Origin of the sequence: Paenibacillus validus NBRC 15382, assembly GCF_004000985.1 — a bacterium.
Lineage (GTDB): Bacteria > Bacillota > Bacilli > Paenibacillales > NBRC-103111 > Paenibacillus_G > Paenibacillus_G validus.
In genome coordinates this window covers 1-56,849 of record NZ_BIMH01000026.1, presented here as the reverse complement: position 1 = coordinate 56,849, position 56,849 = coordinate 1, and the positions used below count along the sequence as shown (strand labels likewise).

General features: G+C 56.0%; 56 protein-coding genes and 1 pseudogene (1 of these 57 running past the window's edge). 37 read left to right on the top strand and 20 right to left on the bottom strand.

Going from position 1 to position 56,849, the window contains the following annotated elements:
* The 6 genes from purL to purD form a co-directional block, all read left to right on the top strand.
* On the top strand, positions 1-701 hold the 3' portion of the coding sequence (purL, locus tag PVA01S_RS16880) for a phosphoribosylformylglycinamidine synthase subunit PurL (protein WP_127608579.1). Its footprint begins 1,543 nt before the window's first position; 701 of the gene's 2,244 nt are visible here — the last part of the coding sequence; its start codon lies beyond the left edge, outside the window; it ends in the stop codon at positions 699-701.
* Entirely contained in the window at positions 686-2,215 is a 1,530-nt protein-coding gene (gene purF / locus PVA01S_RS16875) for an amidophosphoribosyltransferase (protein WP_127608578.1), read from the top strand. Before purL ends, purF begins: the two co-directional genes overlap by 16 nt.
* A gap of 496 nt (positions 2,216-2,711) precedes the next feature.
* Entirely contained in the window at positions 2,712-3,752 is a 1,041-nt protein-coding gene (gene purM / locus PVA01S_RS16870; protein WP_127608577.1) for a phosphoribosylformylglycinamidine cyclo-ligase, read from the top strand.
* Complete coding sequence (gene purN / locus PVA01S_RS16865) at positions 3,749-4,372, top strand: phosphoribosylglycinamide formyltransferase (protein WP_054798096.1); 624 nt, start codon at positions 3,749-3,751, stop codon at positions 4,370-4,372. Before purM ends, purN begins: the two co-directional genes overlap by 4 nt.
* A 143-nt stretch (positions 4,373-4,515) precedes the next feature.
* Entirely contained in the window at positions 4,516-6,057 is a 1,542-nt protein-coding gene (gene purH, locus PVA01S_RS16860; protein ID WP_127608576.1) for a bifunctional phosphoribosylaminoimidazolecarboxamide formyltransferase/IMP cyclohydrolase, read from the top strand.
* A 15-nt stretch (positions 6,058-6,072) separates the two neighbouring features.
* Positions 6,073-7,341 (top strand): phosphoribosylamine--glycine ligase, encoded by a 1,269-nt coding sequence (gene purD / locus PVA01S_RS16855; protein ID WP_127608575.1) that lies wholly within the window; start codon positions 6,073-6,075, stop codon positions 7,339-7,341.
* A gap of 72 nt (positions 7,342-7,413) precedes the next feature.
* Here purD and PVA01S_RS27510 read toward each other — a convergent pair whose 3' ends face one another.
* The 4 genes from PVA01S_RS27510 to PVA01S_RS16840 form a co-directional block, all read right to left on the bottom strand.
* On the bottom strand, positions 7,414-7,542 hold the full coding sequence (locus PVA01S_RS27510) for a hypothetical protein (protein ID WP_258313533.1): 129 nt from the start codon (positions 7,540-7,542) through the stop codon (positions 7,414-7,416).
* A gap of 76 nt (positions 7,543-7,618) precedes the next feature.
* On the bottom strand, positions 7,619-8,494 hold the full coding sequence (locus PVA01S_RS16850) for an ABC transporter ATP-binding protein (RefSeq protein ID WP_127608574.1): 876 nt from the start codon (positions 8,492-8,494) through the stop codon (positions 7,619-7,621).
* 42 nt (positions 8,495-8,536) lie between these two features.
* Positions 8,537-9,592 carry a FecCD family ABC transporter permease gene (locus PVA01S_RS16845; RefSeq protein ID WP_127608573.1) on the bottom strand — a complete coding sequence of 352 codons (1,056 nt, stop codon included), beginning with the start codon at positions 9,590-9,592 and terminating at the stop codon, positions 8,537-8,539.
* Complete coding sequence (locus PVA01S_RS16840) at positions 9,589-10,599, bottom strand: FecCD family ABC transporter permease (protein ID WP_127608572.1); 1,011 nt, start codon at positions 10,597-10,599, stop codon at positions 9,589-9,591. The genes PVA01S_RS16845 and PVA01S_RS16840 overlap by 4 nt, the downstream gene beginning before the upstream one ends.
* Positions 10,600-10,840: 241 nt before the next feature.
* Between PVA01S_RS16840 and PVA01S_RS16835 the strand changes: the two genes are divergently transcribed.
* The 5 genes from PVA01S_RS16835 (at position 10,841) to PVA01S_RS16815 (ending at position 15,016) form a co-directional block, all read left to right on the top strand.
* On the top strand, positions 10,841-11,836 hold the full coding sequence (locus PVA01S_RS16835; protein WP_127608571.1) for an ABC transporter substrate-binding protein: 996 nt from the start codon (positions 10,841-10,843) through the stop codon (positions 11,834-11,836).
* A gap of 172 nt (positions 11,837-12,008) precedes the next feature.
* Positions 12,009-12,437: an RrF2 family transcriptional regulator gene (locus PVA01S_RS16830; protein WP_054798618.1), complete on the top strand. Its 429-nt coding sequence runs from the start codon at positions 12,009-12,011 to the stop codon at positions 12,435-12,437.
* Positions 12,438-12,516: 79 nt separating this feature from the next.
* Positions 12,517-12,831 carry a thioredoxin gene (trxA, locus tag PVA01S_RS16825; RefSeq protein WP_054798617.1) on the top strand — a complete coding sequence of 105 codons (315 nt, stop codon included), beginning with the start codon at positions 12,517-12,519 and terminating at the stop codon, positions 12,829-12,831.
* Positions 12,832-13,026: 195 nt separating this feature from the next.
* The gene (locus PVA01S_RS16820; RefSeq protein ID WP_054798616.1) at positions 13,027-13,797 is read left to right on the top strand and encodes a dioxygenase family protein; all 771 of its coding nucleotides are present in this window, start codon (positions 13,027-13,029) and stop codon (positions 13,795-13,797) included.
* A gap of 88 nt (positions 13,798-13,885) precedes the next feature.
* On the top strand, positions 13,886-15,016 hold the full coding sequence (locus PVA01S_RS16815) for a DUF3048 domain-containing protein (protein ID WP_054800500.1): 1,131 nt from the start codon (positions 13,886-13,888) through the stop codon (positions 15,014-15,016).
* Here PVA01S_RS16815 and PVA01S_RS16810 read toward each other — a convergent pair.
* On the bottom strand, positions 15,010-16,293 hold the full coding sequence (locus tag PVA01S_RS16810) for a hypothetical protein (RefSeq protein ID WP_127608570.1): 1,284 nt from the start codon (positions 16,291-16,293) through the stop codon (positions 15,010-15,012). The two genes, PVA01S_RS16815 and PVA01S_RS16810, sit on opposite strands and share 7 nt — an antisense overlap.
* On the bottom strand, positions 16,280-16,846 hold the full coding sequence (locus PVA01S_RS16805; RefSeq protein ID WP_054798612.1) for an RNA polymerase sigma factor: 567 nt from the start codon (positions 16,844-16,846) through the stop codon (positions 16,280-16,282). The genes PVA01S_RS16810 and PVA01S_RS16805 overlap by 14 nt, the downstream gene beginning before the upstream one ends.
* Before the next feature lie 295 nt (positions 16,847-17,141).
* Here PVA01S_RS16805 and PVA01S_RS16800 point away from each other — a divergent pair, with 295 nt between their 5' ends.
* Positions 17,142-17,786 carry a TetR/AcrR family transcriptional regulator gene (locus PVA01S_RS16800; RefSeq protein ID WP_127608569.1) on the top strand — a complete coding sequence of 215 codons (645 nt, stop codon included), beginning with the start codon at positions 17,142-17,144 and terminating at the stop codon, positions 17,784-17,786.
* Complete coding sequence (locus PVA01S_RS16795) at positions 17,786-18,292, top strand: DUF4188 domain-containing protein (protein WP_127608568.1); 507 nt, start codon at positions 17,786-17,788, stop codon at positions 18,290-18,292. The genes PVA01S_RS16800 and PVA01S_RS16795 overlap by 1 nt, the downstream gene beginning before the upstream one ends.
* 154 nt (positions 18,293-18,446) lie before the next feature.
* On the opposite strand, the gene PVA01S_RS16790 is transcribed toward PVA01S_RS16795, so the two are convergent.
* The gene (locus tag PVA01S_RS16790) at positions 18,447-18,854 is read right to left on the bottom strand and encodes a YflT domain-containing protein (protein WP_127608567.1); all 408 of its coding nucleotides are present in this window, start codon (positions 18,852-18,854) and stop codon (positions 18,447-18,449) included.
* Positions 18,855-19,135: 281 nt separating this feature from the next.
* Between PVA01S_RS16790 and PVA01S_RS16785 the strand changes: the two genes are divergently transcribed.
* From PVA01S_RS16785 to PVA01S_RS16760, 6 genes are all read left to right on the top strand, one after another.
* Positions 19,136-20,290, top strand: a complete 1,155-nt coding sequence (locus tag PVA01S_RS16785; RefSeq protein ID WP_127608566.1) for a PP2C family protein-serine/threonine phosphatase — start codon at positions 19,136-19,138, stop codon at positions 20,288-20,290.
* A gap of 52 nt (positions 20,291-20,342) precedes the next feature.
* Positions 20,343-24,074, top strand: a complete 3,732-nt coding sequence (locus tag PVA01S_RS16780; protein WP_127608565.1) for a response regulator — start codon at positions 20,343-20,345, stop codon at positions 24,072-24,074.
* A gap of 32 nt (positions 24,075-24,106) precedes the next feature.
* On the top strand, positions 24,107-24,991 hold the full coding sequence (locus PVA01S_RS16775) for a CheR family methyltransferase (protein ID WP_127608564.1): 885 nt from the start codon (positions 24,107-24,109) through the stop codon (positions 24,989-24,991).
* A 10-nt stretch (positions 24,992-25,001) separates the two neighbouring features.
* Entirely contained in the window at positions 25,002-26,195 is a 1,194-nt protein-coding gene (locus tag PVA01S_RS16770; protein ID WP_127608563.1) for an ATP-binding protein, read from the top strand.
* A gap of 243 nt (positions 26,196-26,438) precedes the next feature.
* Positions 26,439-27,647 (top strand): sugar phosphate nucleotidyltransferase, encoded by a 1,209-nt coding sequence (locus tag PVA01S_RS16765; RefSeq protein WP_230876300.1) that lies wholly within the window; start codon positions 26,439-26,441, stop codon positions 27,645-27,647.
* A gap of 82 nt (positions 27,648-27,729) precedes the next feature.
* The gene (locus tag PVA01S_RS16760) at positions 27,730-28,368 is read left to right on the top strand and encodes a hypothetical protein (protein WP_127608562.1); all 639 of its coding nucleotides are present in this window, start codon (positions 27,730-27,732) and stop codon (positions 28,366-28,368) included.
* Between the two features lie 147 nt (positions 28,369-28,515).
* Here PVA01S_RS16760 and PVA01S_RS26710 read toward each other — a convergent pair whose 3' ends face one another.
* Positions 28,516-28,674 carry a hypothetical protein gene (locus tag PVA01S_RS26710; RefSeq protein ID WP_164751864.1) on the bottom strand — a complete coding sequence of 53 codons (159 nt, stop codon included), beginning with the start codon at positions 28,672-28,674 and terminating at the stop codon, positions 28,516-28,518.
* Between the two features lie 198 nt (positions 28,675-28,872).
* Here PVA01S_RS26710 and PVA01S_RS16755 point away from each other — a divergent pair, with 198 nt between their 5' ends.
* Both PVA01S_RS16755 and PVA01S_RS16750 read left to right on the top strand, forming a co-directional pair.
* Positions 28,873-29,268, top strand: a complete 396-nt coding sequence (locus tag PVA01S_RS16755) for an STAS domain-containing protein (RefSeq protein WP_127608588.1) — start codon at positions 28,873-28,875, stop codon at positions 29,266-29,268.
* 16 nt (positions 29,269-29,284) lie between these two features.
* Positions 29,285-29,743 carry an ATP-binding protein gene (locus PVA01S_RS16750; RefSeq protein WP_127608561.1) on the top strand — a complete coding sequence of 153 codons (459 nt, stop codon included), beginning with the start codon at positions 29,285-29,287 and terminating at the stop codon, positions 29,741-29,743.
* 314 nt (positions 29,744-30,057) lie between these two features.
* On the opposite strand, the gene PVA01S_RS16745 is transcribed toward PVA01S_RS16750, so the two are convergent.
* From PVA01S_RS16745 to PVA01S_RS16725, 5 genes are all read right to left on the bottom strand, one after another.
* A complete protein-coding gene (locus PVA01S_RS16745) occupies positions 30,058-31,020 on the bottom strand; it encodes an ABC transporter permease (RefSeq protein ID WP_127608560.1) in 963 nt (320 codons plus the stop codon).
* Positions 31,021-31,024: 4 nt separating this feature from the next.
* Entirely contained in the window at positions 31,025-32,104 is a 1,080-nt protein-coding gene (locus PVA01S_RS16740; protein ID WP_127608559.1) for an ABC transporter permease, read from the bottom strand.
* Positions 32,097-33,662, bottom strand: a complete 1,566-nt coding sequence (locus tag PVA01S_RS16735; RefSeq protein ID WP_127608558.1) for an ABC transporter ATP-binding protein — start codon at positions 33,660-33,662, stop codon at positions 32,097-32,099. Before PVA01S_RS16735 ends, PVA01S_RS16740 begins: the two co-directional genes overlap by 8 nt.
* A complete protein-coding gene (locus PVA01S_RS16730) occupies positions 33,659-34,714 on the bottom strand; it encodes a BMP family lipoprotein (RefSeq protein WP_127608557.1) in 1,056 nt (351 codons plus the stop codon). The genes PVA01S_RS16735 and PVA01S_RS16730 overlap by 4 nt, the downstream gene beginning before the upstream one ends.
* A 425-nt stretch (positions 34,715-35,139) precedes the next feature.
* Entirely contained in the window at positions 35,140-35,625 is a 486-nt protein-coding gene (locus PVA01S_RS16725; protein WP_127608556.1) for a Dps family protein, read from the bottom strand.
* A 231-nt stretch (positions 35,626-35,856) separates the two neighbouring features.
* Between PVA01S_RS16725 and PVA01S_RS16720 the strand changes: the two genes are divergently transcribed.
* The 5 genes from PVA01S_RS16720 to PVA01S_RS16700 all read left to right on the top strand — a co-directional run bounded on the left by PVA01S_RS16720 (position 35,857) and on the right by PVA01S_RS16700 (position 38,539).
* On the top strand, positions 35,857-36,351 hold the full coding sequence (locus PVA01S_RS16720; protein ID WP_127608555.1) for a DUF948 domain-containing protein: 495 nt from the start codon (positions 35,857-35,859) through the stop codon (positions 36,349-36,351).
* Between the two features lie 114 nt (positions 36,352-36,465).
* Positions 36,466-36,825, top strand: coding sequence for an STAS domain-containing protein (locus PVA01S_RS16715; protein ID WP_127608554.1), 360 nt, complete (start codon positions 36,466-36,468; stop codon positions 36,823-36,825).
* Between the two features lie 20 nt (positions 36,826-36,845).
* Entirely contained in the window at positions 36,846-37,295 is a 450-nt protein-coding gene (gene rsbW, locus PVA01S_RS16710; protein ID WP_054795882.1) for an anti-sigma B factor RsbW, read from the top strand.
* Positions 37,292-38,101 (top strand): sigma-70 family RNA polymerase sigma factor, encoded by an 810-nt coding sequence (locus tag PVA01S_RS16705; protein WP_127608553.1) that lies wholly within the window; start codon positions 37,292-37,294, stop codon positions 38,099-38,101. Before rsbW ends, PVA01S_RS16705 begins: the two co-directional genes overlap by 4 nt.
* Before the next feature lie 117 nt (positions 38,102-38,218).
* The gene (locus PVA01S_RS16700; RefSeq protein WP_127608552.1) at positions 38,219-38,539 is read left to right on the top strand and encodes a hypothetical protein; all 321 of its coding nucleotides are present in this window, start codon (positions 38,219-38,221) and stop codon (positions 38,537-38,539) included.
* Positions 38,540-39,079: 540 nt separating this feature from the next.
* Here PVA01S_RS16700 and PVA01S_RS16695 read toward each other — a convergent pair.
* A complete protein-coding gene (locus PVA01S_RS16695) occupies positions 39,080-39,556 on the bottom strand; it encodes a YtxH domain-containing protein (RefSeq protein WP_127608551.1) in 477 nt (158 codons plus the stop codon).
* 88 nt (positions 39,557-39,644) lie between these two features.
* The gene (locus tag PVA01S_RS16690) at positions 39,645-39,905 is read right to left on the bottom strand and encodes a GlsB/YeaQ/YmgE family stress response membrane protein (RefSeq protein WP_127608550.1); all 261 of its coding nucleotides are present in this window, start codon (positions 39,903-39,905) and stop codon (positions 39,645-39,647) included.
* Positions 39,906-40,118: 213 nt separating this feature from the next.
* On the opposite strand from PVA01S_RS16690, the gene PVA01S_RS16685 reads away from it, so the two are divergent.
* The gene (locus PVA01S_RS16685) at positions 40,119-40,667 is read left to right on the top strand and encodes an RNA polymerase sigma factor (protein ID WP_127608549.1); all 549 of its coding nucleotides are present in this window, start codon (positions 40,119-40,121) and stop codon (positions 40,665-40,667) included.
* The gene (locus tag PVA01S_RS16680; protein WP_127608548.1) at positions 40,664-42,235 is read left to right on the top strand and encodes an extracellular solute-binding protein; all 1,572 of its coding nucleotides are present in this window, start codon (positions 40,664-40,666) and stop codon (positions 42,233-42,235) included. Before PVA01S_RS16685 ends, PVA01S_RS16680 begins: the two co-directional genes overlap by 4 nt.
* A gap of 56 nt (positions 42,236-42,291) precedes the next feature.
* Here PVA01S_RS16680 and PVA01S_RS16675 read toward each other — a convergent pair whose 3' ends face one another.
* Positions 42,292-43,230, bottom strand: a complete 939-nt coding sequence (locus PVA01S_RS16675; protein WP_127608587.1) for a helix-turn-helix domain-containing protein — start codon at positions 43,228-43,230, stop codon at positions 42,292-42,294.
* 216 nt (positions 43,231-43,446) lie between these two features.
* Between PVA01S_RS16675 and PVA01S_RS16670 the strand changes: the two genes are divergently transcribed.
* The 4 genes from PVA01S_RS16670 (at position 43,447) to PVA01S_RS16655 (ending at position 47,155) form a co-directional block, all read left to right on the top strand.
* Positions 43,447-44,178, top strand: coding sequence for a ThuA domain-containing protein (locus tag PVA01S_RS16670; RefSeq protein WP_054795887.1), 732 nt, complete (start codon positions 43,447-43,449; stop codon positions 44,176-44,178).
* Positions 44,179-44,370: 192 nt separating this feature from the next.
* Positions 44,371-45,621 (top strand): sensor histidine kinase, encoded by a 1,251-nt coding sequence (locus PVA01S_RS16665; RefSeq protein ID WP_127608547.1) that lies wholly within the window; start codon positions 44,371-44,373, stop codon positions 45,619-45,621.
* 239 nt (positions 45,622-45,860) lie between these two features.
* On the top strand, positions 45,861-46,916 hold the full coding sequence (gap, locus tag PVA01S_RS16660) for a type I glyceraldehyde-3-phosphate dehydrogenase (protein ID WP_127608546.1): 1,056 nt from the start codon (positions 45,861-45,863) through the stop codon (positions 46,914-46,916).
* Positions 46,895-47,155: a GapA-binding peptide SR1P gene (locus tag PVA01S_RS16655; protein ID WP_054795891.1), complete on the top strand. Its 261-nt coding sequence runs from the start codon at positions 46,895-46,897 to the stop codon at positions 47,153-47,155. The genes gap and PVA01S_RS16655 overlap by 22 nt, the downstream gene beginning before the upstream one ends.
* A gap of 243 nt (positions 47,156-47,398) precedes the next feature.
* Here PVA01S_RS16655 and namA read toward each other — a convergent pair whose 3' ends face one another.
* The 4 genes from namA to PVA01S_RS16635 all read right to left on the bottom strand — a co-directional run bounded on the left by namA (position 47,399) and on the right by PVA01S_RS16635 (position 51,678).
* Positions 47,399-48,406, bottom strand: a complete 1,008-nt coding sequence (gene namA / locus PVA01S_RS16650; RefSeq protein ID WP_127608545.1) for an NADPH dehydrogenase NamA — start codon at positions 48,404-48,406, stop codon at positions 47,399-47,401.
* Between the two features lie 260 nt (positions 48,407-48,666).
* Complete coding sequence (locus PVA01S_RS16645; RefSeq protein WP_127608544.1) at positions 48,667-50,217, bottom strand: MDR family MFS transporter; 1,551 nt, start codon at positions 50,215-50,217, stop codon at positions 48,667-48,669.
* 6 nt (positions 50,218-50,223) lie between these two features.
* Complete coding sequence (locus tag PVA01S_RS16640; protein WP_127608543.1) at positions 50,224-50,853, bottom strand: TetR/AcrR family transcriptional regulator; 630 nt, start codon at positions 50,851-50,853, stop codon at positions 50,224-50,226.
* A gap of 279 nt (positions 50,854-51,132) precedes the next feature.
* Positions 51,133-51,678 carry a hypothetical protein gene (locus tag PVA01S_RS16635; RefSeq protein ID WP_127608542.1) on the bottom strand — a complete coding sequence of 182 codons (546 nt, stop codon included), beginning with the start codon at positions 51,676-51,678 and terminating at the stop codon, positions 51,133-51,135.
* Between the two features lie 300 nt (positions 51,679-51,978).
* On the opposite strand from PVA01S_RS16635, the gene PVA01S_RS16630 reads away from it, so the two are divergent.
* The 5 genes and pseudogenes from PVA01S_RS16630 to PVA01S_RS16610 all read left to right on the top strand — a co-directional run.
* Positions 51,979-52,269, top strand: a complete 291-nt coding sequence (locus tag PVA01S_RS16630; protein WP_010494821.1) for a YerC/YecD family TrpR-related protein — start codon at positions 51,979-51,981, stop codon at positions 52,267-52,269.
* Positions 52,270-52,431: 162 nt separating this feature from the next.
* Positions 52,432-53,214: a sirohydrochlorin chelatase gene (locus tag PVA01S_RS16625; protein WP_054795896.1), complete on the top strand. Its 783-nt coding sequence runs from the start codon at positions 52,432-52,434 to the stop codon at positions 53,212-53,214.
* Positions 53,215-53,232: 18 nt separating this feature from the next.
* Complete coding sequence (locus PVA01S_RS16620; RefSeq protein WP_054795897.1) at positions 53,233-54,228, top strand: diacylglycerol kinase; 996 nt, start codon at positions 53,233-53,235, stop codon at positions 54,226-54,228.
* On the top strand, positions 54,209-55,744 hold the full coding sequence (rlmD, locus tag PVA01S_RS16615; RefSeq protein WP_218029642.1) for a 23S rRNA (uracil(1939)-C(5))-methyltransferase RlmD: 1,536 nt from the start codon (positions 54,209-54,211) through the stop codon (positions 55,742-55,744). The genes PVA01S_RS16620 and rlmD overlap by 20 nt, the downstream gene beginning before the upstream one ends.
* Before the next feature lie 455 nt (positions 55,745-56,199).
* Positions 56,200-56,849: pseudogene (locus PVA01S_RS16610) on the top strand (hypothetical protein); the annotation flags it as partial.

Here is a 56,849-nt window from a genome sequence, read left to right as displayed (position 1 = left end):
AAATTTTCTGGCAGCTGGAGAAAGCGGTCGACGGGATGGCGGAAGCTTGCCGCAAGCTGAATGCGCCGGTGATCGGCGGTAACGTCAGCTTGTACAACGAGAACGCCAAAGGCGCGATTTACCCGACGCCGGTCGTCGGCATGGTCGGCTTGGTGCACGACGTCGATCATATTACGACACAAGGCTTTAAGCGCGAGGGCGACGTCGTCCTGCTGCTGGGCAACACGAAAGCGGAGCTGGGCGGCAGCGAGTTCCAATACGTCATACACGGCGTGACGGAAGGACGTCCTCCCGCGATCGATTTGGACGAAGAGAAAGTTTTGCTGGATGCGGTGCTCAGCGCGATCCAAAGCGGACTTGTCGCTTCGGCGCATGACTTGTCCGACGGCGGCCTGGCTGTCGCATTGGCGGAAAGCTGCATGAGCGGCCGTATCGGGGCGAAGGTTAACTTCGCGAGCGAACTGCGTGCGGATATCGCGCTGTTCAGCGAAAGCCAATCGCGGATTCTGCTCAGCGCTTCGGCGGATAAAGCCGGCGAGCTTGAGAAGCTGTTGGTATCGCGGGGCGTGCCGGTACAAGTATTAGGTACGGTCGGCGGCGAGAAGCTGGAAGTTTCGGTGAATGGCGTTTCGGCCATCGATGCATCTGTAACACAACTAGAAAAGGTTTGGAAGGATGCGATTCCATGTCTGATGAACTGATCGTCGGCGGACAAGGAGCAGGAGTTAAAGTGAACGGGACCGGAGCTGTGCGGCAGCTCTGGACCGGGAACTTTTATAACGAAGGCATCAACAGCCATGACGGCTTGTTCGACAAATTGCGCGAGGAGTGCGGCGTGTTCGGGGTGTTCGGACATGTGGAGGCCGCTTCCTTGTCCTATTACGGCCTTCATGCGCTTCAGCATCGGGGGCAGGAGAGCGCGGGCATCAGCGTAACCGGCGGGGAGTCGTTCAACTACCACCGGGGCATGGGACTTGTGAAGGAAGTATTCAACAACGAAAACCTCGCGACGTTGAGCGGTACCTGTGCGATCGGGCACGTGCGCTACTCGACGTCGGGGGAGAGCAAGCTCGCGAACGCGCAGCCGCTCGTCTTCAAATACCGCGAGGGCGATCTGGCGATTGCGACGAACGGTAATTTGACGAATGCGCCGGACATCAAGAAGCGTCTGGAGCGCGAGGGCTCGATCTTCCAGACGACGAGCGATACCGAGGTTGTGGCGCACTTGATCGCCCGCTCGAAGCATGACGACATCGTGCTGGCCGTGAAGGATGCGCTGCTGCAGGTGGAAGGCGCGTTCGCGTTCCTGTTTCAGACGCGGGATAAGCTCATCGTGGCTCGTGATTCGCACGGCTTGCGTCCGTTCGTGATGGGGCGGCTGGGGACGGCGCGATTGTTCGCCTCCGAGTCCTGTGCGTTCGACGCTGTCGGCGGCAAGTTCGAACGGGATATCGAGCCGGGCGAGCTGCTGATTCTGGATTTGAAGACGGGCGCGGTGACGTATGACCGGTTCTCGCCGGTTAAGCAGCGCGCGATCTGCGCGATGGAATACATCTACTTCGCGCGTCCGGACAGCGACATTGACGAGACGAACATCCACTCCGCCCGTAAGCGGATGGGCCGTCAGCTTGCGATGGAAGCGTTCGTGGACGCGGATGTAGTAACGGGCGTGCCGGATTCTTCGATTTCGGCAGCCATCGGGTATGCGGAGCAGACGGGCATTCCGTACGAGCTCGGCTTGATCAAAAACCGCTATACCGGCCGGACCTTTATCCAGCCTAGCCAAGAGCTGCGCGAGCAGGGCGTGAAGATGAAGTTGTCTGCGGTGCGCAGCATCGTGGAAGGCAAACGCGTCGTCATGATCGACGATTCGATCGTGCGCGGCACGACTTCGCTTCGCATCGTGAACCTGCTTCGCGAAGCGGGCGCGTCCGAAGTGCACGTGCGCATCAGCTCGCCGCCGTTCGCCAACCCGTGCTTCTACGGGATTGATACGCCGAGCCGCCAAGAGCTGATCGCGGCGGTGAAATCGGTGGAAGAGATTCGCCAGGCGATCAACGCCGACTCGCTGCATTTCTTGACGAAGGACGGGCTGCTGGCCGCGATCGGACGTCCGAACGGCGAGTATAACCGCGGTCACTGTACCGCCTGTTTCGACAATCACTACCCGACGCCGGTGCCGGATGAGGCCGCTCTCGGCTGCGGCTGCGACTAGGGAGAAGGTTCCGGAAGTTCGTTCCTTGCTGAAGAATCCTTGTCAGTCTTCTTCCCCGAAGCAGTCGGCGGAAATTATGAAAATAAGGCATCCGGAAGCCTGTACTGTAGGGCTAAAGAGCACGGAAAAAAAGGCTGAAGGCCGTATGGCCCCATTAACGGCTTAACAATAAGGAGCTTAGAGCGGTCGCCGCCGCATGGCCGGCCGCCGCTCCCTTTATCCCCGCGCAGGTTCCTGCGCAAATCTTTTGACTTTGGCTGTTCGAGCTTGGGGTAGGCGGAGGCGAAGGTTGATGCACGTTACCGGATATAAGCTTCCGAAGCCGTTTTCCCGCAGGAAAACGCGGAGCTGCCTTTGAAAATGAGTTCTTGCCGCAAGGTAAGCCTGAGGAACTCATTTTCAAGAGCGGCCGGAGGGAAACAGCGTGTACATGCAAGCCAAAGCCATACGTTCTCCAGGAGCGAAGGTCATTCCCATTCTGAGGAGGAAAAACGAAGTGTCCGATGCATATAAACAAGCCGGGGTCGACATCGCTGCCGGCAATGAAGCGGTTGAACGCATGAAAAAGCACGTGAAGACGACATTCCGTCCCGAGGTGCTGACGGATCTCGGCGGCTTCGGCGCGCTGTTCGGCCTGAATAAGGAGAAATACGAGGAGCCGGTGCTCGTATCCGGAACGGACGGCGTCGGCACGAAGCTGAAGATCGCGTTCGCGATGGACAAGCACGACACGATTGGCGTCGACGCGGTAGCCATGTGCGTGAACGATATTATCGTGCAGGGCGCGGAGCCGCTCTTCTTCCTCGATTATCTGGCTTGCGATAAAGTCATTCCCGAAAAAATCGAGGCTATCGTCAAAGGCATCAGCGACGGCTGCGTACAAGCAGGCGCGGCGCTAATCGGCGGCGAAACGGCAGAGATGCCGGGTATGTACAGCGAAGGCGAGTATGACATTGCCGGCTTTACGGTTGGAATCGTCGACAAGAAGAAGATCATTGATGGAAGCACGATCAAGCCGGGCGACGTCGTGCTGGGTCTTGCTTCAAGCGGCGTGCATTCGAACGGGTTCTCACTGGTGCGTAAGCTGCTGCTTGAACAGAAAGGCTACAGCCTGCACGACACGATCGACGCGCTCGGGGAACCCCTCGGCGATACGCTGCTTGCGCCGACGAAAATTTATGTCAAACCGGTGCTCAACGTCCTGAACGAAGTGCCGATCAAAGGAATGGCGCATATTACAGGCGGCGGTTTCCTGGAAAACATTCCGCGCGTGCTGCCGGAAGGCGTGAACGTGGAAATCGACTACGGCTCCTGGCCGATTCTGCCGATCTTCGAATTGATGCAGCGCGAGGGCGGCATCAGCCATAACGACATGTTCCGTACCTTTAACATGGGGATCGGGATGGTGGTCATCGTGTCGGAGGAGGATGCGGCGAAGGCGGCGTCTCTGTTTGAACAGCACGGCGAGAAGGCCTACACGCTCGGACGCGTGACGGCGGGTACGCGAGTGGTGACGTTTAACGGGGCGGACGTATGAGTTCGTCACCATTTCGAATCGCCGTATTTGCATCAGGCAGCGGGAGCAACTTCCAAGCGATCGCAGATGCGGTGAAAGCAGGGCAGCTCGATGTTCGCATCGAGCTTTTGGTTTGCGACCGGCCGAAGGCGAAGGTCGTGGAACGGGCGCAGGCGGCCGGCGTGCCGGTGCATGCGTTCCGGCCGAAGGATTACGAGTCGCGCGAGCACTACGAGCAAGAAATATTGGCGCAGCTGCAGGAGAAGCAAGTCGATTTAATCGTGATGGCCGGTTATATGCGGTTGATCACAAGCGTGTTGGTCAAGCCGTTCTACGGGCGGTTGATTAATGTGCATCCGTCGCTGCTGCCTGCTTTTCCAGGGGTGAATGCAATCGGTCAGGCGCTTGACTATGGGGTGAAGGTGACGGGGGTAACCGTTCACTTTGTAGACGGCGGCATGGATACGGGACCGATCATCGCTCAGGCGGCGCTGGAGATTCAGCCGGGAGATACGGAAGAAACGGTCGCGGAGCGGGTACACCGCATCGAGCACAAGTTGTATCCGCAGGTGATCGGCTGGATTCGCGATGGCAAGGTGCGATTGAACGGACGGCATGTCGAGCGCGTCTTGGAAGCGTAGATCGCCCGGGCAGCCAGGTGCGGTCAAAGAGAAATCAAGAGCGGAAAAGAGCAGTAGACAAAGAACGGGAAAAAGGGCACTTGGGCGTTCGCACGCGTGCCATTTATGGAAGAACTTATACGATGAGGGAGGCACCAACCAACGTGGCTATTAGAAGAGCATTAATCAGCGTCTCGGACAAAACCGGCATTGTGGAGTTTGCTGGCGAACTCGCCAAACTGGGCGTGCAAATCATTTCGACAGGCGGCACGCAATCGCTGCTCAAAGAGAAGGGCGTGCCGGTTATCGGCATCTCCGAAGTAACGGGGTTCCCTGAAATTCTGGATGGACGCGTCAAAACGCTGCACCCCGCCGTACATAGCGGACTGCTGGCGATTCGCGACAGCGAAGAGCATCAAGCGGCGATGAAAGAGCTTGGTCTCGACTACATCGACCTTGTGGTCGTCAACCTGTATCCGTTCGCCGAAACGATCGCGAAACCGGATGTTACCTATGAGGATGCGATCGAGAACATCGATATCGGCGGACCGACGATGCTGCGTTCGGCGGCGAAAAACCATGCGTTCGTGACCGTTGTCGTCGATGCTGGCGATTATTCGGCCGTCCTGGAAGAAGTCAAAGCCGCAGGCGATACGACACTGGATACGCGCAAGCGCCTCGCAGGCAAAGTATTCCGCCACACGGCGGCTTACGACGCGCTCATCTCCGATTACTTGGCGAAGCAAACAGGCGAACCGCTGCCGGAGAAGCTCACCGTCACTTACGAGAAAGTACAAGACCTTCGCTATGGCGAGAACCCGCATCAGAAAGCGGCGTTCTACCGTAAGCCGCTCGCTCCGTCCGGTAACATTACGACGGCCGAACAGCTGCATGGCAAGGAGCTGTCTTATAACAACATCAACGATGCAAACACGGCGCTGCAAATCGTTAAAGAATTCAGCGAACCGGCCGTTGTTGCGGTTAAACATATGAACCCTTGCGGCGTCGGTATCGGCACCGACATTCACGAAGCCTACCAAAAAGCTTATGCAGCCGACCCGGTCTCGATCTTCGGCGGCATCGTTGCGGCGAACCGGACCATCGGCAAGGAAACGGCGCTCTTGCTTCATGAAATTTTCCTTGAAATCGTCATCGCGCCGGATTTCAGCCAAGAAGCGCTCGACATCCTGAAGCAAAAGAAAAATATTCGACTGCTGCAAGTCGGCGACATCAGCGGGGCGAAAAAAGCGGAAGCCATCATCACGACCGTCGAAGGCGGCATGCTGGTGCAGGACAGCGACGCTTACCAGCTCACTGAAGCGGATCTGCGAATCGTGACGGAACGTCAACCGACCGAGGCCGAGCTGAAGCAGCTGTTGTTCGCTTGGAAGGTTGTGAAGCATGTGAAGTCCAATGCGATCGTGCTCGCGGCGGACGACATGACGATCGGTGTAGGCGCCGGTCAAATGAACCGTGTCGGCGCAGCCAAAATCGCCATCGAGCAAGCCGGGGACAAAGCGCAAGGGTCCGTGCTCGCCTCCGATGCGTTCTTCCCGATGGGCGATACGCTGGAGCTTGCGGCTAAAGCAGGCATCACCGCGGTGATTCAGCCGGGCGGCTCGATCAAGGACGAAGAATCGATCCGCGTCGCGAATGAGCACGGCATCGCTATGGTGATGACGGGCGTGCGCCATTTTAAACACTAAGGGGAGCGTAGCCAGATGCGGATATTGGTAGTGGGCGGCGGCGGCCGCGAGCATGCAATTTGTTGGGCGCTGAAAAAAAGCCCGAAGGTGAAGGAGCTGTACTGTGCGCCGGGTAACGGCGGTATCGCCCAAGTGGCGGAGTGCGTGCCGATTCCGGTTAACAAGTTTGAAGAGATCGCGCAATTCGCGATCGATCATACGATTGACTTAGTCGTCATCGGACCGGATGATCCTTTGGCCGAAGGCATCGTCGATCATTTGGAAGCGAAAGGGTTGACGGTTTACGGACCGCGCCAGAACGCCGCTATTATTGAGGGCAGTAAAGTGTTCACCAAGCAGCTGCTCAAAAAGTACGACATCCCGACCGCAGCGTACGAATCGTTCGATTCGTACGAGCCGGCACGGGCTTATTTAAACCAATTGCGTGCGCCTTATGTCATCAAGGCCGACGGCCTCGCGGCAGGTAAAGGCGTCATTATCGCGCAATCGATCGAAGAAGCGGATCAAGCGCTTCAAGACATTATGGTCGCGAAAGTGTTCGGCGAGTCAGGCAACCAGGTCGTCATCGAAGAGTTCCTGACGGGCCAGGAGATGTCCATTCTTTCCTTCGTCGATGGCGAGGTGGTGCGTCCGATGGCGGCTGCTCAGGATCATAAGGCCGTTTATGACAACGACCAGGGTCCAAATACAGGCGGGATGGGTACGTATTCTCCTCTGCCGCATATCCCGCAATCGATCATCGACGAGGCGATCGAAACGATCATTAAACCGACGGCGAAAGCGATGGTGGCCGAAGGACGCCCATTCCGCGGCGTGCTGTTCGCGGGATTGATGCTTACGCCGGAAGGTCCGAAAACTATCGAATTCAACGCGCGCTTCGGAGATCCTGAAACGCAGGTCGTGCTGCCGCGGTTGAAAACCGATTTGCTGGATATTTTCCTCGCCACGGTCAACGGCTGTCTGGATCAAATGGATATCCAATGGAGCGACGAGGCCGCCGTATGCGTCATCCTCGCTTCGCCGGGATATCCGGCGGCGTATCCGAAAGGACTTCCGATCGAAGGGCTCGAGGACGCGGAGAACGAACCGGATGCGCTCGTGTTTCACGCCGGCACAGCGGTTCAAGGCGGACAGCTCGTCACGAACGGCGGCCGCGTCATCGGCGTGACGGCGCTCGGATCGAACATTGCGGAGGCCCGTGCCAAAGCGTATGCCGCAGCCGACCGGATTCGTTTCGAAGGCAAGCACTACCGTACGGACATTGCGAAGAAAGCGCTCGTGTAACTCAAATAGAAGTCAAAAGCCGGAGCAGAAGGACAATTCCTTCCGACTCCGGCTTTTTGTATAGGCGGGCGGCTACTTTCTTCCGCTGCCTTTGATCACGATTTTATCCCAATACTTATAGACGCAAATACCGGCGATGACGGTTCCTGTAATGAGCAGCGCAGAAAGCCAATATTGATTCGCGTAATCGGCCAACGTCATGACGCAGCCCTCCTTCCACGATTACCCTTAGCTTGCCCAACAAGCGATGCAGATTATGTGGCGGAGGAAATGCTGTTTAAACCGGTTGTTCTTCCCGCACGGCCGCTGTCGCGGCGGCTGAAGCTGCGGTCACGGCAGCATCGGGGACGAAGTCTTGGAAAACGGGCTGCTTGCCCCGGCCGAAAGGTACGACCATCGGCGTACCGAACAACGGGTCTTGGATCACCCGGCAATCGAGATCGAACACGGTCGCGATCAACGATTCGTCGACAATATCTTGAGGCCGTCCTTCGGCGCACACCTTGCCGTTCTTAATGGCGACGATGTTGTGAGCGTACCGGCACGCGAGGTTGATGTCGTGCAGCACCATCACAATCGTCCGCTGCTCCTGTTCGTTCAATTGATGCAGCAGATCGAGCACTTCGATTTGGTGTGCCAAATCGAGATAAGTCGTCGGCTCGTCGAGCAGGATGGTGGGCGTTCCCTGTGCCAATGTCATGGCAATCCAAGCGCGCTGGCGCTGTCCGCCCGATAACGAGTCAACCGTACGGTCGGCAAGCGGCGTCATGTGGGTGAGCTCCAGGGCACGCTGCACCATCGTTTCGTCTTCCTTCGACCACTGCTGCAGCCAGTTCTGGTAAGGGTAACGGCCTTGCTTTACGAGCTGAAGCACCGTTAGTCCATCCGGAGCGGCGGGGCCTTGCGGAAGAATCGCCATGCGGCGCGCAATCTCTTTGGTAGCTAAGGAAGCGATGTCGCTGCCGTCCAATACGACCTGACCCTTTTGCGGCTTCAGCAGCCGGGCGAGGGAACGCAGCAGGGTCGACTTGCCGCAGCCATTGCTGCCGATGAAGACGGTGATTTTTCCTTTTGGCAAACTCAGGTTGAGGCTCTCGAAGATGCGGGTATCCCCGTAGCTTAGGCAGAGTTCGTTGGATTGAATGGCGGTCATCGGGATCGCTCCTTTGGTTAATGGGATTGCCGTTTATAGGCTTTATCGGTTACTGTTACGGTTACGGTACAATAAGAAAATGAATAAAGGCGCGCCGACGCTGGCGGTGAACACGCCGGCAGGAATATCGAGCGGCGGGGCGATCGTACGTCCGGCCAAGTCGGCAAGCAGCAGCAGAATCGCGCCAATCAGCGCCGAGACGGGCAGCAGGGCGCCGAAGCTCGGACCGACGAGGCGTCGCGCCATATGCGGAGCCATCAGGCCGATGAAGGTAATCGCGCCACCAAAGGCGATTGCTGTGCCGCCGAGCGCTACGCTCAGCAAGATCAGCAACAACCGTTGGCGCTGCACGCTGCTGCCGACGCTGCGGGCGACGTCTTCGCCAAGCTCCTGGACGTTAACGTGTCGCGCAAGAAAGAACAGAATCGGCATCAGTACGAGCACCCATGGGAAGAGGGGCGTTACAGCCTTTTCCCAGGAGACGCCGTAGATGCTGCCGGTCATAAACGTCAGTGATTGGTTGGCGAGAACGACGGGACCCATAATCATCATCATATAAGAGATCGAGTTCATGGCTGCAGTCATCGTAATGCCGATTAAGACGAGTCTCAGCGGCGAGACGCCCTTCTTCCAAGAGAGCGTGTAGATGAGCAGGGTTGCGGCCAACGCGCCGATAATGGCGAACAGCGGAAGCCAATGAATGCTTAAGCGTTCGGCGAAAAAGAAGAAGAACGAAACAGCGCCAAGCACGGCGCCGCCGGTGATGCCGATATTGTCCGGCGACGTCAACGGATTGCGTACGACCCCTTGCAGAATCGCACCGGAGACGGCCAGCGACGCTCCGATCAGAACGGCTGTGATGATTCGAGGCAGACGAAGCGATCGGATAATGAGTTCATTCGAGTCCGTCCCGTAACCGAATACCGAGCGAATGACTTCGCCGGGGGCAATGTACAGGCTTCCGATTCCTGTGCATAAAATCATCACAGCAACGGTTGCCACGAGGAGCAGCAGGCCGGCGACAAGCGCTTTCCGGTGAATCAGGAACGAGTAAAAGCTGCTGCGTAAGGTAATGTAGCGGCTGCGCGAGCTGTTCATCGAAGTAGTCCTCCCTTGCGCGCGATGTAAACGACAAAAGGCACGCCCATTAAAGCGGTGGTGACGCCAACGTGCACCTCGGTCGGCATGGCGATATATCTCGCTCCCAAGTCTGCGGTAACGAGAAGCAAGGCGCCAAGTACGGCGCAATACGGGATGACCCAGCGATGATCGATGCCAATCAGGAAACGCACAATATGCGGAATGATAACGCCGATAAACAGAATCGGGCCGGCAACGGCGACGGAGCCGCCGGCCAGCAGCACGATGACGACGGCCGCAGCCGCTTTGATCAAGACGGTGCGTTGGCCCAAGCCTTTGGCCACGTCGTCGCCCATCGACAGCACGTTCATATGGGGCGCCAGCACAAGCGCTCCGATCATAGCGACGGCGATGTACGGGAGAACGGCCGTCAACATGTCCATCGTACGACCCGACACCGAACCGACAAGCCAGAACAACACCTGGTCGAAAGCTTTGCCGTTGGCGAGCAGGATCCCTTGCGTCAGGGAGAAAAAGAATGCGGATATAGCCGAGCCGGCGAGCGTGATCTTAATTGGAGTCATCCCGTCGCGGCCGATGGAACCGAGCAGATACACGAGCACCGAGCTGACCGCTGCACCAAGAAACGCAATCCACGTGAAGGCTACTAAACCGGATACATTGAAGAAAGCGACGCATAGTACGATGGCGAACGAAGCTCCGGCATTCACGCCGAACAGGCTGGGTGAGGCGAGCGGGTTGCGGGTGATGGCCTGCATCAGCGCACCGGCTACCGCCAGGCTGCCGCCGACGATCGCGGCAATAAGCGATCGTGGGATACGGGATGAGCGAATAATCAGATTATCGTTGGTTTCCGTGTAGGCGGTGAACGAGGAGACGATGCGTTCCCATGAATAAGTGGTGACGCCGTATTTCACGCTGGCCAGCATGGCCAGGGCGAGCAGCGCAATAGCTGCGAGTAGTCCGATAATGCGAAATGTTGTCGTATGTAAGTAGGTTTGCATGAATGTCTGGCCCGCTTCCTTTAATGCATATAATGAATAATTAATAAAATCGATAATGGAGGCTATGTCTCATTTTATGAGAATGGTTCTCGTAAGTCAATGATTTTGAGAATCATTATCAAAATTTTTATTGACAACGAATGAAGGAACGATTACGATAAACGAGGCAAAGATGATAATGATTATCATTCTTTTCCGCTAAAACCATCATTGATCATCAAACGGGGGGTTTACACGTAACATGAAGACATTTATTCAAGCCAAATCGATGACGCTGCTTGCCGTCATTCTAATGGTAGGACTCGTTCTGTCCGCCTGCGGCACGAAACCGGCTGCTCCTGCGGAAACGAACAATACTGCAGGAGGGAAGACGGAAACGGCAACGCCTGCTGCTGCTCCTCATAAAGTGAAACACGCGATGGGCGAAACGGAAGTGCCGGCTAACCCTAAACGCGTCGTCATCCTGACAAACGAAGGAACAGAAGCGCTGTTGTCGCTTGGCATTAAGCCGGTCGGCGCGGTTAAGTCGTTTACCGGCAACCCGTGGTACGACCACATTAAGGCCGACATGGAAGGCGTTACGGTGCTGGGTGAAGAGGGACAGCCGAACATCGAGCTGATCGCTTCACTGAAGCCGGACCTGATCATCGGGAACAAGATGCGTCAAGAAAAAATTTACGAGCAGCTTAAAGCGATCGCTCCGACCGTGTTCTCCGAAACGCTGCGCGGCGAGTGGAAGAGCAATTACCGTTTGTATGCCGAAACGGTAGGCAAGAAGGAAGAAGGCGAGAAAGTGATCGCCGCTTTCGACAAACGTACTGAGGAATTCAAGGCGAAAGCCGGCGACAAGCTGCAGCAGAAAGTGTCCGTTGTGCGCTTTATGGCGGGCAAAACGAGAATTTATTTGTCCGATACGTTTACGGGCATCATCTTCAATCAAATGGGCATTGCCCGTACGACGGTAAAAGCGAAAGATACGTTCGTCGAAGAAATTACAAAAGAGCGTCTTCCTGAAGCTGACGGCGATATCATCTTCTACTTTACTTATGAAACCGGCGATGACAAAGGAAATCAGCAAGAGAAGGATTGGACTAACGATCCGCTCTGGAAAAACTTGAACGCCGTAAAGAACGGCAAAGCATATAAAGTGAACGACGCGATCTGGAATACGGCGGGCGGCGTTAAAGCGGCCAACCTGATGCTGGACGAATTGTTCAAAATTTACGAAATTAAATAATGACTCATGAGAACCGTCACCTTTCTTTTTAGAAACGTGACGGTTCTTTGCTTGCAAAGGGGTGTATAACATCGGAAGCGACCATGCAAAATAGGAGGGACAGGCAAAGGGTTGACAATAGTATCTGTTATAAATATAATTACAGTATACGAAGCAGGAGGGGGACGGCGGCATGAACAGCGAATTCACGATTGCAGTGCATAGCTTGGTACTGCTCGCCTATCGCTCCGACCGCTCCGCAACCAGCGAGTATATCGCGGATAATGTAGGTACCCATCCGGCTCGGGTTCGCAAAGTATTGAGCTTTCTGAGGAAAGCCGGTTATGTGGTGACCAAAGAGGGCAGCGGCGGCGGTTACACGCTGGCGTGCGACCCGGATGAAGTGTCGCTGGCGGAAATTTATTGCATCACCTCTATAGGTTCGATCAAGCCTTCCTGGTGTTCGGGCGATGAGGAAGAGGACTGCATGATCGCCTGCAACATGGCCGATGTGATGGATGGGATTTTTTCCGAGGCGGAAGAGCGCATGATGACATACTTGGAGCAGCTCAAAATTAGCGATGTGCTCGAGCGTGTGCGTGTTCAAGCCAGCAAAAAGTAACTTTTTTGCGATCTAACTGTTATTATTTTATAAACAGTTTGATATAGAGAACTTCATTTAATAAAAGGAGAGATAAACGATGGCGATTGTAAATGCGAAAGACAGCGATTTTGGCCAAACCGTAAAGGAAGGCGTCGTGCTCGTCGATTTCTGGGCCCCTTGGTGCGGACCGTGCAAAATGATTGCGCCGGTCTTGGAAGAACTGAACGGTAAGCTTGGCGATTCGGTGACGATCGCGAAGGTGAACGTGGACGACAACCCGGAAACGGCCGGGAAGTACGGCGTCATGAGCATTCCGACGCTGAAGCTGTTCAAGGACGGAGTTGAAGTCGGGACGCAAGTAGGTTTCCGCCCGCTGTCGGAGCTGGAAGCTTGGGTGCAAGGCCAGCTGTAAGAGTATCGAATGAACCGAAGAGACCGGCAAACATCGCATCGATGTTTGCCGGTCTCTTCGGCGTTTGGCCCGATTTGCGCGATGCAGCAGGAATTGGGAGCGGAAGAACGGAATATTGTAGGTAGATGATTTTGGGGGAGAAAGGACGCGCCTGCCGTGTCTGTGATCCCGATTCCGGAAAGGAGTTCAGCCTGTATGCTTCCTTCCTTGTTCGTTGCCCATGGGGCTCCGACGCTTGTAACCGATCGGCTCCGCTACACCGGGTTTCTCCAAACGCTGGGACAGAAGCTGCCCAAGCCGCGAGCTATCGTTCTGTTCAGTGCACATTGGGAAGCTGCGGTGCAGCAAATCGGCTCCGCCGTGCGTTATACAACGATCCATGATTTCTTCGGTTTCCCGGACGCCTTATATGAGATCGAATATAGGGCCCAAGGCGACATTGCGCTTGCGCTGCAAATTCGGGAACTGCTGGAGAAGGAAGGCGTGGCAGCCGAGCTTGACGACCGACGCGGGCTGGATCACGGAGCCTGGAGCGTCTTGAAGCTGATGTATCCGCAAGCGGACGTCCCCGTTGTATCGATGTCGGTTCATGCCGGTCTCGTGCCCGAGCAGCAGTACCGAATCGGCCGAGCGCTGGCCGCCTTGCGGAAGCAGGACGTGCTAATTATGGGCAGCGGCGGTACGGTTCATAATCTGAACCGGCTTGCTTGGGACAGCGGGGACGTCAGCGCGTGGGCGCTCGAATTCGACGAGTGGCTTGGGGAGCGGATCGAGACGTGGGACATCGATCGGTTGTTTCGTTATGACGCGGAGGCGCCGTTCGCGAAAGAGGCGGTGCCTCGGTCGGAGCATTTCGTGCCGCTGTTGATCGCCATGGGCGCGGCGCATGAAGGGAAGAAGGCGAAGCTGCTGCACCGCCAGTATCAATACGGTTCCTTGTCATTAAGCTGTTGGATGTTCGGTTAATGCTTGATTCATCCGCTTCTATTTGTGAAGTTGATAGAATATAGATTACTAGAAGCTACAAGAAGACAAGCGAACGAGGTGAGCCTTAATGGACAAAAGGTCAGCGGACCGGGAGAAGGCCTGGCAACGAAAGACGGGATGGAAGCGCAAAGGCGGCTTTGCGCTGCTTGCTTGCGCTATGGCGCTGTCGGCAGCGGGTTGCAATGCGGATGATGGCGCAACAACTGTACCGGAGGCGGCGGAGACGGCAAAGCCTGTCCTGAAGCAAGAGGAGCCTCCGGCTCCTGCACCGAAGGCTGCGTATCTGGCGCCGCTCACCGGCGTAGAGACCGCGGAGAAGAACGAATCCCGGCCGGTTATGGTAGTCATCAACAATGCGCCGCAGGCGCGTCCGCAGAGTGGGCTGCTGCAGGCTGATTTACTGTACGAGGTGCTCGCTGAAGGCGAAATCACCCGGTTGATCGCGCTGTTTCAGAGCAGCGCTTTCACGGGCGACATCGGACCTGTCCGCAGCATTCGTCCTTATTTCATCAGTATCGGTAAATCGTATGGCGCGATTCAAGTGCACGCGGGAGGCAGTCCGGACGGTTACGAGACGATCAGCCGCGAGAGAATCGAGAACCTGGACGAGATCACGAACGCGGGCCCATACTTCTGGAGGGAGAAATCCCGGAAAGCTCCGCACAACTTATATACGAATTTGACAAATATCCGCGACGGCGCCGGTAAACGGGGTCTCAAGGATCAAGGACCGACGGCGCCCGTTTATTCGTTCGCCAAGCCGGAAAGCGGCGCGGTTGAAACGATGGGCAGCGGGGCGAAGGAGGCGCGCAAAGTCGATGTGACGTTCCTGGTGAAGTCGTACCGGGTGTCCTACGAGTATGACGAAGCGGCGCGCAATTACAAGCGTTCGATTAACGGCAGCGCGCATAGCGATTTGAATAACGGAGAGACGTTAACGGCGACGAACGTCGTTGTCCTGGGCGCGGTGCATCGCATTCTCGATAATGAAGGCCGCCGCGACGTGAAACTAATGGGGCAGGGGACGGCCGTCTTGTTCCAACGCGGCATGGCTAAATCCGTGGAGTGGAAGCGGGAACGCGAAAACGACCCTATTCGCTTGTACGATCAGGGCCGTGAAGTTTCGCTGCTTCCTGGGCAAACGCATATGCTTATCGTGCCGAACACGCCGACGTTTGAGGAACACGTCGTTTATTGAGTAAGGAACGCGGAGACGTTCTTCTTCCACGGATCGATGTACGGGTCGGTCGCCCAATGCGCCATAATGACCGACTCCTGAGGTTTCAGCTCGACGGTCAGGAGCGGGTTCGGCAGCAGGACGCCCTTATAAGGATACACGATCAAATGGCGGTCCGCGACGACAAGGACGACATCGAGGTTCGGCGAAGAGTAGGCGTCGACGGCGGCCGGTTGAATGCGTTTGATTTCCCCCCACTCGGGAACTAACCGATCATGTGAAACGACTTCCGCCGGCAGCGACATCGGCACATCCTTCAGACGATAGGATTGGCTGTCGCCGCTCGCATCGTTCTCATAGGAAGCGACCTTCGCAATCCAGCGGCCTTGTTGACGAGCGATCGTCCAGCTCTCCCCCCAGGTGTCGGTTGACGCATGCTTCGGCTGAAATTCGCTCGGCATAAGCGGGAGGTATGGGTCCAGCTGCTGGAGCGCAGGCTCGACGGCCGTGCCGAAAATGTCCTTCAGCTTCACATGCGGCTGCTGTAACGGCGGCTCATCGGGGTTAGAGGCGCCCGCGAGTTGCGGCACGTCTTTCACCCATACAAACCGGGAACTCCGTAAATCGCCTTTCTTATCCCGGGTCATGACCTTCTGCTCCACGGCGATGTAACGGTTGCCGACGAATAGAAGCTTTTCCGTTAAGGCCGCGTTAGACAGGGCTGCGACCTGTTTGGCCGACTGGTCGGCTGATCTGGAGGAGGCGGCGAGCGCTGCGCTCCAGTAGACGTAAGCGCGGCCTTCCCCGTTTACGGTGCGCGCTTCTCTCAAGCGCCAGAAGTCCATTTTATACGGCATGAGGATGCCGGGGCCTTGGCTTATCACTTTCAAACGGCTGTCATCCGGCGCGATTAACAGCGTGCGGTATTCGCTCTTTTCTTCCGTCGGTTCGGCGGTTTTCGTATCGGTTCGCAGACCGACCAGGAGCGCCGTTCGGACGGTCGACTCGAAATCCGGCACGACCTGCGAGGCCGTAGCTGCCATAGGCGCTGAATCCAGCGTTGAGGCGGGAGGCATGAACCATCGGTCGCCTTCCACCGCAAGGAACAGCAAGGCTGCAGCGGCCGCAGCCCCTGCACCGGCGAGCCAGGGACGAATTCGGCGGACCGTCGGAGAGGAAGGGGCTTCCGCGGTCATGATGCGTTCTTCGATTCGTTTGCGCAAAGCATCCGTAAACCCGTCCTGGGCAAACGGGCCGTCGGACAACTCCTGTTTAAGTTCCTTGTCAATCGGATCCAATGCGACGACTCTCCTTCAACCTCGAAATTTTGTTCCGCGCATGAAACAGCCTCGATTTCACCGTTCCTTCGCTCACGCCGAGCAGCTCCGCAATCTCCTTCATCGATAACTGATGGTGGGCGAACAAGATCAATACCTCGCGGTATTTCACCGGAAGCTTCAACACCAAGTCCCACATTTCGTTTACCGTCAACTTGGACATCACCTCTTGCTCGGTTGAAGCCGTAGCCTGCTCTTCCCGGGCGGTGAACGCGTCGACAAGCGTCACTTTGCGGAGGAAAGCCGATTTGCGGTAGTCGAGGGTCATGTTGCGGGTGATGGCGAGCAGCCATGTCTTGACCGAAGATTCACAGCGAAACGAGTATAAATTCCGGTACACTTTCAGGAACACTTCTTGCGTAATATCATCAGCCTGATCCCACTTGCGTGTGATGCTGTAGGCATAATTCCATACATCCTTACCGTAAGCGGTCATCAGCTCCTGTAAGATCGCCTTCTTGTCGGAGCTGTCGGACAAATACTTCAAATATTCAAAATTCACATCCGATTCCAAAACAGACACCTCAAGTCTTTTGACGATCTTACCATGGCTAAAGTTCAATGAAATAGTCGGAACAGCAATTGAAGGGTGACATCGCCAGTGCTTCTCTTACCAGTTTACTTGGATCGTCCCTATTAATAAAGAGGTATTTAAAGTATCGGAGTGAAGAGACACGTGGTCAGGCAGCACCGGCGCTTTAACGGGCGTATAGCCTTGAGCCTGAAAATAGGTTGATCCCTTGACATTAAAATTAACTTAAGTTAATTTATTTATATAAGTTAACTTTAATGTGGAGGGGGGACAAACCATGAATACGCGGCAGATCTCTCTGCGTGAGCTTAAGAAAGCGCGGGCCAAGCTGGCGATCTACGAGGCGAGCTTAAGCTTGATCGGGGAACGGTCTTTTCGCGACATGACGGTCGAGGATGTTTGCCGGAAAGCGGAAGTGTCGAAGGTGACGTTCTTCAAGTTTTTTCGGCAAAAGGAAGATTTGTTGATTTATTTCATGAGGGTATGGCTTACCGAGCGGCTGATCGAGCTGGAGGAGAACGGTAAGAAGGGGTTCGACGCGATCCGTCATTTATTTCTCCACATTCAGCGGTCGAGTGCCGAGAGGCCGGGGTTGATGCTGGCTTTGATCGGGTTTTTGAGCGAGTTGAAAATGCATCCGTGCATGCCGGAATTGAGCGAAGCCGAGGTTCAGCTGCTGTTTCCGGGAAATCCGGAGCTGGGGGGACGGGAGCCCCGTATGGATGCACTGTTTGAGAGATCCGTCCGCGAGGCGGCGGAAGCCGGCGAATTGAGGCAGGGGGTAACGCCTCTTGAGGCTGCGAAGGTGCTGGTGACGATTTTCTACGGTGCCTATTTGTCGGCGCATATGTTTCAAGAGCGCGACCTGCTTGCTCATTACGAGCGGCATTTGTCGTTATTAGGCGAAGGAGGTCATTCGTAATGGCTGCTGTAGTGCCCGGTCGTTATACGGCCCAAATCGAAGGTTCGTTCGTGGTGTTCATTATCGGGGTTCGGGTGAATAAGCTGTGGGCGGTTCGCGATTGGCTACCGATTATTAAGGCGATGCCGCCGATGCTGAAGGAGCTGTACACGCATCCGGAGCTCGGCTTCCTGCACGCGGAATATTTCATAACGCTGCGGGGACCGATGATCGTGCAGTATTGGCGGTCGTTCGAGCAGCTGGAGCAGTATGCGCGGCAGGGCGCGCTTCATCTTGACGCCTGGCGCATGTTTAACCAAAAGGTCGCGGCCAGCCGCTCCGTCGGCATTTACCACGAGAGCTACCTCGTCCCGGAGGGCCGGTACGAATGCGTGTACCATCACATGCCTGTGATGGGGCTCGCGAAAGCGGGGCGGCACGTACCTGCAACGGGCCCCCGCGAGACGGCCGCGCGCCGCCTCGGCGGCGACAACGAACCGGCGGTGCCGTCTCCGCCGGTCGAATAGCCGCGCCGGCACCCGTGCGCGGCGGGCCTGCGGCTGCGCCCACGCCAGCGCGCAACAGCCCGAAGACGGACTCGCTTTCGAGTCCCGTCTTCGGGCTGTTCGCATGGCGCGGCGGAGCACCCGGCCGCCGCCGCTTACCGCGCTTCCGCGGCGATCAGTACACCCCGCCGATCGGCGGCACGTAAGCGTCCTCGGGACGCTTACGCCGGCGCTCGGCCTCCTCGCGCTCCTTGTTCTCGTCGTGCCAGACGAGAACAAGGACGCGGCCTTGATCCAGCTCGGCTTCATACCGCTCCGCTTCCCCGGCGGAGATGCCGAGCGACTCCATCTTTGACCGCAGCTGCTCTCCGCGCGATCGGAACAGGTTGGCGAAAGCGGTCGCCATGCCTTCCTCTATCAAACCGATCGTATTCGTATCGGTCAGCTTACTAAGCTCCTCAGTTCGTTCGCTATCGTGAGCCAGCACGTAAATTTCACTTAACGGATGGCCTTGTTCCCGGAATTCACGAATCGCTCGAATGGCTTGCTCCACATGGTCAACCAGCTTGATCATCGTTCTCATGGATGGTCCCTCCCGAAAATGTTTTTTTTGCTGCCAAGCGCCCGGACTTCCTTGTTCCATGCATGGATGGCTGTTGTGCAGCCGGCTGCTAACCGACCGGCTTGTCCCTTATTAACCTTTATTTTCCGCGTTGAATCAGCCTTTCTCTTGTTTCAATCGCCCCTTGACAAGGTTACATATACTTATAAAGTTCGCTATAATGGTAATTAAGGTATAATTCAGGGTATGTTTGGAAGCGGATTTGAACCGCTTGGCGATTAGAAATGAGGGGCGAATCAAGCATGAATATAGCCATTGTGGATGATAATCCGGTTAACATTATCGTCATTGAGAAAATTTTACAAAGCGCGGGTTATCACTCGTTCTGGAAAGCGTCGTCGGCGGTTGAATTGCTGGATCGATTAGCCGCCCACACGGAAGGGAAAATTCCCGTCGATTTGATTCTGATGGACATGATGATGCCGGAGGTCGACGGCATTGAGGCGTGCCGCCGCATTCAGCAGGACGACCGGTTGAAGGACATTCCGGTCATTATCGTTACGGCGCTCGGCGATTCAAATAAGCTGGCCGAGGCGCTGGAAGCAGGCGCCATCGATTACGTGATGAAGCCGGTCAACAAAATCGAGCTGATTGCCCGCATCCGCGTAGCGCTGCGGCTTAAATACGAGAAAGACTGGCATATCGAGAACGAAGCCAAAATCCGCAGCGAGCTGGACCTTGCCCGGCAAGTACAGAGCAGCGTGCTCAGCCCCCCTTTACAGAAAGAGCGGCTGTCCATCGGGGCGGTGTATTACCCTTCGTTCGAGCTGGCCGGCGACTTATACGCCTGGTACCGCATTGACGAACATCGCCACGGGGTCATCATTTTGGATATGATGGGGCATGGCATCTCGTCCTCGCTCGTGTGCATGTTCATTTCCTCCGTTATGCAGGATACGATTACACGGTTCGTGTCGCCGGAGTTCGTGGTGGCCGAGTTGAATCGGTATATGAACCAATTGAATCAGAAGAGCGCAGACGTGAGTTATTATTTTACGGCGATTTATTTATTGATCGATACGGAACGGCAGACGATCGAATATGTGAATGCGGGCCATCCGCCCGGGTTTTTATTCGAGGAAGGCAAACGTCCGATGGCGCTCGATCAAGGGAGCTGCGCCGTCGGTTTTTTCGATCAGATGGACATTACCAAAAGCACGTACGCTTATGAGCAGCCGATTCGCATTGTGCTGTATACGGACGGATTGCTTGAAGCGCTGCCGCTGCCGGACGATTATCCGGAAGAGGCGAGCGAAGCCGACCTGCTCATGGAGCGCATACAAGCCAGTATGGGAGAGGGCCGCAATGCCGAAGAGGTGATGCGGGAGGTACTGCCGGCGGATGTGCTGGAGTCGCGCAAAGACGATATTTGCATGGTGATGATCAGCGCATCATGAACGCAGGGGTCAACCGCTTACGACGATGAAGATGGGGAAAGGGTCATCAGGCATGAAAATTAAAACCAAGCTGTTTCTGGGATTCAGCATCCTGCTCGTGATTATGTTCACCTTGGCCGGTCTCGGAATCAGCCGACTGTCAAGCACCGACGAAAGCATCAAGGAAGTGTACAATAACCGCTATAAAAAACTGAAGATCAGCACGCAAATGCGCAATGAGGCGGCGGAGCTCTCCAAAGCGACCGTCAATCTGCTGCTCATCGACGACCCGTCCAGCGACAAGAAACACCTGGAGCAGATGCGCACGTTGAGCGGATCCCTTCGCAGCGGGATGGAGAAGGCGGATGCGATTTTTGACGAAAATCAGGAACGCGCCATCGTCGAGGATATGCTTAAATACGGAACCGCTTATTTGGACTACGTCAATCAAGTCATCATCTTGCACCAGCAGGGCAAGGAAGACGAAGCGAACAAGCTCCGGACCGCCAGCGGCCTTGAGCTGCAGGATATCTTTATCGAGTCGATGACGGGCATGAGCAAGTTTCAAGAAGAAGCCATGGATAAGGCCATTGAGACGGTGCATGCCGATAATCAGGAGTCGTTCAAATGGACGGGATCGCTCACCATTGTCGGGCTGCTGCTCGGCTTCGGGATTATGTATGCCATCGTGCGCAGCTTGACTCGAGGAATCGGCACGCTGACCGGGATGATCTCCAACTTTGCCGGTGTCCAATGGGGAGAGGCGACTTACCGGGTACCGGTCACTACGTCCGACGAATTCGGCCAAATTGGCCGCATGTTCAACCGCTTGGCTGACGATTTGGAGAAAGCGGCGGTGAACGAACGCGAGCTGAACCGAATGAACGAGGACCTGTTATGGCTGCAGACACAGGTCGGCAACATTTACTATTCGCTGCAGGAAAGCGGCAAGGTCGAGGAGCTGGCTGAAGGTTTTATTAGCCGGCTGGCGACTACCGTCGGGGCGCATGGCGGTGCCTTTTACATCGTGGAGCCGTCCTCCTCGGGGTACATGAAGGAGAAGAAGCTCGTGCTGTCCGGGGCCTATGCTCATGCTCAACCCGAAGCGGCAGCGGCAGTCGAATTGCCGCTTGGGCAAGGTCTTGTCGGGCAGGCGGCGAAGGACGGCAAAGCGATTCACATCCGCGAGTATGCCGGCGACTATGGGACGGTGCGCTCCGCGTTCGGGGCGATGGAGCCCATGGCCGTTACGGTGCAGCCTATAAAATACGAGGACAACGTGCTGGCCGTGTTTGAGCTTGTTTCGTTCAAACCGTACTCCGAATTAGAGCTCAAGCTGATGGAACAAGTCTCCGAAGTGATCGGTATGCTGTTGAACGCGCTGCAGGGCCGTTTGCGGAACGAGGAGCTGCTGCGCATCCATCAGGCGCTTACCGACGAGCTGCAAAGCCAATCGGAGGAGCTGATTTCCCAGCAGGATGAACTGAAGGCGTCGAACGAGAAGCTTGAAGAACAGACGAAAGCGCTGCAAGCGTCCGAAGAGCTGCTGCAGCGGCAGCAAGGGGAGCTTGAGCTGAGCAACGAGGCGCTGCAGCGCAAGACGGCAGAGCTGGAAGAGCAAATCCGCGAGACGGAGGATGTGAACTGGCAGATCGAGCTGGCGCGGGATTCGCTCGAACAGCAGGCGTTGGAGCTGGCGCTTGCTTCGAAATACAAGTCCGAGTTTCTCGCCAATATGTCGCACGAGCTGCGCACGCCGCTGAACAGTCTGCTTATCCTTTCCCAACTGCTGAAGGAAAATAAGGACCGGAACTTGTCGGGCAAGCAAGTGGAATATGCCGAGACCATCTACTCTTCCGGCTGCGATCTGCTGAAGCTGATCGATGATGTGCTCGATTTGGCGAAGGTAGAATCCGGGCGGATGGAGCTGCACCCGGAGCACGTGACGATTCACGACATCGTCGATTCCGTCGAGAAGGCGTTCCTTCCGCTCGCCCGTACGAAGGATTTGACCTTCGAGGTGAGGATGGAGGGCGAAATTCCCGACCGGATCGAGACGGACGCCGTCCGGCTGCAGCAAATTTTAAAAAACCTGCTGTCCAATGCATTCAAATTTACGCATCGCGGCGGGGTGACCTTGACCGTAAGGCCGGTGCAAACCTACGCCGCTCTTCCGGCATCGCCCGAGCAAACGAAAGCCTCGAGAACGCTGCTCGCGTTCGACGTGGAAGATACGGGTATCGGTATCTCGCCGGAGAAGCAGCATATGATCTTCGAAGCGTTCCAGCAAGCCGACGGCACAACAAGCCGCCAATACGGCGGCACCGGCCTCGGCCTGTCGATTAGCCGGCAACTGGCTTCGCTGCTGGGCGGCGCGATCGAGCTCGAAAGTGAAGAAGGGCGCGGCAGCCGCTTCACCCTGTATGTGCCGACAGACCCCGGCTGCCGGAGCAGCGCCGACGAGGTGGCGCCGGCGATAGCTGCAGCGGGGGATGCGGCGGGCGCGGGAGCGCTGCAAGCGTACACGGTCATGTCGACCGCCGTGGATAGCGGGCTGCGCACGTCCGTCGTAGCGGCCGGCGATTACGCGCCAAACGCGCTGACCGACGACCGGGAGAGGATCGCGGCGGGCGACCGGGTGCTGCTTATTATTGAGGACGACGCGCACTTTGCGTCGATTCTGCTCGACATGGCGCGCAGCCGCGGCTTTAAGGCGATCGTCGCGCTGCAAGGCGATACCGGTCTGCAGCTGGCGAAGAAGCATATCCCCGACGCGATTCTGCTCGATATTCAACTGCCGGTTATCGACGGCTGGGCGGTGCTTGTGCAGTTGAAGTGCGACGCGGCCACCCGCCACATACCGGTTCATGTCATCTCGGTCGTGGACGAAATTCACCAGGGGCTGTCCATGGGCGCGATCGCTTGGCTGCGGAAGCCGTCCGGCAAGGAAAAGCTGGAGCAAGCGTTCGCGTCGATCCAGACGTTCCTGAACCGGGATCTGCGCAGCCTGCTGATCGTCCAGTCGGACGAAGCGCGGCGCAGCGGATTGATCGAGCTCATCGCGCACGACGATGTGAACATCGCCACCGCCTCCGACGAAGCCGGTGCGCTGCAGCTGCTCTCGACGCATTCGTTCGATTGCATGGTTATCGACTACGGGCTGGCGGATTTGCCGCTGTACGATCTGCTCGACCGCATCAAGGCGGACGAAAGGCTGAGGCGCATTCCGATTATTCTGTACACCGGTCATACGCTCGACAAAAAAGAACAGATGCGGCTGAAAAAATACGCCGAGTCGATCATTATTAAAGACGTTAAATCGCCGGAGCGTTTGCTTGATGAGACGGCTCTGTTCCTGCACCGCGTCGAGGAGCGGCTGCCGGAAGAGAAGCAGCGGGTGCTCCAGAAGCTGCACAGCATCGAGGCGGTATTCGCCGGCAAGAAAGTGCTGATCGTCGACGACGACATTCGCAACGTGTTTGCCCTATCCAATTTGCTGGAAGGTCTTGAGATGCAGGTTGCGTTCGCGGAGACGGGCAAGCAGGCGCTCGCTCAGCTGGAGCGGGAGCCGGACTTCGATGTGGTGCTGATGGATGTCATGATGCCGGAAATGGACGGTTATGAAGCGATGCGCGCCATCCGCGCCGACGAACGGTTCGAGGGACTGCCGATTATCGCTTTAACGGCCAAAGCGATGAAGGACGATCGGGACAAATGTATGCAGGCGGGGGCCTCCGATTACATCACGAAGCCGGTTCATACGGAACAACTGCTCTCCTTAATAAGAGTCTGGTTGTGCAAATGAGCCGCTGGGATATAAGCAAGGAGCTGTAGGAAATGGCTTCATTAAGGCAAGTAAGCGACGATTATAGGAGAGAAAAGGAAGTAGGCGTCACGAAGGAAGAAGAGGAGCGGGAGCGCATTGAAATCACGCTGCTGCTGGAAGGACTGTTTCGGATGTACGGATACGACTTCCGGCATTACGCTTATCCTTCGCTGCGGCGTCGCATCCGGCACCGCATCGATGCGGAGAAGCTGTCGACCGTGTCGGCGCTGCAGGAGCGCGTGCTGCACGATCGCGGCTGCATGGAGCGGCTGCTGGCCGATCTGGTCATCCATGTCACGGAAATGTTCCGCGATCCGAGTCTGTTCTACGCCTTCCGCGAGCAGGTTGTACCGCTGCTGCGCAGCGTGCCCGCCATTCGGATCTGGCACGCGGGCTGCTCGACCGGGGAGGAAGTGTACTCGATGGCTATCCTGCTCTACGAGGAGGGCCTGTATGACCGGGTGCGCATTTATGCAACGGATATTAACGAGGAAGTTCTGCATACTGCCGAGAAGGCTTCATACCCGCTCAGGAAAATGCAGGATTACACGAAAAATTATATGCACGCCGGGGGCAAGGAGGCATTTTCCTACTACTATACGGCGGCGGGGGATCGGGCGACATTCCATCCGTTTTTGCGCGAGAAGATCGTATTTGCCCAGCATAATCTTGTGACTGATCGCTCGTTTAACGAGTTTCACGTTATTTGTTGCCGGAACGTACTGATTTATTTCGATGGATATTTGCAAAATCAGGTTCACGATCTGTTCTATGAAAGCTTGAGTACAGAGGGGATTTTGGTGCTGGGTCATAAGGAGTCGATCTCCTTCACCAAGCATGCAGACGGCTACGCAGTGCTTGACCATCAGGAAAAAATTTATCGTAAACAAAAATGAGGTGTGGTGGATGAACGAGGCGATCCGCATTCTGCTGGTCGATGACCAACCGGAAAACTTACTGGCGCTTGAAGCGGTGCTGGAAGACCATCATTACGATCTGGTAAAGGCGACGTCCGGGGAAGAAGCGCTGCGCTGTCTGCTGAAGCATGAATTCGCCGTGATCGTCCTCGACGTACAGATGCCGGGCATGGACGGTTTCGAAACGGCGCAATGGATCAAATCCCGGGAGAAGACGAGGACTGTACCGATCATCTTCATTACGGCGGCGCCGGAAGAGCAGGATCAGTCATTCACGGCCTATTCCGTCGGCGCGATCGACTATATCGTAAAGCCGTTCGTGCCGCGTACGCTGAAGTCGAAGATCGAAGGCTTCGTCAGCATGTATATGGCCCAGAAAAAGCTGCAGCAGCAAACGGAGCTGCTTAATGAGCGATCGCGTGAGCTGGAGCGGGCGAAAGAGGCGGCGGAGCAGGCGGCTTCGGCCAAATCGAATTTTCTCGCGATGATCAGCCATGAAATTCGAACGCCGCTCAATGGGGTGATCGCCATGGCCGATCTGCTGATGGAGACCGAACTGAACAGCGAACAGCGCGAATATACCGATACGATCCGGCGAAGCGGGGCTGCGCTTCTGTACATTATGAATGACATCCTGGACCTGACGAAAATCGAATCGGGTAAAATGGAGCTCAAGGAGCAGCCGCTTCACCTTCGCAATTGTTTAATCGAAACGTTCGAGATGTTCCATGCGGAGTGCCGGGCGAAATCGCTGGAAATGACGTGCGACATTGACCCGGAGACTCCGGAGTGTTTACTGGGCGACGAATCCCGGCTGCGTCAAGTGCTGATCAACCTGATCGGCAACGCCGTCAAATTCACGGATCGCGGCGGCGTTCATGTATCGGTGAGACCGCTCGAGCGTGAAGGCGAACAGCTGTCGCTCGAATTCCGCGTTACCGATACCGGCATCGGCATTCCCGAAGAGAAACGTGGGCTCTTGTTCCGGCCGTTCACGCAGGTCGACTCTTCGTTGACGCGCAAGTACGGCGGTACCGGTCTGGGTCTCGCCATCTGCCGCAATTTGGTGCAGCTGATGGGAGGGAAGATCGCCTATGTGGCGACTGAACAGCCGGGGGCGGAATTTATTTTTTCAGTGCGTATGAAACCTTATGAAGAACAAGATGATTTAAGATTGGCTTAATCATCGGACGGCCTTACAGGGAGGCAAACTCAAGCAGTCGGTTGGGTTTCCTCGGAGTAGGGCCGTTTTGCGTTTTGTCCAGGCAGAGGGGGAGGGAGCCGCATGCCAAGGGCAATGGAAGCTTTTTCACCATTTGTTTCATAGAAGCAGGTTTTTGGTTAAAAATAATTATAGAGAGCCATGATGTTCATGACGCCTAAGTCTCCAATTTGCACAGAAAGGTGAGAGGTGAGAGGTGACTTTATGAAATCCCAATCATGCGTTGCTATGCTGTTGGCCGGAGGAGAAGGACGCAGGCTGGGTGTACTGACTCGGGATAAAGCGAAGCCGGCAGTGCATTTTGGCGGAGGCTACCGAATGATAGACTTTGCGCTCAGCAATTGCACCAATTCCGGTCTACCGGTCGTCGGAGTGGTCACGCAGTATCAGGCGGCTTCTCTGCACCGGCATATCGGCTCCGGCGCACTCTGGTCGAATGCCGTTACGCTGCTGCCGTCGGCGGGCGGATCGTATACGGGCACGGCGGATGCGGTTTTCAAAAATATGGCGTTTCTAAAGTTTTATGACCCGGAGCATGTGCTTGTTCTCTCGGGTGATCATATTTATCGGATGGACTACCGCAAGCTGCTGGAGCGGCACCGCGAGACGGGAGCCGATGCGACGATTGCGGTAACGCCGGTCGCTTGGGAAGAAGCGCACCGCTTTGGCATCATGAAAGCGGACAAGGCAGGACGGATTACGGAATTTGCGGAGAAGCCGAGGGTGCCGACCAGCAACCTCGCTTCGATGGGGATTTACGTGTTCCGCTGGAGCTACTTGAAACACATACTCGAACGGGATGCCTGCAATCCGCTTTCGAGCCACGATTTTGGCAAAGACCTCATTCCGTCTATGCTCGCGAGGGGCGACCGCGTACAGACGTATGCGTTCGAAGGCTATTGGCGCGATGTCGGCACGGTGGAAAGTTTGTGGGAGGCGCATATGGACTTGCTTGGCGACCCGCCGAAATTCGACCTCGAGGATGGCGACTGGCCGATGCGTTCGCCTGGGCGGGCATCGGCGCAAACTCAGGCTGGTCTGTACGCGCGGCTGCGGCATGCGCTTGTCGCCGGCGAATCGGCCGTCTTCGGACAAATCGAGCGCTCGGTGTTATCGGCCGGCGTGTTCGTCGGACACGGCAGCGTGCTTCGCAATTGCGTGGTGATGCCGCGTGCCCGAATCGGCAGGGATGTGTTTATCCGCAATGCGATAATCGGGGAAGGCGCCGTCATCGAAGACGGAGCGACGGTTGGCAGCCGGTTCGGCGAACCGGTTACGGTCATCGGCGATGCGGAGACGGTAGGGAGGCCGGTCACGGTCATCGGCGATGCGGAGCCGATTGGGGAGCCGTTGGAATTTATTCCTAAAGCGTATGTCCCGATCAGGCAGTACCAATTCGAACGCATCCGTTAGCGCTCTGACAGCGGACAAGCAGTCGGCTCAGCCTAACGAATAATTGAAACCGGGCGGATTCAACCGGAGGAGGGGAATTGACGTGAAAAGCTGGAGCATAGGATGGGTCGTCGGCGCCGTTCTCATGGGCGTTACCGGGGCCTCATGGGGAACGGTATTACCCGACAAGTCGATATCGCCGCCGCCTTCCCGGTCGGCGATGGTGTTCGTGCAGGCGGAGGCAGCCTATGCATCTCCAGGCGTCGATTCCGCGGCCTTGAAGGCAGCAGCCGGTCCGGCCGGGAACGGTTCGACCGGAACGATGCCTCAAGCGGCCGCTGCTTCCCGGAACGGCACCTTCAAGTTGGAACGGGTGAACGGCTTGTCGGTTACCGACGACTTGAAGACGGTATACGAAATCAAAGGCGAGCCCAAGGCTGTCGAAACGGATCCTCTGTTTAAAGAGGAGCGGGTTCTTGTCTACGAGGATTGCAAGGTCGGGCTGCACAACAACTTCGTCCGTTTCATCGTCGTGTCCGCCGCGGAGGCGGAAACTGTCGACATTGACGGCAAGACGCTGCCCCTCGATGCGGCCAAGCTGCAGGACGCGCTCGGCAAGCCTGACTGGATCGCCGAGGACGGGGTTGTGTATCGAAGTCATTCGCGGGCGTTGAAACTGTTTATCGATGCGGAGACGGGCAAGCTGACCGCGGTCCATTATTTCCATCGAACGGCAGCTTGATGACGGCATAATCAAGACGTGAGCATCCGGTGGGAGTATCGGATGCTCGCGTTTTTGTTGCCTGTCAAGGAGAGCGACGAATCGTCAAGAAACACACGCGGATGAACCGTGTGCGTTTCTGCGCATTTGCCGTTAAGCCGGGAGTTATTAAAATTTCGGGAACACGTAACGAACGAGGAAGTACAGGAATCCGAAAAAAATCACGATGTAGGCCGCATATTTAATGAATGTGGATGCAACCCTACCGGAATCCATTTTTTTCTCCACATTTTTCTTTTCAATGTCGACGCTTTTGAATGGATCCATCTGATATCGCTCCTTTACTGCAAGTCGGTTATGCGGCGATTCGCCCTTAGCCATGATTACCCGGCCAAGCCGCTGTTGAATCGTGCAGCTTGATGCGGTGCCGGAGGGACGGAAGAGGGCCTATGGACTCGTGAAAAAAGGGCCAAAATCTGGTATGATAGGAACTATACATTTTGAATCGGAGTGAGCTTATTGAAGATGGATGCCAGCAAGTTTCAGGTTATCGTTCATACGATACCTGACGCCCATGTACTGCACTTGTCGGGCGAACTCGATCTGAGCACGGCGGAAATATTCCGAAGCGTTGCGCAACCTTTGGCTGCAGGCTCGGCTTTGCCGCTCAAGCTGAATTTGCGGGAGCTGACGTATATCGACAGCACAGGGATCGGTCTTATCGTCTCGTTGTTAAAAACAAGGCAATCGGCCGACGCCCGATTAGCCGTGCAGGAAGTGCCTGCTAAAATTCGCCGTCTGTTTGATACGACAGGATTGACCCGGTTTTTGCTCGTGGAGTCTGAACCGTCCGGCGGCTCTGCCGGCTCCTCCGCTTCTTCATCAACAGAGGACAGCTCATCTCAGCGGGATTTATCATGATGGAGGGTGAGTCGGCATGAGTGGAAATACCGGCACGGACAAAGAAGTCATTCTGACCGTCCCGTTCGATGCGGATGAGCTGGATACGGTACGACTAACGCTTTACGGCGTTGCCGTGCAGATGGGCTATACTTATGAAGAAATTGAAGATTTGAAAGTCGCGCTCACGGAAGCGTGCAACCATGCGCTGCTGCAGACGCCGGAGAAGCCGCCGGGCGCGGCGCTTCGGATCGTCTTCACCATGCGCCCGGCGGAGCTGGTCGTACGGTTGGAAGGGGCGGGCTGCCGGCTATCGTTTCGCGAAGCGGACGACTCGGCCGCAGAGCTGCCGCAATCTGCGTCTCTGGATGACCGGCAGTTTGAGAGCCCCCGGCTCGGCTTATATTTGATGCAGGCGCTCGTGGACGAGGTGAAGGTGGAGTCCGGGACGGGGGGCGCTTCCGATCGAATCGAGCTGTATAAACGGCATGGATAAGCTCTCTTGAGAGCTCGGGTGCACCGGTGGTGTGCCCTTTTACTCAAATGGACATGAATGGAGAACTAGCGGAACCTGGATACCTTATAGGCGGCATTGTGCCGCTCTTTCATCCTCGTGGAGGATGATAAGGCAGCTCGGTTCCGTTATTTGGCGTGGAGGGAACGGTGCGAGGCTGGCGGCTGGGGACCGGGGGCATGCGGGAGCAACTGTGAAAAGACGGAAGCCGGTGCGGATCGGGCGGCCCTGACTGCGCTGTGCGCGCAAAAAAATCGTCCTGCGTTTTGCGGCAGGACGATCTTCCAAGCGCTCATTTATCTTTTCCCCGGGTCGTACGGCTCGCCGAGAGCGGACGGGGGATAGGCGCGTCCGACCGCGCCGGCGAGCACGAGAATCGTCAGCACGTACGGCAGCATGTACAAAAACTCCATCGGGATGTTCTTGGCAAAGTCGAACAGCTGCACGAAGTTTTTGACTGCTTGCGCGAGACCGAAGAAGATGGTGGCCCCCAATACGCCGAGCGGATGCCATTTGCCGAAGATCAGTGCGGCCAGGGCGATGAAGCCTTGACCGGAAATCGTGTTGTGCGAGAAGTTGCTGGTCGTCGTCAAGGTGATGGTCGCGCCGCCGAGACCGGCCAGCAGGCCGCTGAGCAGCACGCCGATATACCGCATTTTGGCAACGCTGACGCCAAGCGTATCCGCCGCGCCGGGATGCTCGCCGACGGAGCGCAGGCGCAAGCCGAAAGGCGTTTTAAACAGCGTGTACCAGATGACAATCACGAGAATCAGCGCAATGTAGGTGGTCGGGTAGGCATTGAACAGCGCGGGGCCGATCACCGGAATGGACGCCAGCCCCGGAATGGCGACTTTGTGGAAGACGGCATTTAACGTTTCCGTCTGCCCGGCCCCTTCGAACAGCACTTTGACCAAGTAAATCGTCATGCCTGCCGACAAAAAGTTAATGACGACGCCGCTGACCACCTGATTCGCCTTGAACGTAATCGAAGCGACCGCATGGATCGCGGAGACGAGCATGGCGAACAAGGCGGCCGCAAGCAGGCCGATCCAAGGCGCCGCGCCGATCATCCCTGCCTGTTCGGCATAGTACACACTTACGGCGGAGGCGAACGCCCCGCATACCATAAGACCTTCCAGCCCGATGTTGACGACCCCCGATCGCTCGGAGAAAATGCCGCCGAGTGCGGTGAAGATTAAGGCTGTCGAGAAAACGAGAGTCGTCTGGAGCAATTCGCCGATTATTCGCAACGTATCCATGACGTCAAGTCACCTCCCCGCGGGCTTTACGCCTAGCTGTAATCGGACGCAGCACGAGGCGAACGATGCCGTGCGAAGCGACGAAGAAAATGACGAGACCGATAATGACCCGGATAATTTCCGGGGGCACGTCGGCGCCGAAGCTCATGCCCGCCGATCCGTACGTTAACGAGCCGAATAAAGTGGCCGCCAGCACGACGCCGAGCGGATGGTTGCCGCCGAGCAAGGCGACGGCGACGCCGTCGAAGCCGTAGCCCGAAGAGCCGGCCGCGATCGTCTGGTAGTGGAATACGCCAAGCACTTCGAACACGCCTGCAAGACCTGCGAACACGCCGCCGACGAACATCGCTTTCACCACGTTGCGGTTGACGCTCATCCCGGCATATTCGGCCGCGCTAGGACTGTGCCCGACGGCGCGAAGCTCGTAGCCTTGGCGCGTTTTCCACAGCAGCACGTAGAAGATAACCGCACCGATGATCGCAATCAGCGTGCCCCAGTGCAGACGTGCGTTACCGAAAGCCTCGCTCAGGGCCGGAAGGCTGATCATGGCCGACTCGTGAATTTTGTAGGAGCGCTGTTGGCCGGGCTGAAGCAGGAATTCTCTGACGATATAGTTGGACAAGAACAGCGCGATCCAGTTCAGCATGATGGTCGTGATGACCTCATTCACGCCGCGTTTCGCCTTCAAATAACCGGCGATCGCTCCCCACAAGCCCGCGAGCACGGCCCCCACGATAATGGCAAGCGGCGCATGAATCCAGAACGGAAGCTGCAGCTTGATGCCGATAAAGGTGGCGCCCGTCATGCCGATGATGTACTGGCCTTCGGCGCCGATGTTGAACAAGCCTGTGCGGAACGCGAAGGCGACCGACAGCCCCGTCAAGATCAGAGGCGTAATTTCACGAATCGTTTCGCCGATGCTGTATGGATCGCCGACGACCTTCTCAACCAAGGACGCATAAGCCAAGAGCGGGTTGTAACCGCCGATCAGCATGATGATCGCACCGACGAGAAGGCCGAGCACGATGGCCGCGAGCGGAACAAGCGCCGAGTCTTTAATAAATAGGCGGGACCACTTAGACATGCGTGTCACCTCCGGATTCTGGCTCGCTGCCGGTTTTGCCGGTTTGGCCGGAGCCTGCCATCATCAGCCCGAGCTCGCGGTCGCTTGTGCGGGCAGGATCGGCTTCCCCGATAATTTTCCCGCCGCAGATGACGACGATCCGGTCGGACAATTGTAAAATTTCATCGAGCTCATGGGATAACAGCAGCACCGCTTTCCCTTTATCCCGCTGCTCGATCAGGCGCTTATGAATAAACTCGATGGCGCCGACATCGAGGCCGCGGGTTGGCTGGGCGGCGATCAGCAACTCGGGGTTTTGGTCGATTTCGCGAGCGATAATTGCCTTTTGCTGGTTGCCGCCGGACAAGGAACGGGCCTCGCTATCGAGCCCGGACATGCGTACGTCGAATTCCTCCGTGAGCCGTTTCGCCTGCTTCTCGATAGCCGCGTAGTCCAGGAAGCCGTTCTTGTTGTAGGCGGACGTATAGTACGTTTTCAGCACCATATTTTCGCTCATTGTAAAATCAAGCACGAGTCCGTGCTTATGACGGTCTTCCGGAATGTGTCCGAGGCCGCTTTCGGAGATGGTCCTCGGCGGTCGGTTCGTAATGTCCCGCCCGGCCAGCGAGATGCGGCCGCTGTCGATGCGGCGCAGCCCGGCGACGGCTTCAACCAGCTCGCTCTGCCCGTTGCCGTCGACGCCGGCAATGCCGAGGATTTCGCCGCTGCGCACGGCCAGCGACACCTCATCCAATACGCGGGCGCCGCTGGCCGCATGGGCGACGATCTTATCTACGATCAGCACCGGCTGACCCGGACTCGCGGGCTTCTTATCCCGCTTGAACGAGACTTGCCGACCGACCATCTTGGCGGCCAGCTCATCCGGATTCGTCTCGCTGACGTTCAGCGAATCGATGACTTTCCCCCTGCGAATGACCGTGACCCGGTCGGCGATGGCCATAATTTCTTTCAGCTTATGCGTAATCAAAATAATCGACTTGCCTTCGGCGACGAGCTTGCGCATAATTTCGATCAATTCCTGAATTTCCTGCGGGGTCAGCACCGCCGTCGGCTCGTCAAAGATCAGAATGTCGGCGCCGCGATACAGCGTCTTCAAAATTTCCACACGCTGCTGCATACCGACCGAGATGTCTTGAATTTTGGCTTTAGGGTCTACGCGAAGTCCGTAACGGTCGGACAGCTCGGCCACCTGCTGTTCCGCCTTCCGGTAATGGATGGACAACCGCTGCTTCGGCTCCAGACCGAGAATGATATTCTCCGTCACGGTAAACGGTTGCACGAGCTTAAAGTGCTGATGAACCATACCGAGCCCGAGACGGATTGCCGTCTTCGGGCCCTGGATAGCGGTCGGTTTGCCGCCAATGAGGATTTCGCCCTCATCCGGCTGGTATAAACCGAACAAAATATTCATCAGCGTAGATTTGCCCGCGCCGTTCTCACCGAGAAGGGCGAGAATCTCGCCCTCCTTCAGCGTCAGGTTGATGCCGTCATTGGCAACAAGTCCCGGAAACCGTTTCGTGATGCCGCGCATCTCTACTTTGGTCGCTCCGCTGCTCATTTATCCGGAACCTGAATATCGCCTTTGACGATTTTGTCTTTGTACTCGTCTACTTTCTTCAGCACATCTTCAGGGACGTTCTTTTTGGACGTTTCCGGGAGGCCCACACCGTTGTCCTTCAGACCGAGTACGATCGTTTTGCCGCCTTCGAATTTTCCGTTAATCAGGTCATTGGAGATATTATAAACCGCCGTATCGACCCGTTTCATCATGGACGTCAACGTCACATCGTCGCCGAACGTAAGCGATTGGTCTTTATCTACGCCGATTACCCACACCTTTTTACCGTTCTTCACACGGTCTTTCGCCTCGTTGAACACGCCGTCGCCGGTTGCCCCGGCCGCATGGAAGACGATGTCCGCGCCGTCGTTGTAAATGGTAGAGGCAGCCGCCTTACCCAGGTCGGGCTTGTCGAATGCGCCTGTGTAGTTGATAGTTACTTTAGCGTTCGGATTTACCGCTTTAACGCCGGCTACAAACCCGGCCTCGAAACGTTTAATGACGGGAATGTCCATCCCGCCGACAAAGCCGATTTTGTTCGACTTCGTCATCAAGCCTGCCACAACGCCTGTCAAATAAGAGCCTTCATGCTCGGCGAACGTAACGGAAACGACATTAGGCGCTTCAACTACGTTATCAATGATAGCCAGCTTTGCTTCCGGGTTTTGCTGAGCAACGGTTTTCAGCGAATCGCCGATAATAAAACCGATCCCCCAAGTCAGGTTATAGTTGTTTTTCACCAGTTGGTTCAGGTTCGGCACAAATTCAGAGTCGTTTTTACTTTGCAAATATTTAACGTTGACTCCCGTTTCTTTGTTCAGCTTCTGAAGAGCTTCCCATGCGCTTTGGTTAAACGAGTTGTCGTTTACGCCGCCAACGTCGGTCACCATCCCGATGTTCAGTTTGGATCCGGGTTTCTCCGCGCCCGCTGTCGTTCCTCCGGTCGTGGTTCCTCCGGTTTCGGTTTGTGCAGGATTTTTACTGCCGCAGCCTGTCATGGCAAGGACAAACGTCAACAAGACGATCAAACTAAGTGAAAGCCGCTTCTTCATTCTGATAGACCCCTCCTTCAAATGGTGGACCTTGCCTTTCCATAAGGCTAGTATAACCATCCCGGCTTTCCTTATCACAAATAATGCCAGCTTCCCTTTAACGGTTTGCGGCCCGTGTTCGGCGGGGAAGATGTTTTGTAACGGCAGCCGGTTTCGGTGCGGTCGGTAACGCAAGCAGGTTGGCGTCATTTACTAAAAAAACCCAGGAAAACCGGACTTGCTCTTATCGGTTTCCTGGGTTCGTATAGCGTGATGATGCTGATCTGACTGCGTTCCTTGCGGAAATTCTAACACAAAAACTGACCATCGGCAATATAAAATCTGTAATTTTTACCCAAATTTGATAAGTTATCGCCTGCATTGGAAAACAGACTGACCAGGGGGTAAACCCTTTCGACAGTCCGCCATTGTGGCGGTTGCCGATCTTACTTTATATAGGCGTCCAGCATCCACACATGCTTCTCCAATGTCGTACGAATGCCGATCAGCATATCGTGCGTGCCGTCGTCCTTCTGCTTCTCGGCGACCTCCATCGCTTGTCCGATCTCATTGATCAGCTGCTTGAAGTCGTCGCGTACGCTCTTCACCATCTCATCCGCCGATTTCAGAGGCGCGTGTTCTTTCACTGTCGCCGCTGCGGAGATTTCCTTGGTCGTGGATACCGGAGATCCCTGCAGAGCAAGAATGCGTTCCGCCAGTTCGTCCATCGTCTGGCCGGCTTCATTATAGAGTTCTTCGAATTTGGCATGCAAATCGAAAAAGTGAGGTCCTTTCACGAACCAATGATGTTGATGCAGCTTTATGTGTAAGACGGCCCAATTCGCAACCTGTTGATTCAGTAAAGCCAGCAGGTCGTTACCCGTTGTCCCTGTGGTTTCCTTAACGGTTTCCTTTTCCATTACTTTAGCCATTGTCTATTACCTCCCGAATCCTTGTTATTTAGGGTTGGACAGCCCGCGCGGTTTGAGGCTCACCCGAACTGTCCGGGAATAACAGGTCGTCGCTTGTCCGCCTGCTTGTCTTTCCTTACCCATAGGATAGCCGATTGAAACAAATTTGATCCTGATCCGACTGTGCGTTTCAAGCTTGTCCCGAGCGGTTAAAAAATACCCAATCGAACCATGAATATGGAGGGATGCAGGATGATTATTGAAATTAGTGTGGCCGTCGTGGCCATCGCATTCGCGGCTTTAGTCGTTTTTCTTATTCAAACGCTGCGCTCGGTGTCGGACCTGCTCGGTCAGACGAACATGGTTATTCGTGAAATGCAGGAGCAAATGAACGGCATCAGCACGGAAGCGGTTGAGCTGCTGCGGCACACGAACGAAGTATCGGTGGACGTTCGCAACAAGCTGCACTCGATCGATTCGGTCGTGGATTCGGTCAAAAATATCGGCGACGCCGTCCAGGAAGTTACTTCTTCGGTCAAGCAAGCGTCCACCGCGGTGGCGGGAACGATTCGGAACAGCGTACCGAAAGATCCGAAGACGGCAGGGGAAACGGCTCAACATGTGCTGCAGACGGTGCCGATAGTGATCGAGCTGTGGCAGAAGTGGCGCGAAAGGAAGAAAGCGGAATCCGCCCGACCTGGCGAAACACATCGGACAGCCGTCTCCGCCGCGGTCCCCAACCGATAAAGTTTGTGGAGTCGGTGTTTCAAAAGGAAGGTTTCCGGTTAATTAGTTTCTAGCAGCCGATACGGCTTGCTTGCAGAAGCTTCAAGACAAGCAGCGGCCAAGGAGGATTTTCATATGGATAAACCGAACAGCTTTCTAGTCCAAACGAAAAAAACGGAACTGGAGAACATTGTATATCTTCAAGGCGAACTCGATCTGTCCAAGGTGTCGGAACTGCGCTGCGTGCTGGATCCGCTTGTAGCGGACACCGGGCGTGGCCTCGTCTTGAACTTAAGGCAGCTTCAATATATTGACAGCACGGGGATCGGTGTGATTGTATCGGTATTAAAAGCAAGGGACGTCTTGAAGGCTTCTTTTACAGTACAAGAGATTCCGCTGAAAATCAGGAGACTCTTCGATCTGACGGGCATTACTTCGTTTCTGCAACCGAAGTCGCCGGCAGATTCGTCTGAGGCCCGCATCATTAACGGATAAGAAAGGATCGAAGAGAGCTTATGAATTCCGAAACTCACGCCGTGTGTCTAACTGTCCCTGCCGAGCCGGAGTACATCGACTTGGTCCGTCTGACGCTTTACGGCATCAGCTCCAAGCTCGGTTTCTCGTATGAAGAAATTGAAGATATGAAAGTGGCGGTCGCCGAGGCTTGCAATAATGCGGTGGTGCACGCCTACGAACCGGGTCGGCCCGGGAAGATGAACGTGCGCTTCGAGCGGCTGAACGACGGGCTGCGCATTACGGTGAAGGATGAAGGACCGAGCTTCGATTACGAGGCGAAAGCGCAGCGCGCCGAATCGCTGCATGAGAAGACGCTCCATGAAATCAATGTCGGCGGGCTCGGTATATATTTGATGCAGGCGCTCATGGACGATGTTGAGGTGCGTACAGGCGCAGGCACGGAAGTGACTTTGACCAAACGCCTCATCCGAAGCGAGGAAATGGTATGAAAATCAATTCGGAACGAACGGTGCCCGGAACCACGGATGAAACTCCTTCCATCGCGAATGAGGCATTAATCGTTCGATATCAGGAGACGGGCTGTAATGAAACGGCAACGGTGCTGCTGCGTCAGTACGAGCCGATGGTGAAGATGGCTGCGGGTAAAATGTCGCGTAACCGTCCGGACCTGTTCGAGGACTTGTACCAAGTCGGGCAAATGTCGGTGCTTCGGTTGTTGAAGCAATTCGACTTGACGCTTGGCGTGCAGTTCGAAGCTTATATGATGAAAAGCGTGATCGGGCATATGAAAAATTACTTGCGCGATAAATCCTGGTATGTTCAGGTGCCCAGGCGGATTAAGGAAAAGGGGAATCAAATCCAGCAGGTGGTCGATCAGCTGACCGTTCGTTTGGAACGTTCCCCGAACGTGGAGGAGATCGCCGAAGCGATGGACTTGTCCGTCGAGGCGACGATCGAGATTTTGGCGGGACGCGATTATTACCATTACGTTTCGCTGGATACGCCGCTGTCATCGGACGATAACGGATCGACGATCGGCGATGTGATCGGCTGTCCCAGCGATGCGTATCAGAGGGTGGAGAATCGGCTTACGCTGCAGGATGCGCTTGTACATTTGAAGCCGGAAGAGCAGAAGGTGCTTCATCTCGCTTATACCGAAGGGCAGTCGCAGCGGCGAATCGCCGAACAGCTCGGCGTCTCGCAAATGAGTGTGTCGCGTATACAAAAGCGTGCGCTCGATAAGTTGAAGGCTTACTTTCAAGAAACCGGCGGCAATCGCGACGTCGGATCGTAAACGCGTCCCGGGTGGGGCGCGTTTTTGCGTGAAGCGAGAGAAGGGGCATGTTTCAGCGCGGCAAAGAGCGGGTAATGATAGACAAGCACCCAAACTTACGAGAAGGCGGTGGTTCTCATGGCAGTTAAACATCGTATAAAGTGTGACGGCAGTGAAGTCATGGTCCGGGAAGAGGAAGGTTCGTACATTTTGTCGATTCAGGCTTCCAGCAACCCGCTTGGCTTCGGCAGCCTATTGGAAGCGTTCCCGAATCAGGATGAAGCCGTTCGTGCGGCGGAGAAGTTCTGCATGCTGCTGGCGGTGGCCAAGGAGCGCGGCTACTACTTGGAGAACGGTTATTTCGTCAAGCCGGAGAAGGAGCGCATTCCCGTAAACGTATGCTTGCAGCAGGATGAGCTGACCGAGGAGAGCTGGATCATCCGGTTGGAGCGGGTATAGAGCGGACAAAGCGCAGACGGCATGCGCAGCGCGGAAGGCAGTGCATAAGCAGGTGACGCCGGGGACAAGCTGTTCCCGGCTTTTTGGTGTTCCGCTAATCTTCTAATCTTCTAATCCTCTAATCTTCAATGAGTTAATGGCCGCTCGTCTTCCGACGGAGGAAGATCACACCGCTTTTGGTCAGGGAATGGTGATGGCGCTGCCCGCCGTCGATCCTGAGCGAGCTATCGTTGAACCCGAGTCGTAAAGATGCCCTTGCGTACATGGTGCAGTATGTATCCCTACGTCGCTCTTTCTTAGTCGTCGTGCGCAGTATGGGGAAGAGAGCCTTAAAGAAGCGCTCAGGCTAGAGGTAAAGCAGTATGTGACCTTGGAGCCGGAATGGATACCTTTGCTTTCAGAAACCCGGAGTTGGTAAGGTGCGATCAACGTGAATATCAGGCATATGAATATGTGTACCTTGTGGATGGACGGGTAACATAAAACCAGCCTAAACCGCAACAACGGTTTAGGCTGGATGGGGGCGCCGCAGGGCTTGGATTAATGCGACGATTTGTCGGCCAGTCGATGCGCCGTAGAGGAGGCGCCGTCGACTAGGCGCTGCGACGAATCGCCTGCGGAATCAATCGTTCGATGAGTGAAGTCGGACGCTTGTCCGAGCTTCTTCTCCGCTGCGGATGAGGCGCGGTCAACGGCCGTATGGGCGGCGCTTTCCGCGCGATCGGTCGCAGCGCGGGCTTTATCTGCCATGTCGTCGGTAACCGTGTGCGCTTTGTCCGCAAGCATGCCGCTTTGCTCTTTCACGAGCTGAGCCGTTTCCACAGCTTTCGCTTTACACGTTCCCACCAGGTCTGCGCCTTTAGCCTGAAGCGTCTGCAAACGATCCTTCAGATCGCCGCGCAGCTCGCGTCCGGATTTCGGCGCCGTTAACAACGCAATCGCTGCGCCGGCCAGACCGGCCATTACCGTTCCTATCAGCATGCCGCTTCGTCTTGTCTCCGTGTTCACCGTACTCATATCTCCTCACTCCTTCTCTTTGTCATCCACACGATCTCCGGTGTGAATCAATCCTACAGGTTACGGGGCTACAGGGTTTGTACAACCGTTACGCCGTGCGTTTGCCGAAGCCTCTTGCAAGCAGCCCGAGCAAGAACACGAACAATGCAGAGCCGATGATGGCAGGCAAAACGGCGAATCCGCCGATAACCGGCCCCCACGAACCGAGCAGCAGGGCACCGAGCCAAGCGCCTACGAATCCGGCGATCATCGAACCAAGCATACCTCCCGGCATCGCGCCCGGCGCAATCGCCGACCCGATAGATCCAATGACAACAGCCATGATTAACGTTATCAGCAAGCTTAACATGTTCATCACGCTCCCTTTGAGGTTGATTACTTGCATGTCTACTTTTACCCGGGTGGCGGGAGGGTGAAACAAAAAGCGGCTGTATTCGGCGTCCGTTCGACAGCTGCTGCAGGTATTTTCGACCGCAATCGGCGCCGGGCGTTTATGATTTTTCAGCGAAAAAGGGAACCTTTCCATCCCTGCATCGTCCAATTGGATGAGAGGTGAACCCGGGTGGCCTTTGAGTATTTGAAATCGCTCGCAGGAGGTATGGATAAGAACGAAATCTTATCCGAGCTGATGCTCACCTATGGCGAGGATGTATGGAACTACGCGTTCTTTCTGACGCGTCAGCCGATGACGGCGGACGACATTACGCAGGATGTATTTATGAAAGTATATGAGCGGCTTTACTCGTTTCGCGGTGAAGCGAGCATCAAGACGTGGCTGCTGGCGATTACGCGCAATACGGTGCGCGATCAGTGGCGCTCGGCGTGGTTTCGGCGCGTTGTGCCGTTCGGCGTGCTGAAGCGGGATGAAACCGTCGCCTCGGCCGAATCGCAAGCGTTAAGCGCTCTCGTGGAGGAGGACGTGTGGAAGCTTGTGCTGGAGCTGCCGACGAAGCTGCGCGAGGTGCTGCTGCTGCATGCGCATCATCAGCTGTCGTATGTCGAAATCGCGGAGCTGCTGGGCATTTCCGTCGGGACGATGAAGTCGCGACTGTCGCGGGCAAGAGCGAAAATATCACAGCAATTGGAAACCGAAGGGAGGGATACCCTGTGACAAAAAACGAGCGTAACGAACCCGAAGCGTGGGAACAGCAGTTAAGACGGCTGCCGTTGTCTCAGGGCGGGTTTTCGAAGGAACTGGCCGAACGGGTGCAGGCGCGGGTACGGATGGTGCCGCCGGTTAGAGGGCGGAGCCGCAAATGGCTATGGTTGCCTGCTGCCGCCTTGCTGGGAGCGGTTGTATTCGGTGTGGCCGAAGCCGATCGGCTGAAATCGGCGTTCACTCCGTTGGTGACCCAGCCGAAAGACCCGGCGCTGCAGCCGCTAGACCCGAATACAGCATTGACGTTGAAGGTGGCTTATTTCAGCGAAGAGGCGTTTATGTCGCAATACGGGGCTGTTTTTCAGAAGAAGTTTCCGAATGTGAAGGTGGAGATTATTCCGTACGGCGACGTCTCTCCGGTCAGCAGCGTGATGAGGTCGAATCCATCGACATGGCCGGTTGAGGAACTGCCCGATGTGATGGGGGTGAACGGTGCGGAGTTTGCGACCCTTGTGCGTCAAGGCAAGCTGTACGCGCTCGATGAGGTTGTGAAAAAGGACGGATTTCCGCTAAAGACAGCCCATCCGGGCCTGATCGAGGCGCTGCGCAAGCAAGGCGACGGCAAGCTGTACGGCCTTGCCCCGAGCTTCGACCAGCTTGCGGTTTATTACAATAAAGCGCTGTTCGATCGTTATGGAGTGGCCTATCCGGAAGACGGGATGTCTTGGGAGGAGCTGCTCGGCATAGCTGCCGCCATCGGCGAAGGAGGCGGCAGGCGGGAAGGCGTGTACGGTTTGGCGACGGGGAACGGGTCGTGGCCGACCAGTATGATCATGCAGGTGGCGAATGCGGCGGGAATTTCCATCATTGATCCGAAGACCAGGCAGGTGGCGATCGATACGCCGCAGTGGCGGATGGTGTGGGCGACCGTGATTGAGGCGCTGCGCGAAGGGGCCGTATACGAAGCGCCTCAATCGGCATCCGGCAGCAACCGTGCGGAGACGGGAGGGACCCCGGACCCGTTCCTGACGGGGAAAGCGGCGATGACGCTGCAGCGGTACAGCTATATCCAAACGCTGAAGGCCTCGAAGAATGCCCCGGAATGGGACGTGGCGAGCGAGCCTGTTCATCCGGATCGCCCTTCGGAATCGATGACCTTCTCGCTGGGGGGCATATTCGCGGTCAGCGCCAACTCCCCGAACCGCCGTGCCGCCTGGGAGCTGATCAAGCTGATTCAGCAAGAAGAGCCGAGACGGCTGGAGGTTGATCGTTATCCGGCGAGTCCGGCGATGCCGGTGGCAAGCGTCCCCGGCAAGCATACGGAGGCGTTCCTGAAGGTGCGGCCCTCGGATCTATTATTCGACGGATCGTCATCGCTTGGCCGCACCATCAGCGGGGAGGTGTTCAAGAAGCTGCAAACGAAGTCAGCCGAGGTGCTTCAAGGGCGCAAGACGCTTGAACAGGCGCTGCGCGAGCTGCAGGCTGAGGCGGAGAAGCTGTGGAACCCGGAGGAAAGCGAGAGACCGGGGCTGGTGCCTCTGCCGAAGGGGAATACGGGGCTTGGAAAAAACAGCCAATAGCGCTCTGTAATTCCGCTATCTGAGCCCATACCGCGCCCATGCGGCGCAGTGTGGGCTCAGTCAGCCCCGGCTGCCGCTTCGCGGGAAGCCGGACCGCCGCCGCTCTGCATGCGCTGTTTGAACGTCTTCGGCGAGCACGCGTTGTGGCGCTTGAACAGCTTGTAAAACTGCGCCATGTTCGGAATGCCGACTCGCTCGCCGACCTCGGTGACGCTGAGGTCCTGCGTCAGGAGCAGACGCTCGGCGGTTTTAACGCGCTTGTAGTTCACGTAGTCGATGAACGACAGGCCGATCACCTTTTTGAACAGCTTGATGAAGTAGTGGTAGCTCAAGTGCAGCACGGCACATACGTCCTCCACGGAGATCTTCTCGCTCAGGTGGCGGTCGACATAATCCAGCGCCGGGCGCAAGCGCAGCAGGTCAGCGTCCTGCACGCCGCCCAGCACGCCCCGCTCGTCCGAGCGGATCAACAGCAGCAGCAGCTGCTTGATGGCCGAGCTGACGGCGAGTTCGTATCCGCGCGTGCGCTGCAGCGCCTCCGTATAGATGTTCATAACCAGCGCGTGAGCCTGCGCCCGGGCAGCGGCATTTTCGGCGAAGATGTAGTTCAGTTTACTCAAAGGCTCTGTCAGCTCGGAGAACGAGCTTAAATAAGGCAGCGTGCTCTGGTCAAAATGCTGCGTCAAATCCACCTGAAACACGACATATTTTAATTCCCCGACGGCTGCCTTATGGGTGCGGTGCAATTGCGAGGAACCCAGCACCATCACATCGCCGGGGCCAAGCGCAACATAGTCATGCTTCGTCTGCACGCCGAGCATGCCGTCCACGATCGCCAGAAACTCGACCTCTTTATGATAATGCCACAGACACGGATCGGGAGAGCCGCTCGTACCATCTTCGCTCTTATCGGAGCGGATTTCCCATATTTTCAGAAAAAGCAGCGGATTTTGATACACGACATCCTCGATCATGACATCGGACTGCACCGGCATTAAAGGTTTCACAGCGTAACCGACCTCGCTTCCGAAGAACGCTTTTGCATATATACGACCAGCTTTCATCGTAGTCACTTCCCTAACCAGTATATCACGAATCGATAGAGGAGAGCAGTATTGCATATAGATGAAGCAGGATTAAGCATATCTTTTCCCCGTTTGAATCACTATACTGAGAGTAACACGAACACAAGATGTGGAGGGAATGGGACGATGGGTCAAAAATTACGCGTCACCGTTTGGAACGAATTTCGGCATGAGAAAGAAAGTGAACGTATTCGCTCGGTATATCCGCAAGGCATACATACGGCCATTGGCGAAGGACTCGGCGCCGACGTGGAAGTCGCCTACGCCACGCTCGACGATCCGGAGCACGGTCTGTCCGAGGAGCGACTGAACAGCACCGACGTGCTGATCTGGTGGGGACATAAAGCGCATGACCAGGTGCAGGACGCAATTGTTGACCGCGTGCAGCAACGGGTGCTGCAGGGCATGGGCTTGATCGTGCTGCATTCGGGGCATTTCTCGAAGGTGTTCAAGAGGCTCATGGGAACCGGCTGCGATCTGAAGTGGCGCGAAGCGGACGAGAAGGAACGCATCTGGGTCGTAGCGCCTAACCATCCGATCGTCGAAGGAATCGGCGAATACATCGAGCTCCCGGAAGAAGAAATGTACGGCGAGCACTTCGATATCCCTGCTCCGGACGAGCTTGTCATGGTCAGCTGGTTCGAAGGCGGAGAAGTGTTCCGCAGCGGCTGCACGTTCCATCGGGGCCAAGGAAAGATCTTCTATTTCCGTCCCGGTCATGAAGCGTACCCGACCTATTATAATGAGCAAATTCGCCGGGTTATTCGCAACGCCGCTTATTGGGCAGCTCCGACGACTCGCGAGTATCCGACATACGGCAACCATAAACCGCTTGAGACGATTAAAGCGAAAGGCTAGCGTCTAAACCGCGTGCGGCGTTACGCACGAAGCCTGAGCAGGCGAAATCCGGCTCTGATCTGCAGTTGCAGAGAAGATGCCGGATTTTTTTGTAATAATGCCAAAAAAATGCGCGATTAGCAGGAACTATTTTCAGAACGTCGAACTGCTAAGGGTAGAATCCAACTTCCAGATTTCTGCGTGAAGGAGCGCATGTCGTTCATGCTGACCAGCCTGCTGAGCAATCTTTTTTTTATCTTATTTCCGATTTTTTTGTATGATGTATTCTGGGGGGAGCGGCGCAGACATAAATTGCCCAACCTCAGTTATACGCTGATGGGATTGCTTTCAATCGGATTGTGCATGTTGTTCCCGATCGGGCTGACGGCCGGTCATCAGTTTGATTTGCACCTGATACCGTTTATCATCGCCTCGCTGTATGGAGGGCATCGTATATCGGCTTGGCTTGCCGGATTCATGCTGCTGCTTGATATCTTGCTTATTCACGATCCATCGCCGTATACGCTGCTCATCAATGCAGTTACGGCGCTGCTCATTCAAATCGGCATCATCCGGTTCCGTACTTATTCTCCAAAAATGAAAATTTCCGTCGTCGTTCTGCTCTCCACGTTGTCCGTCATGGTGTCGCTTTACGGATTTTACATGAACACTCCGGAAGAGGTGCACGATCCCCTGACCGGGTACATACTGCTTGGTTTATCGATTCAGGCTTTGAGCTCGGGCATGATTGCCGGATTTATCGAGGCGATGCGCAAAAATATGCTTATGCGCAATGAGATGATGCAAATTCAGAGGCTTCAAGTGATCGGCGAGCTTGCCGCGAGTGTTTCTCATGAGGTGCGCAATCCGTTGACGGTGTCCCGCGGTTTCTTGCAGCTGCTGCTGGAGCGCCATAAGGACAACGAGCAGGATGCCCGGTATTTGCGGCTTACGCTTGAAGAGATGGATCGTGCACAGCACATCATAACCGACTATCTCGCCTATGCGAAGCCCGAAGCGGAAATGGTCTCCCGGCTGCGGGTCGCCGACGAGCTTGCTTACGTGATCAGCGTGCTGGAGCCCTACGCGCTGCTCGGCAAGGTTGAAATCAAAGTGTCCGGCGTCGGAGAAGGATTCGTGCTGGGCGATAAACATAAGTTCCGCCAATGCCTGATCAATCTGCTCAAGAATGGAATCGAGGCGATGCCGGGTGGCGGAACGCTTGAGGTCAAAGCTGTGTGCGACAGCAAGAAAGCGCGCATCTGCATCATCGATAGCGGAGCCGGGATGTCGACGGAGGAAGTGGAACGGCTGGGCACGCCGTATTATACAACGAAAACCAAGGGAACCGGACTCGGCACGATGGTCGCCTTCAGCGTCGCCAAGGCGATGAACGGCGGAATTGAAGTAAGCAGCACGAAGGGAAAAGGGACGAAGTTTATCATTACGCTTCCGACGTGCTGAGAGTAAGACGTCATATCCTAACAAGAGCTGCCTTCACCTGTTAAGCTTCGGATGCATTCGGGAAATCGACCTTCCCCCGCATCGGAGCTTTTGAAAGGGGAAGGTTTTTTTGTGCACTTTTCTCATTTATGAAGCATCAGAATACAAGAAATGATTTAAATGTTGCATACTATTTAAATATATGTTATACATTAATTATAAATAATACACACGATATCAAGCGCGGGAGGTATACCTCGATGGCAGATCAGGCAGGTTCCATAGGGATAAGCGGGATGGGACGTATCGGCAGGTTGTTGGTGCGGCATGCTTTTGAGTCAGATAAGCGGGGGCTGGGTGTTCGAGCGGTTAATTCGGTGTACCCGGCGGAGACGATCGCGCATTTGTTGAAATACGATACGGTCCACGGCACGTGGAAGGCGGACATCCGCGTCGACGGAGGGGACCTGGTAATTAACGGAGCAAGGATCCGCATCGTGTACGAGCGGGACCCGGTGGCCATTCCGTGGAAGGAGCTTGGCGTCGAGCTGGCTGTCGATGCGACCGGCAAGTTTAATGACCGTGAGGGCGCTTCCAAGCATTTGCAGGCGGGAGCCCGCAAAGTGATCATCACCGCACCGGGCAAAAGAATGGATCTCACCGTCGTCATGGGTGTCAATGACGACCGCTATGTTCCGCAGCAGCATCATTTGATTTCGGCAGCGTCCTGCACAACCAACTGCGTCGCGCCGGTTCTGCATGTCATCGATCAGAGCTTCGGCGTGAAGAGCGCTTGGATGACGACCGTACATGCATTTACCGGCGATCAGAATCATATGGATAATCCGCATAAGGATCTCCGCAGAGCACGAGCATGCACACAGTCGATCATTCCGACGAGCACCGGCGCAGGGAAGGCGCTGATCGACGTACTGCCGCACTTGGCGCCATATGTAAACGGTATCTCTATACGGGTACCGACGCCGGACGTGTCGCTCGTCGACTTGACCATGCAGTTGAAGCGTCAGGTCGATACGGCGGAGGCCCAGGCTGCGCTGCTTGCCGCTTCGCAAGGGGTGATGGCGCCTTATCTGGGCTACGTTGACGAGCCGCTTGTGTCGGCCGACTATATCGGCTGCGACAAGTCGGCTGTGATCGACGGACCTTCGGTGGCAGCGGCGGGCGATCAGTTGAAGGTGCTGGCTTGGTATGACAACGAGTGGGGCTATGCTAACCGCGTCATGGATTTGGCGCAAACCGTATCGAATTCCATTCCGAGGGAGAGCGATGAAACATGGAAAGAAGCGGTGGTTTGAAGGTAGACGCTGCAGCGAAGGTCAGTGAGGCCGGGCAAGGGCATCTCGGAACGATTCTGTGCAAGCACTGCGGGCAGCTAATCGGCACGCAGGAGACGCGTAAAGTAACTTTCTATTACAGCCAGTGCGACGATCCGTCGTGTTCCGGCAACAGCCGGTCTGCCGAGTCAAGTGGGGCGGGCTTGGGCGAAGACGGCGCTCAACCGCTGCATATGCGCACCTACACCGAGCTCTGCTAATAGCCGAAGGCCTGTGTATCCGCCCCTCTCGGGAATAGAGGACGGGATACACAGGCTTTTTCGTATCTCTAGGTCAGCCGGAAACTTCTGGTTGGCCTATTTGTATGCTGTCGGGCAAGGGGATCGGCGAAAGCAGCGAATATGCTAAGTGCTTGAGTTCCGTCCATGATTCGGCGATATCACAAAAAGCCGTCCGGGATGTATCCCGAACGGCTCTCTCTGTCTTCACGCAGGTGCCCGCTCTTACCAGGCGCGTGTATACGACTTGGGCGGCTCCAGCTGTACGCCCAGGCGCTTCGCCGCCGTACGCGGCCAGTACGGGTCGCGCAGCAGCGCGCGACCGAGGAATATCAAGTCCGCGCGGCCGCTCTGCAAAATTTCCTCCGCTTGCTCGGCCTCGGTTATCAAGCCGACCGCGCCGGTCGCAATGCCCGCTTCGCGCCGTAGCTGCTCCGAGAACGGCACCTGGTAGCCGGGGTAGACCTTCGGTGGAACCGGCACGAGAGCGCCGGAGCTGACGTCGATCAAATCGACGCCTTGTTCCTTCAACAGGCGTGCGTACTCGACGTAATCAGAAGGCGTCATGCCTTCCGGATGGTAGTCGCTAGCGGAGATGCGCACGAACAACGGACCGTCCCACTCCGCTTGGACCGCCCGGACAACCTCGCTCAAGAATCGGAAGTTGCGGGCGCGATCGCCGCCATAAGCGTCATCGCGCTTGTTCGTCAGCGGCGACAAGAACTCATTGATCAAATACCCGTGCGCAGCATGGATCTCCACCACGTCGAAGCCGGCTTCCTTCGCCCGGCGGGCGGCGGCGCCAAAGGCAGCGATCGTTTCTTCGATCTGCTCGAGCGTCATAGCTTCCGGCGTCCGGCTCTTCTCGTCGAATGCAATCGCCGACGGAGCCACGATCGGACCGTCTACCGTAGCCTTGCGTCCGGCATGAGCGATCTGGATGCCGATATGCGTGCCTTGACCGTGAACGAGCGCCGTGAGCTCCCGCAGCCCGGCAACATGCTCATCGCTCCAGATCCCAAGGTCGTTCGCGGAGATGCGCCCTTGCGCCGTGACGGCTGTCGCTTCCACGATGATCAGACCGACCTGCCCGACGGCGCGCGACGGGTAGTGGATTCGATGCCAGTCGTTCACACGGCCCGACTCATCGGCGCATGCATACATGCACATCGGCGACATGACAATCCGGTTTTTCAGCGTAAGGTTCCTAAGGGGGTAAGAAGTAAACAGCATGAATACTCCACATCCTTTATTCTTGGTCTCTTAAAAAAGGTTAGTAATTAACTCGATGTCTCAAACTAACCTAATCATAGCATGTTGACGGGGATTCGTGCAAAATGTACCAGTATTCGCGATTACTCCGCTTTCATCCGCGCACGGGAAGGCCTCGCAATAACTCGCTCACCCGCCTATGGCGTCACCTCACCATCCGCTGACCGGATTGCTCCTATCCATTACGCTGACCGGTCTTGGTGCCGCAACCCGCACAGCCTCTAACCGGCCGAGGGCGCTTCTTGTGTCTGCTTAGCCGCCTGGATCTGCTTGTGCTTCTCCAGATCGAACCGGGCTCCGCCCATGAACAGCGAGACGATCAAGCCGAGCAGCGAGGCTCCGACCAGCATCCAGAAGCCGACATGAACCGCATCGCCAAGCGCATGCTTCAGCATGGTCATCACCGCCTCCGGCACTTGGCCTTCGGCGTGCAGCAGCACCTGCGGGTTCGTGAACGCCTCCAGTTTCTCCGGCGGAATGCCGAGCGTCGCCCCTTCCCGTTCGATCGTCGACGTCATATGCCGGTTCACGATCGCAGCCATAATGGCCGAACCGAACACCCCGCCCACGGAGCGGAAGAAGGTGACCGTCGAAGAAGCGACGCCTTGATAACGGGCAGGGGCATTCGTCATGATCGCCATCTGCGAGATTGGCATCAGGAAGCCGATGCCGATCCCCAGCAGCAGCATGTCGGCGCGCAGCGCCCATTGGTTGACGTCCAGCGGCAGCAGGGTGATGATGTACGCGCCGCTCCCGGCGAGCAGCATCGACAGGAACGTGCTCATCCGCCAGCTTAAGAACCGCATCAGAAAACCGCTGATCGCCATGCCGATCATGACGGAGAACATCATCGGCGTCAGCGCGTTGCCGGCATCGCCGACGTCGCCGCCAAGACCGCCTTGGATGAAGATCGGCACGTACAGCAGGGAGCCGAACATGATCATGCCTTGCAGGAAGGTTGCGAGGCTTGAGCCGGCGATCGTCCGGTTGCGGAACAGCTCGAACGGGACGATCGGCTCCTCCGCTTTTGTCTCGGTGTACAGGAACAGCGCGAGTCCGCACGCCCCAGCGGCAAGCAGGCCGAGGATCGGCCAGGAGGCCCAGGGGTAGTCGACGCCGCCCATTTTGAGCGCCAGCAGCGTGAGGACCGTCGTGAACACCAGCCACCAGGCGCCGGCATAATCGACCTTCGGCTTGCGGGTAGTGTCCTTCGATTCAACCAGCGCTCCCATTAGAATGAAGAGCGCGATCAGCCCGAGCGGCAGATTAATATAGAAGTTCCAGCGCCAGCTCATCCAGGTGGTAATGAACGCCCCGACGCTCGGCCCGACGATCGAGGACAGCGCGAATACGCCCATGAACATCGCTTGAAACCGTCCGGCGCGCTCCGGCGGCATCAGCGTAAACAGCAGGGTGAACGTGATCGGCATCATGCAGCCGGCTCCCAGCCCTTGAATCCCGCGAAATACGATCAACTGCGTCATGTCCTGCGCCAGCCCGCACAGCGCCGACCCTATAATAAACGTCAGCAGACCGGCGGCATAAAACCGCTTGCGTCCATACATATCCGACAGCTTGCCGACAATCGGCATGATCGCCGTAGAGGTCAGCATATAAACCGTGAAAACCCAAGAAATTTGCTCAAAGCCGCCCAGCTTCTCAACGATTGTCGGCAGCGCCGTCGAAACGATCGTCTGGTCCAGCGAAGAGAGAAACAGGCTTAGCAGCAGGGCGCCCATCACCCAGCTCAATCTTTTATCGTTCATAGCCATTGCACGTCATCCTTTCTTGTTTACGATGCCATCCAACAGAATGTCAATCACGTCGTCCATCATGCGCTCCGCTTGTTCCTCCGGTACTTGACCACTGGACATAGCGTTCATCCCGCCCATCAGACCGCCCCAATATACGGCAGAGATCAGCCTCGGATCGAGCGGCTTCAGCTTCCCTTCCCGGATGCCCTGCTCCAGCACGCGATGGAGAGGTCCGGTCGCATTGTCCACATATTCCTTCAAGACCGCTTCCCCCTTATCGCCGAACACGAACGGGATATCGGCCGGTATGTTGCGGTAGAACTGTACCATGTGCGGCTTCAGCTGACTTGATCTCAGATAAAAGCGGGCGTACGTTCTCAGCTTGGAGATCACCTCTTCGTCGGACAGCAGCGTGCTGCTGATGTACGTTTTCGCCTCTTCGATGAGACGGGTGAACACGAAGCGAAATAAGTCCATCTTGTCTTTGAAATAATAGTACACGAGTCCGCGGGCCATATTGGCGCGCTTGGCGATATCACCCATTTCCGTGCCCCGTACGCCTTTTTCCAAATATACGGCAATCGCCGCATCGATGATTTGCTGGATGCGTTCTTCTCTTATTTTTTCGTTTTGTTCCGACGAGCGCGGGGACATGCTCCGGCACCTCCGAATTCGAATTATTTTTAATTGACATTCATGTCAGTTAAAAATATATCATTGGTTGACACTCGTGTCAATTAAAAACGGAAAATAGGACCGCCTACCTTTCGGGGCTTGTCCGATCGCTCAGGCCGCCGGCTGCGACAACGCCAAAGACTGGTCCCCTGCGGCTTCAAGCCTCAGGGGACCGGTCTTCGCGGTTTGCAACGCTAATCGCGGGACACACGCTTGCTGGGAAGCGTACAGCGCCGCCGCCGCTCTCGTTCGCGCCGCTTACCGCCGAATCCGCCGATTGCGTCTGGAGCTTCTGCGCCTGCGGCGTCTGCGACGACGGGGCTTCGTCTTCTCGTCGTCTTTGGCTTTGCCCTTGCCGAACGAGCCGAGGAGCACCTTGATCAAGGGCGCGAATTGCTGGAAGCTTTGGACCATCTTCTGCATTTTGCTGAAGGTGTCCACGATCCCCTCGATGCCGCCCAGGCGGTCGAGAATCTTGCTGACCTGCTGCAAGTTAAATCCGCCGCCGCTGCTTGCGCCGCCGGCACTACCGCCGGACCCGCCGCCGAACAGCGTAGTGAGTCCGCCTCCTTCGCCGCCTGTGCCCGTTGTCACGGGAGGCTGCGCGAACATCGTAGACTCTGCAGGCAGCTGGGTACCCGCCATACCGGGGAAATCCGTGTAGGAGCTCGGCCCCGGGTAGACGCCTTGGTTGTAAGACCGCGTCTGCGCATACGGAGGCCGATTCGTTCTTGAAGCTGCCTGGTACGCAGTGGCTTGCGGATGGATCCCTCGGTTGCCGATTATTTGTTTTGTAGAATTCATCATTTTTCATTCCTTTTATTTAAATTCTCGCAGAAGTGCTGCGGCCTGACTTTCATCCAACATCGGTTTCCTTGTATACTGTATGTGATAGGCGAATGGATGGTATGGGCGCTTGTCACGTTGTTTTAGATTTTGGCCTAGTGAAGCGATTTAGTCCGCTACCGCATAAAAAGAGTAACGTTTTACAAACATAAAGGAAGGATTTCGGGCTCTGGCGTCGAATACTGCTTGTATAGATTGTAAAACGATGCCGATTCGAAGTATGATAGGTAAGATAGTCCATCGAGGGGTTGAACGACCATGCAATTAAAGAAGCTGAATGATAAAGCGATTGACCAGCTGTTTGAAGCGATTTTGACGCTGAAGGATATAGAGGAATGCTATGTGTTCTTCGACGATTTGTGCACCGTGAACGAGATTCAGTCGCTGTCTCAGCGGCTCGAAGTGGCGCGGATGCTGCGGAAGGGCAACACGTACAACCAGATCGAAGCGGAAACCGGCGCCAGCACGGCGACGATCTCGCGGGTGAAGCGCTGCTTGAACTATGGCAACGACGGGTACAAAATGACGCTGGAACGCCTGGGCCGCTAACGGTCCCGGACAAGTCGTTGTCCCGCTCTTGCCAGGCTCTCACCCGGCATGATTAACGCAACATGCGAATCCTTCTCGGCCTGGAGGCTGAGCGGGATTTTTCGTGTTCGAGGGGTTCTTCCAGCGAGCGTCGGATGCGGTTTTGGAGAGGAGGCATACGGTGTGGTAAAATACGGGATATTGGTCATAAGCCACGGTTCCCGAAGCGAGGAATGGGTACGGCTCGTCGATGAAGCAGTCCGTGCGGTGCGCGTGCCGGCGGGGGTCCCGATCTACTCGTCCTACTTGGAGATTGTGGAGGGACGGCTTATTCAGGACGGCATTACGGAGCTGGAGGCGCTTGGCGTTACGGATATGATCGTGATCCCGCTGTTCGTCTCCTCGGGGAGCACGCATATTGACGAGATCACGTATGCCCTGGGTTTGAAAAAGGAGCCGCAGCTCCCGACGGACATGGAACCGTTTGCGATTCGGGCCCGGGTGCACTGCACGCCGCCGATTGACGACGATCCGATTATCGCGGAGATCGTGTACGGCAAGCTACGGCCGTTGTCGGAGCGCCCGGAACGCGAGATCGTGCTGCTCGTCGGACACGGCAGCGCAGAGAAGGGCTTCCATCTCGCCTGGCGGCGCGGCCTGGAGCGGCTTGCTGCGCGGGTGAAGGCGCTCGGCGGGTTCGCGGAAGCGGACGGGGCGATGCTGCTGCCCGATCAAATTAAGTGGAAGATGAACGATTGGCGCAGGCGCAGGCCCGATTGTCAGGTGCTGGTCGCGCCGCTGTTCCTGAGCGAAGGATATTTTACGGGACAAGTCATTCCCGAGCGATTGGAAGGATACACGTACCGGTACAACGGTCAGGCGCTGCTGCCCCATCCGGGCATTTCGCGCTGGATGGAGCGGCAGATCGCCCGCGTGCTGGACGGGAACGAGATGCATGAATTATGAAGCGAACGGGTGAGAGAGATGACGGAACGGGTCAAACGCGCTAGGTTAATCTATAACCCCTCCTCCGGTCGGGAGGAGATGAAGAGGCGGCTGCCGGACGTGCTGCAGCGCTTGGAGCGCGGCGGTCTGGAGACGAGCACGCACGCCACGATCGGCGAAGGCGATGCGACGCTGGCGGCGGCCGATGCCGTCGCACGCGGTTTTGATATTATCATCGCCGCCGGCGGGGACGGCACGTTGAACGAGGTCATCAACGGGATGGCCGAGAAGGAGAACCGGCCGCCGCTTGGCATTTTGCCGCTGGGGACGACGAACGATTTTGCCCGGGCGCTGAACATTCCCCGCCACTGGGAAGGCGCGGTCGACGTGATCCTGCAGCAGCATACGCGCATCATCGATGTCGGCAAGGTCAACCAGCGTTACTTTATTAACATTGCAGGCGGCGGGTCGATGACCGAGCTGACTTATGAGGTGCCCAGCAAGCTGAAAACGATGATCGGCCAGATGGCCTATTATATGAAGGGCCTCGAGAAACTGCCCCGGCTGCGTCCGATCGAGCTGTACATCCGTACGCCCGAGGTCGAGCTCCACGAGGAAGTCATGCTGTTCCTTATCTCGAACAGCAATTCCGTCGGCGGCTTCGAGCGGCTTGCGCCGGACGCGTCGCTTAGCGACGGTTTGTTCGACGTGCTGATCTTGAAGAAATGCAATCTGGCCGAATTTATCCGCGTCGTGTCCTTGGCGCTGCGCGGCGAACATCTGAGCGATCCGAACATCATTTATTTGCAGACGAATCAAATCCAAGTCACCTCTCCGGACTATGTCCAACTGAACCTGGACGGGGAGTTCGGCGGGACGCTGCCTTGTATGTTCACGAACCTGTCGCAGCACCTGCGCATCTTCGTGGATGAGACGGGCCAGACGACGTATAAGAATACGAACCCGCTGCACCTGAAATTACCTTGGAAAACTAAAGCCGGAGAAGAGAACGAACATGATGAAGAGCAAGAATAACCGCCGCGGCGGTAAGGGTGCGCAGGCAGGCAGCAGAACGGACCGGCGGGAACAACCGTTTTCGAACCGGCAATCGTCCCCAACCCCAGCCGCAGCCGTGCTGCGCGATCTGCCGGTAACGAAGAATGAGGACTATATTGCCGAGATTGTCGGCTTAGGGCATGACGGAGAAGGGGTAGGCCGTGTGAACGGCTTTACCCTTTTTGTTCAAGGCGCGCTGCCGGGCGAGAAGGTGCGGGTCAAGGTAGTTAAGCTGAAGAAGCAGTATGGCTACGCCAAGCTGCTGGACATTCTGGAGCCGAGCGCGGACCGTGTTGACGCGCCGTGCCCGATTTACAAGCAGTGCGGCGGCTGCCAGCTGCAGCACATGAGCTACGAAGCTCAGCTTCGCTGGAAGCGGCAGCTCGTAGCCGATAACCTGGAGCGGATCGGGAAGCTGGCTGTGGCCGGGCCGGGGGACGCTGCGGGCGAAGGCATTCTCGTACATCCGACCATCGGCATGGACGACCCTTGGCGCTACCGCAACAAGGCGCAGGTGCCGATCGGCCATGGCGGGCCGGACATGGAGGGCGGCCTGATCGCGGGCTTCTACGCGCAGGGCAGCCACCGGATTATCGACATGGAGGCCTGTCTTATCCAGCACGAGCAGAACGATGACGTGGTGCGCGCGGTGAAAAGAGTGGCGGGCGAGCTCGGCATCCGCGCCTATAATGAGGAAACGGGCCGCGGGATGCTGCGGCACGTCGTGGCCCGCTACGGTTTCAACACCGGCGAGATCATGGTCGTGCTGATTACCAACGGCGAGTCGATCCCGCACCGCGACGAGCTGGTGGGGCTCATTCGCGAAGCTGTTCCGGGCGTGACGAGCATCTGCCAGAACGTGAACACGCAGCAGACGAACGTCATCTTCGGCGACCGGACGCTCGTGCTGTGGGGCCGCGACGTGATCTACGACACGATCGGCGACGTGCGATTCGCGATCTCCGCGCGATCGTTCTATCAAGTGAACCCGGTACAGACGGAGGTCTTGTACCGGAAGGCTCTGGACTTCGCCGCGCTGACGGGCGAAGAAGTCGTGATCGATGCCTATTGCGGCATCGGCACGATCTCTTTGTTCCTCGCGCAGCGGGCGAGGAACGTGTACGGCGTCGAGATCGTCGGCGAAGCGATCGACGATGCCCGCGCCAATGCGGCGCTGAACGGCATCCGCAACGTTCAGTTCGAGACCGGCGCGGCCGAGGTCGTCATCCCGGCATGGCGCCAGCAGGGCATCGCGCCCGACGTTATCGTCGTCGACCCGCCGCGCAAGGGCTGCGACGCCGCGCTGCTGGAGACGATCCTCGAGATGCGGCCGGAGCGCGTGGTGTATGTGTCGTGCAATCCTTCGACATTGGCGAGGGATTTGCGCGTGTTGGAGGATGGGGGCTATCGCACAATGGAGGTACAGCCGGTGGATATGTTTCCGCATACCGTGCATGTGGAGTGCGTAATAGGAATGCAACGAATCAATACGTAGAAATCCTTTATTTTCAACACTTTGCGCGTTTTATGACTTTCACGGCAGACGGCAGCGACTTCAAAAATAAGGTGCTCAAAGACAAAATTGAGGTTTCCGTCGTTTTGGACCTGGATTTGGACGTCGGGTGTGTAGACATGTTGAATTCGTTCCAGGAATCTTGATCCTGAGCAAATAAATTATATATTGAGAATGAAGAAGAGAACGTCGTTTCAGCAGCGTTCTCTTTTTATATAAATTGAAAGTGAATTTCCACTCGTATAGGGGTTACAATTGATAACTTTGTGGGTTTCTAGAACTAGCGTTCCAAGAGCAATTTAATTACAAACTTATCCAAAGTGTGGTACGATATTTACAAAGAAAAATCTGAAAACTTCATTCCATGGAATACGAAAAGAGTTTACAAGTGTGAGGAATTAGCCTTAAACCTGACATTTTTTAAAGGCGGTCTAGAAATGAAATCAACGGATGTAAAGCATTCAATAGCTGGATTTTACTTTCAACTTCTTATCGCTTGTTATGAATTAGTAAACGTATATGAATATGAAGATGCATATGTAGGCGTTGAGTGTGATGCGGATATCAGAGTCAATTACGGTGACGAAAAATTTATCGAAGCAAAATTTTATAGTGACGACACGTTTACTCGTAATCATGAAGCGATTACTCATACTATCTATAACTTTTATCATACATACAAGAAAACAAAAACTAACGGTGAATTTCAAATAAAAACGAATGTGCCGTTTGCTCCTTCTGAAACTGAATTTTTTAAAAATTGGAATAGGAAGCATTTTGAGAATCCAGTTGAATACATTAATTATGTGAAAGACTGTTTGGTTCGCGAATATATAGAAAAAAAAGAAGGGAAAAAAGCATTCGAGGAGTTTAAAAATTTTTATAGCAATGTGAACCCTCATCTCATAAGACCTCAGTATAAACGAGCATTAATAGAGCATCTACATCAAAATCCTAGTGAATACAAAAATTATTGTAATAAAGAATTGATAAGTGACGAAGAGATCTTCGAATTTATAAAGTTGATTTCATTTAATACACCAAGAAAAAAAGTCGACAAATTTAATAGTATTATTGAACTTAAAGA

Bases quoted from the DNA above. Each gene is read 5' to 3' on its own strand.
- PVA01S_RS16695 (WP_127608551.1), bottom strand. From the start codon at position 39,556: ATGAGTACGGTGAACACGGAGACAAGACGAAGCGGCATGCTGATAGGA.
- PVA01S_RS16840 (WP_127608572.1), bottom strand. From the start codon at position 10,599: ATGCAAACCTACTTACATACGACAACATTTCGCATTATCGGACTACTC.
- PVA01S_RS16850 (WP_127608574.1), bottom strand. From the start codon at position 8,494: ATGACCGCCATTCAATCCAACGAACTCTGCCTAAGCTACGGGGATACC.
- PVA01S_RS16830 (WP_054798618.1), top strand. From the start codon at position 12,009: ATGAACAGCGAATTCACGATTGCAGTGCATAGCTTGGTACTGCTCGCC.
- PVA01S_RS16745 (WP_127608560.1), bottom strand. From the start codon at position 31,020: ATGGATACGTTGCGAATAATCGGCGAATTGCTCCAGACGACTCTCGTT.
- PVA01S_RS16740 (WP_127608559.1), bottom strand. From the start codon at position 32,104: ATGTCTAAGTGGTCCCGCCTATTTATTAAAGACTCGGCGCTTGTTCCG.
- PVA01S_RS16690 (WP_127608550.1), bottom strand. From the start codon at position 39,905: ATGTTAAGCTTGCTGATAACGTTAATCATGGCTGTTGTCATTGGATCT.
- PVA01S_RS16640 (WP_127608543.1), bottom strand. From the start codon at position 50,853: ATGTCCCCGCGCTCGTCGGAACAAAACGAAAAAATAAGAGAAGAACGC.
- PVA01S_RS16785 (WP_127608566.1), top strand. From the start codon at position 19,136: ATGAATATAGCCATTGTGGATGATAATCCGGTTAACATTATCGTCATT.
- PVA01S_RS16820 (WP_054798616.1), top strand. From the start codon at position 13,027: ATGCTTCCTTCCTTGTTCGTTGCCCATGGGGCTCCGACGCTTGTAACC.
- purN (WP_054798096.1), top strand. From the start codon at position 3,749: ATGAGTTCGTCACCATTTCGAATCGCCGTATTTGCATCAGGCAGCGGG.
- PVA01S_RS16730 (WP_127608557.1), bottom strand. From the start codon at position 34,714: ATGAAGAAGCGGCTTTCACTTAGTTTGATCGTCTTGTTGACGTTTGTC.
- PVA01S_RS16725 (WP_127608556.1), bottom strand. From the start codon at position 35,625: ATGGCTAAAGTAATGGAAAAGGAAACCGTTAAGGAAACCACAGGGACA.
- namA (WP_127608545.1), bottom strand. From the start codon at position 48,406: ATGCTGTTTACTTCTTACCCCCTTAGGAACCTTACGCTGAAAAACCGG.
- PVA01S_RS16620 (WP_054795897.1), top strand. From the start codon at position 53,233: ATGACGGAACGGGTCAAACGCGCTAGGTTAATCTATAACCCCTCCTCC.
- PVA01S_RS16700 (WP_127608552.1), top strand. From the start codon at position 38,219: ATGGCAGTTAAACATCGTATAAAGTGTGACGGCAGTGAAGTCATGGTC.
- PVA01S_RS16655 (WP_054795891.1), top strand. From the start codon at position 46,895: ATGGAAAGAAGCGGTGGTTTGAAGGTAGACGCTGCAGCGAAGGTCAGT.
- PVA01S_RS16835 (WP_127608571.1), top strand. From the start codon at position 10,841: ATGAAGACATTTATTCAAGCCAAATCGATGACGCTGCTTGCCGTCATT.
- PVA01S_RS27510 (WP_258313533.1), bottom strand. From the start codon at position 7,542: ATGACGTTGGCCGATTACGCGAATCAATATTGGCTTTCTGCGCTGCTC.
- purF (WP_127608578.1), top strand. From the start codon at position 686: ATGTCTGATGAACTGATCGTCGGCGGACAAGGAGCAGGAGTTAAAGTG.
- PVA01S_RS16720 (WP_127608555.1), top strand. From the start codon at position 35,857: ATGATTATTGAAATTAGTGTGGCCGTCGTGGCCATCGCATTCGCGGCT.
- PVA01S_RS16645 (WP_127608544.1), bottom strand. From the start codon at position 50,217: ATGGCTATGAACGATAAAAGATTGAGCTGGGTGATGGGCGCCCTGCTG.
- PVA01S_RS16790 (WP_127608567.1), bottom strand. From the start codon at position 18,854: ATGAGAACGATGATCAAGCTGGTTGACCATGTGGAGCAAGCCATTCGA.
- PVA01S_RS16845 (WP_127608573.1), bottom strand. From the start codon at position 9,592: ATGAACAGCTCGCGCAGCCGCTACATTACCTTACGCAGCAGCTTTTAC.
- PVA01S_RS16675 (WP_127608587.1), bottom strand. From the start codon at position 43,230: ATGCCGGTGCAGTCCGATGTCATGATCGAGGATGTCGTGTATCAAAAT.
- PVA01S_RS16715 (WP_127608554.1), top strand. From the start codon at position 36,466: ATGGATAAACCGAACAGCTTTCTAGTCCAAACGAAAAAAACGGAACTG.
- rlmD (WP_218029642.1), top strand. From the start codon at position 54,209: ATGATGAAGAGCAAGAATAACCGCCGCGGCGGTAAGGGTGCGCAGGCA.
- PVA01S_RS16670 (WP_054795887.1), top strand. From the start codon at position 43,447: ATGGGTCAAAAATTACGCGTCACCGTTTGGAACGAATTTCGGCATGAG.
- gap (WP_127608546.1), top strand. From the start codon at position 45,861: ATGGCAGATCAGGCAGGTTCCATAGGGATAAGCGGGATGGGACGTATC.
- PVA01S_RS26710 (WP_164751864.1), bottom strand. From the start codon at position 28,674: ATGGATCCATTCAAAAGCGTCGACATTGAAAAGAAAAATGTGGAGAAA.
- PVA01S_RS16815 (WP_054800500.1), top strand. From the start codon at position 13,886: ATGGACAAAAGGTCAGCGGACCGGGAGAAGGCCTGGCAACGAAAGACG.
- PVA01S_RS16665 (WP_127608547.1), top strand. From the start codon at position 44,371: ATGTCGTTCATGCTGACCAGCCTGCTGAGCAATCTTTTTTTTATCTTA.
- PVA01S_RS16755 (WP_127608588.1), top strand. From the start codon at position 28,873: ATGGATGCCAGCAAGTTTCAGGTTATCGTTCATACGATACCTGACGCC.
- PVA01S_RS16635 (WP_127608542.1), bottom strand. From the start codon at position 51,678: ATGAATTCTACAAAACAAATAATCGGCAACCGAGGGATCCATCCGCAA.
- trxA (WP_054798617.1), top strand. From the start codon at position 12,517: ATGGCGATTGTAAATGCGAAAGACAGCGATTTTGGCCAAACCGTAAAG.
- PVA01S_RS16630 (WP_010494821.1), top strand. From the start codon at position 51,979: ATGCAATTAAAGAAGCTGAATGATAAAGCGATTGACCAGCTGTTTGAA.
- PVA01S_RS16765 (WP_230876300.1), top strand. From the start codon at position 26,439: ATGAAATCCCAATCATGCGTTGCTATGCTGTTGGCCGGAGGAGAAGGA.
- purD (WP_127608575.1), top strand. From the start codon at position 6,073: ATGCGGATATTGGTAGTGGGCGGCGGCGGCCGCGAGCATGCAATTTGT.
- PVA01S_RS16780 (WP_127608565.1), top strand. From the start codon at position 20,343: ATGAAAATTAAAACCAAGCTGTTTCTGGGATTCAGCATCCTGCTCGTG.
- PVA01S_RS16775 (WP_127608564.1), top strand. From the start codon at position 24,107: ATGGCTTCATTAAGGCAAGTAAGCGACGATTATAGGAGAGAAAAGGAA.
- PVA01S_RS16795 (WP_127608568.1), top strand. From the start codon at position 17,786: ATGGCTGCTGTAGTGCCCGGTCGTTATACGGCCCAAATCGAAGGTTCG.
- PVA01S_RS16750 (WP_127608561.1), top strand. From the start codon at position 29,285: ATGAGTGGAAATACCGGCACGGACAAAGAAGTCATTCTGACCGTCCCG.
- PVA01S_RS16770 (WP_127608563.1), top strand. From the start codon at position 25,002: ATGAACGAGGCGATCCGCATTCTGCTGGTCGATGACCAACCGGAAAAC.
- PVA01S_RS16800 (WP_127608569.1), top strand. From the start codon at position 17,142: ATGAATACGCGGCAGATCTCTCTGCGTGAGCTTAAGAAAGCGCGGGCC.
- PVA01S_RS16735 (WP_127608558.1), bottom strand. From the start codon at position 33,662: ATGAGCAGCGGAGCGACCAAAGTAGAGATGCGCGGCATCACGAAACGG.
- PVA01S_RS16705 (WP_127608553.1), top strand. From the start codon at position 37,292: ATGAAAATCAATTCGGAACGAACGGTGCCCGGAACCACGGATGAAACT.
- rsbW (WP_054795882.1), top strand. From the start codon at position 36,846: ATGAATTCCGAAACTCACGCCGTGTGTCTAACTGTCCCTGCCGAGCCG.